At 69.3% G+C, this 55,349-nt stretch carries 54 protein-coding genes and 2 pseudogenes (1 of these 56 running past the window's edge); 33 read left to right on the top strand and 23 right to left on the bottom strand.

Features of this window, described 5'->3' with window-relative positions:
- The 3 genes from ACO2Q2_RS12325 to hemC form a co-directional block, all read left to right on the top strand.
- Window positions 1-619 carry the 3' portion of a sensor histidine kinase gene (locus tag ACO2Q2_RS12325; RefSeq protein WP_423256078.1) on the top strand. It extends 428 nt beyond the left edge of the window, so 619 of the gene's 1,047 nt are visible here — the last part of the coding sequence; its start codon lies beyond the left edge, outside the window; it ends in the stop codon at window positions 617-619.
- 30 nt (window positions 620-649) lie between these two features.
- Window positions 650-1,354, top strand: coding sequence for a LytR/AlgR family response regulator transcription factor (locus ACO2Q2_RS12320; RefSeq protein ID WP_423256077.1), 705 nt, complete (start codon window positions 650-652; stop codon window positions 1,352-1,354).
- Window positions 1,355-1,437: 83 nt separating this feature from the next.
- Complete coding sequence (gene hemC, locus ACO2Q2_RS12315) at window positions 1,438-2,361, top strand: hydroxymethylbilane synthase (RefSeq protein ID WP_423256076.1); 924 nt, start codon at window positions 1,438-1,440, stop codon at window positions 2,359-2,361.
- 78 nt (window positions 2,362-2,439) lie between these two features.
- Here hemC and ACO2Q2_RS12310 read toward each other — a convergent pair whose 3' ends face one another.
- Complete coding sequence (locus ACO2Q2_RS12310) at window positions 2,440-3,258, bottom strand: DUF481 domain-containing protein (RefSeq protein WP_423256075.1); 819 nt, start codon at window positions 3,256-3,258, stop codon at window positions 2,440-2,442.
- Between the two features lie 58 nt (window positions 3,259-3,316).
- Window positions 3,317-4,159, bottom strand: coding sequence for a hypothetical protein (locus ACO2Q2_RS12305; RefSeq protein WP_423256074.1), 843 nt, complete (start codon window positions 4,157-4,159; stop codon window positions 3,317-3,319).
- A 178-nt stretch (window positions 4,160-4,337) separates the two neighbouring features.
- Between ACO2Q2_RS12305 and ACO2Q2_RS12300 the strand changes: the two genes are divergently transcribed.
- A complete protein-coding gene (locus ACO2Q2_RS12300) occupies window positions 4,338-5,312 on the top strand; it encodes a helix-turn-helix transcriptional regulator (RefSeq protein WP_423256073.1) in 975 nt (324 codons plus the stop codon).
- A 109-nt stretch (window positions 5,313-5,421) separates the two neighbouring features.
- On the opposite strand, the gene ACO2Q2_RS12295 is transcribed toward ACO2Q2_RS12300, so the two are convergent.
- Window positions 5,422-7,359, bottom strand: coding sequence for an SLC13 family permease (locus tag ACO2Q2_RS12295; RefSeq protein ID WP_423256072.1), 1,938 nt, complete (start codon window positions 7,357-7,359; stop codon window positions 5,422-5,424).
- A gap of 68 nt (window positions 7,360-7,427) precedes the next feature.
- Between ACO2Q2_RS12295 and ACO2Q2_RS12290 the strand changes: the two genes are divergently transcribed.
- The gene (locus tag ACO2Q2_RS12290) at window positions 7,428-8,399 is read left to right on the top strand and encodes a patatin-like phospholipase family protein (RefSeq protein WP_423256071.1); all 972 of its coding nucleotides are present in this window, start codon (window positions 7,428-7,430) and stop codon (window positions 8,397-8,399) included.
- 9 nt (window positions 8,400-8,408) lie between these two features.
- On the opposite strand, the gene ACO2Q2_RS12285 is transcribed toward ACO2Q2_RS12290, so the two are convergent.
- The 6 genes from ACO2Q2_RS12285 to ACO2Q2_RS12260 all read right to left on the bottom strand — a co-directional run bounded on the left by ACO2Q2_RS12285 (window position 8,409) and on the right by ACO2Q2_RS12260 (window position 12,777).
- Window positions 8,409-8,777 (bottom strand): DUF488 domain-containing protein, encoded by a 369-nt coding sequence (locus tag ACO2Q2_RS12285; RefSeq protein ID WP_423256070.1) that lies wholly within the window; start codon window positions 8,775-8,777, stop codon window positions 8,409-8,411.
- Window positions 8,778-8,923: 146 nt separating this feature from the next.
- A complete protein-coding gene (locus ACO2Q2_RS12280; protein WP_423256069.1) occupies window positions 8,924-9,640 on the bottom strand; it encodes a glycosyltransferase family 2 protein in 717 nt (238 codons plus the stop codon).
- A 141-nt stretch (window positions 9,641-9,781) separates the two neighbouring features.
- Window positions 9,782-10,648 (bottom strand): ParB/RepB/Spo0J family partition protein, encoded by an 867-nt coding sequence (locus tag ACO2Q2_RS12275; RefSeq protein ID WP_423256068.1) that lies wholly within the window; start codon window positions 10,646-10,648, stop codon window positions 9,782-9,784.
- Between the two features lie 2 nt (window positions 10,649-10,650).
- Window positions 10,651-11,499, bottom strand: coding sequence for a ParA family protein (locus ACO2Q2_RS12270; RefSeq protein ID WP_423256067.1), 849 nt, complete (start codon window positions 11,497-11,499; stop codon window positions 10,651-10,653).
- A gap of 41 nt (window positions 11,500-11,540) precedes the next feature.
- Entirely contained in the window at window positions 11,541-12,200 is a 660-nt protein-coding gene (gene rsmG, locus ACO2Q2_RS12265) for a 16S rRNA (guanine(527)-N(7))-methyltransferase RsmG (protein WP_423256066.1), read from the bottom strand.
- A gap of 118 nt (window positions 12,201-12,318) precedes the next feature.
- The gene (locus ACO2Q2_RS12260) at window positions 12,319-12,777 is read right to left on the bottom strand and encodes an SPFH domain-containing protein (RefSeq protein WP_423256065.1); all 459 of its coding nucleotides are present in this window, start codon (window positions 12,775-12,777) and stop codon (window positions 12,319-12,321) included.
- 622 nt (window positions 12,778-13,399) lie between these two features.
- On the opposite strand from ACO2Q2_RS12260, the gene ACO2Q2_RS12255 reads away from it, so the two are divergent.
- The 9 genes from ACO2Q2_RS12255 (at window position 13,400) to ACO2Q2_RS12215 (ending at window position 24,475) form a co-directional block, all read left to right on the top strand.
- On the top strand, window positions 13,400-14,437 hold the full coding sequence (locus ACO2Q2_RS12255; RefSeq protein WP_423256064.1) for a LacI family DNA-binding transcriptional regulator: 1,038 nt from the start codon (window positions 13,400-13,402) through the stop codon (window positions 14,435-14,437).
- Window positions 14,438-14,472: 35 nt separating this feature from the next.
- Window positions 14,473-17,490, top strand: coding sequence for a TonB-dependent receptor (locus ACO2Q2_RS12250; RefSeq protein WP_423256063.1), 3,018 nt, complete (start codon window positions 14,473-14,475; stop codon window positions 17,488-17,490).
- A 90-nt stretch (window positions 17,491-17,580) separates the two neighbouring features.
- A complete protein-coding gene (locus ACO2Q2_RS12245) occupies window positions 17,581-19,113 on the top strand; it encodes a tryptophan halogenase family protein (protein ID WP_423256062.1) in 1,533 nt (510 codons plus the stop codon).
- An 87-nt stretch (window positions 19,114-19,200) separates the two neighbouring features.
- Window positions 19,201-20,679, top strand: a complete 1,479-nt coding sequence (locus ACO2Q2_RS12240) for a glucoamylase family protein (protein ID WP_423256061.1) — start codon at window positions 19,201-19,203, stop codon at window positions 20,677-20,679.
- A gap of 2 nt (window positions 20,680-20,681) precedes the next feature.
- Window positions 20,682-21,974: an extracellular solute-binding protein gene (locus ACO2Q2_RS12235; protein WP_423256114.1), complete on the top strand. Its 1,293-nt coding sequence runs from the start codon at window positions 20,682-20,684 to the stop codon at window positions 21,972-21,974.
- A complete protein-coding gene (locus tag ACO2Q2_RS12230) occupies window positions 21,971-22,861 on the top strand; it encodes a carbohydrate ABC transporter permease (protein ID WP_423256060.1) in 891 nt (296 codons plus the stop codon). The genes ACO2Q2_RS12235 and ACO2Q2_RS12230 overlap by 4 nt, the downstream gene beginning before the upstream one ends.
- Window positions 22,858-23,679 carry a carbohydrate ABC transporter permease gene (locus ACO2Q2_RS12225; RefSeq protein ID WP_423256059.1) on the top strand — a complete coding sequence of 274 codons (822 nt, stop codon included), beginning with the start codon at window positions 22,858-22,860 and terminating at the stop codon, window positions 23,677-23,679. Before ACO2Q2_RS12230 ends, ACO2Q2_RS12225 begins: the two co-directional genes overlap by 4 nt.
- A 14-nt stretch (window positions 23,680-23,693) precedes the next feature.
- Window positions 23,694-23,927, top strand: coding sequence for a hypothetical protein (locus tag ACO2Q2_RS12220; RefSeq protein WP_423256058.1), 234 nt, complete (start codon window positions 23,694-23,696; stop codon window positions 23,925-23,927).
- On the top strand, window positions 23,927-24,475 hold the full coding sequence (locus ACO2Q2_RS12215) for a gluconokinase (RefSeq protein WP_423256057.1): 549 nt from the start codon (window positions 23,927-23,929) through the stop codon (window positions 24,473-24,475). The genes ACO2Q2_RS12220 and ACO2Q2_RS12215 overlap by 1 nt, the downstream gene beginning before the upstream one ends.
- Before the next feature lie 88 nt (window positions 24,476-24,563).
- Here ACO2Q2_RS12215 and ACO2Q2_RS12210 read toward each other — a convergent pair whose 3' ends face one another.
- The 4 genes from ACO2Q2_RS12210 to ACO2Q2_RS12195 form a co-directional block, all read right to left on the bottom strand.
- Window positions 24,564-25,397 carry a pirin family protein gene (locus tag ACO2Q2_RS12210; RefSeq protein WP_423256056.1) on the bottom strand — a complete coding sequence of 278 codons (834 nt, stop codon included), beginning with the start codon at window positions 25,395-25,397 and terminating at the stop codon, window positions 24,564-24,566.
- Between the two features lie 277 nt (window positions 25,398-25,674).
- A complete protein-coding gene (locus tag ACO2Q2_RS12205) occupies window positions 25,675-26,355 on the bottom strand; it encodes a YecA family protein (protein ID WP_423256055.1) in 681 nt (226 codons plus the stop codon).
- A 5-nt stretch (window positions 26,356-26,360) separates the two neighbouring features.
- Window positions 26,361-27,140: an exodeoxyribonuclease III gene (xth, locus tag ACO2Q2_RS12200; protein ID WP_423256054.1), complete on the bottom strand. Its 780-nt coding sequence runs from the start codon at window positions 27,138-27,140 to the stop codon at window positions 26,361-26,363.
- A gap of 129 nt (window positions 27,141-27,269) precedes the next feature.
- The gene (locus ACO2Q2_RS12195) at window positions 27,270-29,360 is read right to left on the bottom strand and encodes a M3 family metallopeptidase (RefSeq protein WP_423256053.1); all 2,091 of its coding nucleotides are present in this window, start codon (window positions 29,358-29,360) and stop codon (window positions 27,270-27,272) included.
- A 236-nt stretch (window positions 29,361-29,596) separates the two neighbouring features.
- Between ACO2Q2_RS12195 and ACO2Q2_RS12190 the strand changes: the two genes are divergently transcribed.
- Window positions 29,597-30,133: a gamma carbonic anhydrase family protein gene (locus ACO2Q2_RS12190; RefSeq protein WP_423256052.1), complete on the top strand. Its 537-nt coding sequence runs from the start codon at window positions 29,597-29,599 to the stop codon at window positions 30,131-30,133.
- Entirely contained in the window at window positions 30,130-30,255 is a 126-nt protein-coding gene (locus tag ACO2Q2_RS12185) for a hypothetical protein (protein WP_423256051.1), read from the top strand. The genes ACO2Q2_RS12190 and ACO2Q2_RS12185 overlap by 4 nt, the downstream gene beginning before the upstream one ends.
- Window positions 30,256-30,263: 8 nt before the next feature.
- On the opposite strand, the gene aroE is transcribed toward ACO2Q2_RS12185, so the two are convergent.
- Both aroE and ACO2Q2_RS12175 read right to left on the bottom strand, forming a co-directional pair.
- Window positions 30,264-31,124, bottom strand: coding sequence for a shikimate dehydrogenase (gene aroE / locus ACO2Q2_RS12180; protein ID WP_423256050.1), 861 nt, complete (start codon window positions 31,122-31,124; stop codon window positions 30,264-30,266).
- 76 nt (window positions 31,125-31,200) lie between these two features.
- Complete coding sequence (locus tag ACO2Q2_RS12175) at window positions 31,201-31,431, bottom strand: lipocalin family protein (protein ID WP_423256048.1); 231 nt, start codon at window positions 31,429-31,431, stop codon at window positions 31,201-31,203.
- A 244-nt stretch (window positions 31,432-31,675) separates the two neighbouring features.
- Here ACO2Q2_RS12175 and ACO2Q2_RS12170 point away from each other — a divergent pair, with 244 nt between their 5' ends.
- From ACO2Q2_RS12170 to ACO2Q2_RS12160, 3 genes and pseudogenes are all read left to right on the top strand, one after another.
- Entirely contained in the window at window positions 31,676-31,894 is a 219-nt protein-coding gene (locus ACO2Q2_RS12170) for a hypothetical protein (protein ID WP_423256047.1), read from the top strand.
- 61 nt (window positions 31,895-31,955) lie between these two features.
- Window positions 31,956-32,285: pseudogene (locus ACO2Q2_RS12165) on the top strand (diguanylate cyclase domain-containing protein); the annotation flags it as partial.
- Window positions 32,221-32,613: pseudogene (locus ACO2Q2_RS12160) on the top strand (EAL domain-containing protein); the annotation flags it as partial. The pseudogenes ACO2Q2_RS12165 and ACO2Q2_RS12160, both read left to right, overlap by 65 nt.
- 133 nt (window positions 32,614-32,746) lie before the next feature.
- Here ACO2Q2_RS12160 and ACO2Q2_RS12155 read toward each other — a convergent pair.
- Window positions 32,747-34,231 carry a RimK family protein gene (locus ACO2Q2_RS12155; protein ID WP_423256045.1) on the bottom strand — a complete coding sequence of 495 codons (1,485 nt, stop codon included), beginning with the start codon at window positions 34,229-34,231 and terminating at the stop codon, window positions 32,747-32,749.
- A gap of 219 nt (window positions 34,232-34,450) precedes the next feature.
- On the opposite strand from ACO2Q2_RS12155, the gene ACO2Q2_RS12150 reads away from it, so the two are divergent.
- A complete protein-coding gene (locus ACO2Q2_RS12150; RefSeq protein WP_423256044.1) occupies window positions 34,451-34,990 on the top strand; it encodes a GNAT family N-acetyltransferase in 540 nt (179 codons plus the stop codon).
- A 7-nt stretch (window positions 34,991-34,997) separates the two neighbouring features.
- Here the strand turns inward: ACO2Q2_RS12150 and ACO2Q2_RS12145 are convergent, their stop codons facing one another.
- Window positions 34,998-35,684, bottom strand: coding sequence for a hypothetical protein (locus tag ACO2Q2_RS12145; protein WP_423256043.1), 687 nt, complete (start codon window positions 35,682-35,684; stop codon window positions 34,998-35,000).
- Window positions 35,685-35,799: 115 nt separating this feature from the next.
- Between ACO2Q2_RS12145 and lptM the strand changes: the two genes are divergently transcribed.
- The 8 genes from lptM to ACO2Q2_RS12105 all read left to right on the top strand — a co-directional run bounded on the left by lptM (window position 35,800) and on the right by ACO2Q2_RS12105 (window position 42,457).
- Window positions 35,800-36,024, top strand: coding sequence for an LPS translocon maturation chaperone LptM (lptM, locus tag ACO2Q2_RS12140; protein ID WP_423256042.1), 225 nt, complete (start codon window positions 35,800-35,802; stop codon window positions 36,022-36,024).
- Between the two features lie 13 nt (window positions 36,025-36,037).
- Window positions 36,038-36,871, top strand: a complete 834-nt coding sequence (gene dapF, locus ACO2Q2_RS12135; protein WP_423256041.1) for a diaminopimelate epimerase — start codon at window positions 36,038-36,040, stop codon at window positions 36,869-36,871.
- Window positions 36,872-36,957: 86 nt separating this feature from the next.
- On the top strand, window positions 36,958-37,641 hold the full coding sequence (locus ACO2Q2_RS12130; RefSeq protein ID WP_423256040.1) for a DUF484 family protein: 684 nt from the start codon (window positions 36,958-36,960) through the stop codon (window positions 37,639-37,641).
- A 7-nt stretch (window positions 37,642-37,648) separates the two neighbouring features.
- Window positions 37,649-38,539: a tyrosine recombinase XerC gene (locus tag ACO2Q2_RS12125; RefSeq protein WP_423256039.1), complete on the top strand. Its 891-nt coding sequence runs from the start codon at window positions 37,649-37,651 to the stop codon at window positions 38,537-38,539.
- 199 nt (window positions 38,540-38,738) lie between these two features.
- On the top strand, window positions 38,739-39,743 hold the full coding sequence (locus ACO2Q2_RS12120; protein ID WP_423256038.1) for a glycosyltransferase family 9 protein: 1,005 nt from the start codon (window positions 38,739-38,741) through the stop codon (window positions 39,741-39,743).
- A gap of 82 nt (window positions 39,744-39,825) precedes the next feature.
- The gene (hslV, locus tag ACO2Q2_RS12115; RefSeq protein WP_423256037.1) at window positions 39,826-40,395 is read left to right on the top strand and encodes an ATP-dependent protease subunit HslV; all 570 of its coding nucleotides are present in this window, start codon (window positions 39,826-39,828) and stop codon (window positions 40,393-40,395) included.
- Between the two features lie 76 nt (window positions 40,396-40,471).
- Window positions 40,472-41,806 carry an ATP-dependent protease ATPase subunit HslU gene (gene hslU / locus ACO2Q2_RS12110; RefSeq protein WP_423256036.1) on the top strand — a complete coding sequence of 445 codons (1,335 nt, stop codon included), beginning with the start codon at window positions 40,472-40,474 and terminating at the stop codon, window positions 41,804-41,806.
- A gap of 36 nt (window positions 41,807-41,842) precedes the next feature.
- A complete protein-coding gene (locus ACO2Q2_RS12105; RefSeq protein ID WP_423256035.1) occupies window positions 41,843-42,457 on the top strand; it encodes a hypothetical protein in 615 nt (204 codons plus the stop codon).
- Between the two features lie 85 nt (window positions 42,458-42,542).
- Here the strand turns inward: ACO2Q2_RS12105 and ACO2Q2_RS12100 are convergent, their stop codons facing one another.
- Window positions 42,543-43,244: a glutathione binding-like protein gene (locus ACO2Q2_RS12100; RefSeq protein WP_423256034.1), complete on the bottom strand. Its 702-nt coding sequence runs from the start codon at window positions 43,242-43,244 to the stop codon at window positions 42,543-42,545.
- Window positions 43,245-43,394: 150 nt separating this feature from the next.
- Between ACO2Q2_RS12100 and rbsK the strand changes: the two genes are divergently transcribed.
- Window positions 43,395-44,291, top strand: coding sequence for a ribokinase (gene rbsK, locus ACO2Q2_RS12095; protein ID WP_423256033.1), 897 nt, complete (start codon window positions 43,395-43,397; stop codon window positions 44,289-44,291).
- A gap of 190 nt (window positions 44,292-44,481) precedes the next feature.
- Here the strand turns inward: rbsK and ACO2Q2_RS12090 are convergent, their stop codons facing one another.
- From ACO2Q2_RS12090 to rpmH, 5 genes are read right to left on the bottom strand one after another with little or no spacing between them, the layout of a single operon-like run.
- Window positions 44,482-44,673, bottom strand: a complete 192-nt coding sequence (locus ACO2Q2_RS12090) for a hypothetical protein (RefSeq protein ID WP_423256032.1) — start codon at window positions 44,671-44,673, stop codon at window positions 44,482-44,484.
- A 51-nt stretch (window positions 44,674-44,724) separates the two neighbouring features.
- Complete coding sequence (gene mnmE / locus ACO2Q2_RS12085; RefSeq protein WP_423256031.1) at window positions 44,725-46,071, bottom strand: tRNA uridine-5-carboxymethylaminomethyl(34) synthesis GTPase MnmE; 1,347 nt, start codon at window positions 46,069-46,071, stop codon at window positions 44,725-44,727.
- 51 nt (window positions 46,072-46,122) lie between these two features.
- Window positions 46,123-47,847: a membrane protein insertase YidC gene (gene yidC / locus ACO2Q2_RS12080; RefSeq protein WP_423256030.1), complete on the bottom strand. Its 1,725-nt coding sequence runs from the start codon at window positions 47,845-47,847 to the stop codon at window positions 46,123-46,125.
- A gap of 60 nt (window positions 47,848-47,907) precedes the next feature.
- Complete coding sequence (gene rnpA / locus ACO2Q2_RS12075; protein WP_423256029.1) at window positions 47,908-48,288, bottom strand: ribonuclease P protein component; 381 nt, start codon at window positions 48,286-48,288, stop codon at window positions 47,908-47,910.
- Between the two features lie 14 nt (window positions 48,289-48,302).
- The gene (gene rpmH / locus ACO2Q2_RS12070) at window positions 48,303-48,437 is read right to left on the bottom strand and encodes a 50S ribosomal protein L34 (RefSeq protein WP_008211413.1); all 135 of its coding nucleotides are present in this window, start codon (window positions 48,435-48,437) and stop codon (window positions 48,303-48,305) included.
- Window positions 48,438-48,637: 200 nt separating this feature from the next.
- Here rpmH and dnaA point away from each other — a divergent pair, with 200 nt between their 5' ends.
- The 4 genes from dnaA (at window position 48,638) to gyrB (ending at window position 55,012) form a co-directional block, all read left to right on the top strand.
- Window positions 48,638-49,990, top strand: a complete 1,353-nt coding sequence (gene dnaA / locus ACO2Q2_RS12065) for a chromosomal replication initiator protein DnaA (protein WP_423256028.1) — start codon at window positions 48,638-48,640, stop codon at window positions 49,988-49,990.
- Between the two features lie 253 nt (window positions 49,991-50,243).
- Window positions 50,244-51,344, top strand: a complete 1,101-nt coding sequence (gene dnaN, locus ACO2Q2_RS12060; RefSeq protein ID WP_423256027.1) for a DNA polymerase III subunit beta — start codon at window positions 50,244-50,246, stop codon at window positions 51,342-51,344.
- Between the two features lie 97 nt (window positions 51,345-51,441).
- On the top strand, window positions 51,442-52,515 hold the full coding sequence (recF, locus tag ACO2Q2_RS12055) for a DNA replication/repair protein RecF (protein ID WP_423256026.1): 1,074 nt from the start codon (window positions 51,442-51,444) through the stop codon (window positions 52,513-52,515).
- A 76-nt stretch (window positions 52,516-52,591) separates the two neighbouring features.
- A complete protein-coding gene (gyrB, locus tag ACO2Q2_RS12050; RefSeq protein ID WP_423256025.1) occupies window positions 52,592-55,012 on the top strand; it encodes a DNA topoisomerase (ATP-hydrolyzing) subunit B in 2,421 nt (806 codons plus the stop codon).
- Window positions 55,013-55,349 lie beyond the last annotated feature (337 nt).

Genomic DNA, 55,349 nt, shown 5'->3' with positions numbered 1-55,349 from the left:
GGCGCAGTGGCAGCTGCGGTTGGCTGCCGCCGCCCGCGCGCAGGTGGCGGCACTGCAGGCGCGCATCCGGCCGCACTTCCTGTTCAACAGCATGAACACCGTGGCCGCGCTGGTACGGGTGGACCCGGACGCCGCCGAGCGCACGGTGGAAGACCTCTCCGAGCTGTTCCGCGCCGCGCTGGGCGAGCACCGCGGCGGCGACGGCACGCTCGCCGAAGAACTCAACCTGGTCGAGCGCTACCTGGCGATCGAGCAGCTGCGCCTGGGCGAGCGTCTGCGCGTGCGGCGCGAACTCGAGGGCCTGCCGCCGGACTTCCCGCTGCCGCGCCTGCTGCTGCAACCGCTGGTGGAGAACGCGGTGCGCCATGGCATCCAGCCGCGCCGCGGGGGCGGCGAGATCGTGCTGGCCGGGGGCCGCGAACCGGGCATGGTGTGGATCGAGATCGCCAATCCGCTGCCGGAGCAACCGTCGGCGGGCGGCCACGGCCTGGGCCTGGACAACGTGCGCCAGCGCGTGGCGTATCGCTACGGCGCGCGCGCGCGGGTGGACGCCGGCCCGCAGGGCGAGCGCTTCGTGGTGCGGCTGCGGCTGCCGCTGGAGGCCGCCCGCCATGGCTGAGCGGCGGCATCACGTGATCGGAGCGGCGCGATGCGCGTACTGATCGTCGACGACGAGCCGCTGGCGCGGATGCGCCTGGTCGCCCTGCTCGGCGAGTGCGACGGCGTGGAGGTGGCCGGCAGCGTGGGCGACGGCGAGTCGGCGCTGGCGGCGATCGGCGAACTGGCGCCGGACGTGCTGCTGCTGGACATCAACATGCCCGGCCTGGACGGCACCGCGCTGGCGCATCGGCTGGGCGCGCGCGCGCGGCCGCAGGTGGTGTTCTGCACCGCCTACGAGAACCACGCCATCGAGGCGTTCGAGCTGGGCGCGGTCGACTACCTGCTCAAGCCGGTGCGGCTGGAGCGGCTGCGCGAAGCGCTGCAGCGCGCGGCACGGCGCCTCGACGCCGCGCCGCGCGAGCCGTCCGGCTACCTGCACGGACGGCTGCGCGGCGAGCAGGTGCGCATCGCGCTGGACGAGGTGATCCTGCTGCAGGCCGACGAGAAGTACGTCACCGTGCAGCACACCGGCGGCGAGCTGCTGATCGAGGAATCGTTGCGCCAGCTGGAAGACACCTACCCCCAGCAGCTGGTGCGCCTGCACCGCAACTGCCTGGTACCGCATGCGCGGCTGGTCGGCCTGAGGACGCTGGCCGACGGCCGCACCCTGGCCCGCCTGGCCGGCACCGGGCAGCAGCCCGAGGTCAGCCGCCGCAACCTGCCGGCGCTGCGCAGGCTGCTGCGCACGGGCTGACGCGGCGGCAGTGCCGCAGGGGCGGGTCCGCCGGCCGATCTGCGCGACAATGCGGCGTTGCACACCCGTCCGCGGAGCGAAGCATGACCCCGACCACCCTGCGTATCGCCACCCGCAAGAGCGCGCTCGCGCTGTGGCAGGCCGAGCATGTGGCGACGCTGCTGCGCGCGGCGCATCCCGGCTTGGTGGTGGAACTGGTGCCGATGAGCACGCGCGGCGACGAGATCCTCGATCGCCCGCTGGCGACGATCGGCGGCAAGGGGCTGTTCCTCAAGGAGCTGGAAGTGGCGATGCTGGAAGGCCGCGCCGAGCTTGCCGTGCACTCGTTGAAGGATGTACCGGCCGAACTGGAAGCGGGCTTCACGCTGCCGGCGATCCTGCCGCGCGCCGATGCCGCCGACGCGTTCGTGAGCAACCACTACGCCGACCTGGCGGCACTGCCGCACGGCGCGCGCGTGGGCACTTCCTCGCTGCGCCGGCAGGCGCAGCTGCGCGCGGCACGGCCGGATCTGCAACCGATCGACCTGCGCGGCAATGTCGGCACGCGTCTGGCCCGGCTCGATGCCGGCAACTACGACGCGATCCTGCTCGCCTGCGCCGGGCTGGAGCGGCTGGGCCTGGGCGGACGCATCCGCAGCCTGCTGGTGCCGCCGGAGTGGCTGCCCGCGCCGGGGCAGGCGGCGATCGCGATCGAGGCGCGCGAGGACCAGCCGGCGGTGCTCGCGCTGCTGCGCGCGCTCGATGACGCCGACACCCGCGTCACCGTCACCGCCGAGCGCGCGATGAACCGCGCGCTCGGCGGCAGCTGCACGGTGCCGGTGGGCGCGTGGTGCGTGCGCACCGAGCACGGACTCGACCTGCGCGGCCTGGTCGGCGACGCGGCGGACGGCCGGTTGATCGTGGCCGCGGCGCAGGGTCCGGCGCACGCGCCGGAAGCGCTGGGGCGCGAGGTGGCCGCGGCGCTGCTGGCGCAGGGTGCGCGCAGCCTGCTCGATCGCGGCCACTGAGCGCCGCCGCGCACGCACGAAAAAGGCCGGCTGCGCGCAGCCGGCCTTTTCGTCTTCGATCGGCGATGTTGTCGGTCGTCAGAAGTTGTAGACCAGGTTGGTGGTGGTGAGCGTGTCGGTGCTCTTCGTGCCGGGCTGGGTGTCACTGTTGTAGCGCACCTGGAAACCGAGCTTGAGCGCCATCTTCTTGGTCATGCTGACCGACAGGCCGGCGTCGTTCTGGTAGTACTTGTTCTTCGAACCCGCTTCGGCCAGCAGGGTGTCCTCGAACGCGGTGTTGTCGGTGAGCCGGTACTTGTAGTTCACCAGGCCGCGCGCCACGCCCTCGCCCACGCTGGCCTGGCGCACCGGCACGGTGACGCCCCCCACGTCCTGCAGCTCGTCGGCCGGCCGGTAGCGCTTGTAGCCGGGACCGAGCTCGAACGACAGCTCGGTGCGCCGGTTCTTCAGCGCGATATAGCCGTAGCCGAGCGACACCGTACCCTGCCACCGGTTGGCGCCGAAGTCGTCGTGCTCGTAGCGCGCCGCGCCCACGATGTAGCTGCGCGGATCGAGCTTGTAGCCCACCGAGGCACCGCCGTCGTAGCGGTTGGCGGTGGTGCTGAAGCGGTTGAGGGTGTTGCCGTTGGAGTCGACCACGGTGACCTCGCCCCTGGAGCGCAGGCCGTTGAGGAAGAAGTTGTTCTTCCACAGCTCGTTCTCCTGGGTCAGGCCAAGCTTGGCGTTGAGGTTTTCCGAACGCGAATTGCCGCGTGAGGAAGCAAAGCCGAGCTCGCCCGAGCCGTTCCAGCCGCCGCTGCCGGCGCTGCTGGAATCGTCGCTGGGCGTGCTTTGCGCGTGGACGGCGGACGCCGCGAAGGCGACAAGCATCAGGAAGGCGAGGGGGGCTTTCTTCATGGGATAGGGGGTCCAATCGTTAAAGGGGAATGCTCTGATCAACCAGGCGCAGCAACCGTCAGCCGAAGGCCGACCCCGCGAGGCAGTGCGCGCGGGCGTACAGCCACTGCTCGAGCACGCGCCCGACCATGGCGCCGAGCGCCGCCACCAGGGCCAGCGCGCCGCTGGCCTGCCAGCGATCGGCCAGCAGCAGGGCGAGGCACGGCACGGCGTAGCCCAGCAGGGCCGCGGCGAAGCGCGCGGGCAGCACGATACCCCGCGGCGGGATGCGGGGGCTGCCGGACAGGCGCAGCGCGTGCCAGCGCATGCCCTCGATCAACCCCAGCAGCAGGGCCATCACCAGCAGTCCCAGCAGCCAGGGCCGGTGCTCCGCTTGCGCCGGGCCGATCGCGAGGCGGCCGTCCGCCGCCACGAACAGCCACAGCCACAGGCCGCCGCCGTACAGTGCCGCCATCACCCGACCCACCGGCAACACGGCCGAGCCGCCCGGCGGCACCGGTGCCGCCCAGCGCGGCATGCCCTGGATCAGGCTGCCCAGGCTGCACAGCATCAGCGCGGCGCCGGACAGGCGGGTGGCCCAGAAATCGTTGTCGCCGCGGGTCAGCCCGGCCACCGCCAGCACCGGCAGGAAACTCGTCAGCGCGATCAGCGCCTGGCGCGTGGGCCATACGTGCCGCCCCGGATGCCAGCCGTGCCAGGCCGGCAGGCCGGGGACGCGCACGCTGGCCACGATCAGCCCGGCGAGCACGAACAGCGTGCCCACCGCCAGCGGCACCAGCGACTCGCCGCGACCCTCGCGGAAGATGCCGAACGCCAGCGCCATCCCCTGCAACACCCAGATGCCGTAGCCGACGTCGGCCAACACCTGCAGGGCGACGGTGGGATAGCCGGGCGCACGCACACCGGAGCGAGCGGATGAATCGACTCCGGCACCAGGCATGGAGGGAGGGGCTTGCATCGGGGTTGTCATGGCGTCGAACCGCGCAGCAACGCAAGGGGGCAATGACGGCGACCGATCGCTCTTGCGGCCGCCGGGGGGCGTGCCCATGCTACACAACGACCTTCCTCGACGATATGCCATGGACCGTTACGAGCGCATCCTCACCCTGCACCGGCTGCTCAAATCGGCGCACTACCCGGTACCGCTGCCGCGGCTGATGGACGAGCTGGAGTGCTCGCGCGCCACGCTGTATCGCGACGTGGCCTTCCTGCGCGACGCGCTGGGCGCGCCGATCGAGAGCGGTGGCGGCGAGCAGGCCGCGTTCCGCTACGAGGTCGGCGAAGGCGCGCGCTTCGAGCTGCCCGGACTGTGGCTCACCTCCGACGAACTGGCCGCGCTGCTCGCGCTCAACGAGCTGATCGGGCGCAGCGGGCCGGGCGTGCTGGCCGGCGCGCTGGCGCCGTTCAAGGCGCGCATCGAGGGCCTGCTGTCCGACCAGGGCAGCGGCAAGGCGCTGCCGATCGAACGCATCCGGGTGATCGCCTGGGGCGAACGCAAGCTCGACCAGCAGGTGTTCCGCATCACCGCCGGCGCCGTGCTCGAACGTCGCCAGCTGCGCTTCCGCTACCGCGCGCGCACCACCCATTCGGACAGCCGCCGCACGGTGTCGCCGCAGCGGCTCACCCACTACCGCGACAACTGGTACCTCGATGCGTGGGACCACGACCGCGAGGCGCTGCGCAGCTTCGCCGTGGACCGCATCCTGGAGCCGCACGCGCTGGACGAGCGCGCCATCGACGTCGCCGACGGCGATCTCAACGAGATGCTGTCGTCCAGCTACGGCATCTTCGCCGGCAAGCCCAGGGCGTGGGCGACGATCCGCTTCTCGCCGCACGCCGCGCGCTGGGTCGCCGACGAGCACTGGCATTCGCAGCAGAAGGGCGAATGGCTGCCCGACGGCCGCTACGAGCTGCAGGTGCCCTACTCCAACTCGCGCGAGCTGCTGATGGACGTGCTCAAGTACGGCCCAGACGCGGAGATCGTGGCACCGCTGCCGCTGCGCGAGGAGATGAAGATCCTGCTGCAACTGGCGCTCTCGGGCTACGCCCGATAACTACCGATCCGGGCGGCTGCCGCACTGTACAGTCGCTTCCGATGCACCGGACAACGAACCCGCACGGCACCTTCGCCTCCTCTCCCCCACGGGGGAGGGAGAACAGGCATCAGTGCGCCACCGCCTGGAACGGCCAGAACCGCGGGATCAGCCACATCGACAGCGCGCAGAACAGCAGGATCAACGGGATGCCCACCTTCATGAAGTCGGTGAAGCGGTAGCCGCCGGCGTAATACACCATGGTGTTGGTGGGGTAGCCGACCGGGGTGGCGAACGAGGTGGCCGCGGCGAACGCCACCGCCACCACGAACGGCCGCGGGTCGACGTGCATGGCCTGCGCCACCGAGGCGGCGATACCGACCATCAGCACCACCGAGGGGTTGTGCCCCATCAGCTCGGTGAGCAGCGCGGTGAGCAGGTAGATCATCAGCAGCGCGGCCAGCGGGCCGTGGCTGCCGACCAGGGTCAGGCCCCAGCCGACCACGGCGGCGGACAGACCGCTCTTCTCGATCGCCACGCCCAGCGGCAGGATCGCGCCGAGCAGGATGATGATCTTCCAGTCCATGCCCTCGTAGACGTCTTTACGGCCGAAGCATCCGGCCAGCGCCATGGCGGTGGCACCGCAGATGGCGGCAATCGGGATCGGCAGCCAGTGCAGCCCGGAGGCGACGACCACCCCCGCCATGATCGCCACGGCGTAGAGCGCCTTGTGCGGGGTGCGCGGTGCGTTCTCGCGCTGGCTGAGCACGATGAACGACTCGTCGTTGCGCAGGTTGGCCATGGCCTCCTCGGCCACCAGCACCAGCAGCACGTCGCCGACGGCGAGCGAGACGTCGCTGAGCTTTTCGCGCAGCACCTCGCCGCGGCGGTGGATCGCCAGCGCCACCGCGTCGTAGCGCCAGCCGATGCCGGTTTCGCCGAAGCGGCGCCCTTCCAGCGGACTGGCCGGCGCGACCATGATCTCGGCCAGCACGCGCGGGCGGTCGTCGGCGTGCGCGTAGTGGCCCTCCGGCGCGTTGCGCAGGCCGGCCTGGCGACGGAATTCCTCGATCTTGTCCCAGTCGCCGCGCACCAGCAGCACATCGCCGCGGGCGATCCGCTGCGAGCGCGGCGACCAGGTGCGGCGATCGCCGCGCAGCAGCTCCAGCGGGTACACGCCGTAGCGCTCGCCCAGGCTGGCGTCGGCGATGCTCTTGCCCAGCAGCGAGGAGTTTTCCGTCACCTCCAGTTCGGTGACGTACTTGCCGATGTCCGCCTCCACCGGCATGTCGGTGTCGATCTGCCGCGGCAGCAGCCAACGACCGACGAGCATGAGATACACGATGCCGACCACCGCCAGCAGCACGCCCAGCGGGGTGAACTCGAACACGCCGAAGGCCGGCAGCCCGTGCTTTTGCGCCAGCGTGTCCGCCAGCAGGTTGGACGAGGTGCCGATCAGCGTGCACACGCCACCCATCTGCGCGGCGAAGGCCATCGGCATCAGTACCCGCCCCGGCGCCGTGCCGGTGCGCTGGCACACCTTCAACGCCAGCGGCAGGAAGGTGGCGACCAGCGCGATGTTCTTGATGAAGGCGCCCAGCGGCGCGATGGCCAGCATCAGCGCCAGGGTGAGCAGCCACGGTCGCCTGATCTTCATCAGCAGCCGGCTCAGCGGCTCCAGCGCGCCGGAGCGTTCGATGCCCATGCTCAGCGCGAACATCGCCGCCACCGTCACCGTCGCCTCGTTGCTGAAGCCGCTCAGCGCCTCGGCCGGGCTCACCACGCCGAGGATCACCAGCGCCGCCAGCGCCATCAGCGCGACCAGGTCGATGCGCACCTTTTCGCTGGCGAACAACAGCATCGCCGCCACGATCACCGCCACGGTGGCCCAGGCCTGCCACGTCATGCGCCGCCCTCGCGGACAGGGGAGCCGGTGGCAGCCGCGGTCAGCGGTCGTCGTGAGATAGCGCGCATCGAAAATTTCCCGGAAAGACGGTCGCCGCAGGTCATCGGTCGCGCCAGCGCCGCCATGGAAGTCGCGGTCGCCGCTGCGGTGCCTTTCTGGCATCGTACGAAATCCGGGTGTTTGCACAATGTTATGGCCCATCACCCCAGCGCGGACGCAGGCACGAACCCATGACCGATCCCGATTCCCCGACCGCCGGACACGACATCCCGACCACCTCCGCCAGCGACGCGCACGGCGGGCGCCCCACCGTGGCGCTGGCGCTGGGCGCGGGTGGTGCCAAGGGCCTGGCGCACATCGGCGCGATCGAGGAGATCGAGGCGGCCGGCTTCGAGGTGGTGGCGATCGCCGGCACCTCGATGGGTGCGCTGATCGGCGGTATTCACGCGATGGGCAAGCTCGACGTGTACCGCGACTGGGTCACCGCGCTGGCCAGGATCGACGTGCTGCGGCTGCTCGACTGGACCTTCTCCGGCGGCGGTTTCATCAAGGGCGAAAAGCTGATCGGCACGCTGCGCGAGCTGATCGGCGACGTGCACATCGAGCAGCTGCCGCTGGCCTACACCGCGGTCGCCACCGATCTCGAACGCGAGCGCGAGGTGTGGCTCACGCGCGGCTCGCTGTTCGACGCGATCCGCGCCTCGATCGCGATCCCCACCGTGTTCCGGCCGTACCGCATCGACGGCCGGCTGCTGCTTGACGGCGCCCTGCTCAACCCGGTGCCGGTGACGCCGCTGATGCGCGAGCGCGCCGACTACCTGTTCGCGGTGAGCGTGGACGGTCCGGCCGAAATTCCGGCCGCCGCGATGGTGGAGACGGAGGACGATGCCAGCCACCGCGGCCGGATCAGCGAGTGGCTGGGTCGACTACGACCGGGCCATGCGGGCGCGGAGAGCCCCGCCATGCCGGGCGCACTCGATCTGCTCAACCAGTCGATGGATCTGATGCAGTCCAACCTCGCGCGCCTGCGCCTGGCGGCGTACGCGCCGGATCTGCTGATCCAGATGCCGCGCAACGTCTCCACCGCCTACGAGTTCTACCGGGCACGCGAGCTGATCGAGCTGGGCCGCGAGCGGGCTCGCGCCGCGCTGCAGGAGTGGAGTCGGCAAGGCTTGCTGCGGCATCGCCAGCCGGAGGAGTGACCGGGCGGTTCAGCGCGGGCCGTGCGTGCGCAGCCAGTTGTCGAGATAGCTCTTCAGCGCCACGGCGTGGTTGTGCTCTTCGTCGCGGGCCGCGTAGAGCAGGGTGAGCCGGTGATGCGCGGCGCGGTCGGCCAGCGGGCGCCAGTGGTCGGCCAGCGCGTCGAGTTCCGCAGCGTAACGGTGGCGGAAGGCCTCCCAGCGCACCGGGTCGTGACCGAACCAGCGGCGCAGCGCGGGCGAGGGCGCCACCTCGCGCAGCCATGCGTCCAGCGCGGCGTCTTCCTTGCGCACGCCGCGCGGCCAGAGCCGATCGACCAGCACCCGGTAACCGTCGCCCGGACTTGCCGGCGCATAGATGCGCTTGACCACGATGCCCATGCGCCCGCTCCGGCTCCGGGAAAAGCCCCGAGCATACGCCTGCGCCTGATGCGCGCCGCGAAGCGCGCGTGAAGCGCGCGGCGGTCAGACAGCCTGGAGCGGCGACACAGCACTATCGGATGTGGCGGAATGTCAGGGTCGCAGTCCTAAAGCTCCTCGACCGCGGTCACCTTGCCCCGGCGCATCAGCCACGCCACCCCGCGAAGATCGGTCAGGCCGACCCACAGCCGGTCGAGCATGCCGTACTTGGAGGTGCCGGCCGTACGCGGGCGATGGCCGACCGGCACGCTCTGGCTCCGGAAGCCGGCGCGCTTGACCAGCGCCGGCAGGTAGCGATGCATGTGGTCGAAGTAGGGCAGACGCAGGAACACCTCGCGCTCGAACAGCTTCAGGCCGCAGCCGGTATCGGGCGTGGCGTCCCTGAGCATGCGCGAGCGCACCGCGTTGGCGATCTTCGAGGAGATCCGCTTGTTGAAGCTGTCGCGGCGCGTGGTGCGCCAGCCGGCGAACAGCCGCACCTCCGGGGCCGCGCTGTCGCGCGCGGCCAGCAGTTTCGGGATGTCGGCCGGATCGTTCTGGCCGTCGCCGTCCAGGGTGGCGATCCACGGCGAGTGCGCCGCGCGCACGCCGTTCCACACCGCCGTGCTCTGGCCGCTGCGGTGCGCGTGATGGAGCACGCGCAGCTCCGGATGCTGCGCCTTCTGCGCGGCCAGCACGGCGCGGCTGTCGTCGGTGGAGTCGTCGTCGACGTAGATCACTTCGTAATCGATCCGACCGCGCAGCGCGGCGGCGATCTCGGCGAGCAGCGGCGGGATGTTGTCGCGCTCGTTGAACACCGGCACGACGACGGAGAGCTGGGGCATGAGGACCGATCCAGGGAATGCGGTGAGCGGGCGATTATCGCCGATCCCGCCGCCGGTAGGAGCGCACCCTGTGCGCGAACGCTCTTGCTCCTGATCGACATCAGAGCCAAGAGCGTTCGCGCACAGGGTGCGCTCCTACATTCAGCGGATCTTGCCGAGGATGCCTTCGAGCTCGTCGTTGCTGTGGTAGTGGATCACCAGCTTGCCCTTGCCGCCGCGGCCCTGCGCCAGCTCGACGCGGGTGGCGAAGCGCTCGGCCAGTTCGCGTTCGAGATCGGCGATGTTGGGGTCGCGCGACGGCGTGCGCCTGGCCTTGCCCCTGGGCGCGGCCTGCGCCTTGCGCGCGGCTTCCTCCAGCTCGCGCACGCTCCAGCCGTTGCGCGCCGCCTCCAGCGCCAGCGCCTCGGCCTCGCGCTCGGGCAGGGTGAGCAGGCAGCGGGCGTGGCCCATCTCCAGCTTGCTCTCGTCGAGCAGCTTCTTGATCGAGTTCGGCAGTTCGGTGAGGCGCAGCAGGTTGGACACCGATGCGCGCGAACGGCCCACCGCCTCGGCGGCCTGCTGATGGGTGAGGTCGAAGTCGTCGATCAGGCGCTTCAGCGCGTCGGCCTCTTCCAGCGGGGTGAGGTCCTGGCGCTGGATGTTCTCGATCAGTGCCATCGCCGGCACGGCCATCTCGGGCACGTCCTTGACCAGCGCGGGGATCTCGCTCAGCTGGGCCCGCTGCGCGGCGCGCCAGCGGCGCTCGCCGGCGATCAGCTCGTAGCGGTTCTTGCCGATCGCGCGCACCACCACCGGCTGGATCAGCCCCTGCGCCCGGATCGACGCGGCCAGTTCGTCCAGTGCCTCGTCGTTCCAGTGGCGGCGCGGCTGGTAGGCGCCCGGCTGGATCTGCTGGATCGGCAGCGTGCGCAGCTCGCCCTCCTGCTCGATCACCGACGGCGTACCGGCGCCGTCGCCGCCGAGCAGGGCGTCGAGCCCGCGTCCGAGTCCACGCTTCTTGGCGGCCATGCTTACTCCTGGTGAAGATCGATCGCCGCGTCGTGCGCGGCGGCGTGGTCGTCGTGCATCTCGCTCAGCGCGGCCAGCGCCGCCTGAACGCCACGCTCGCGGCGAATGATCTCGCCGGCCAGGCCGATGTAGGCGATCGCGCCGCGCGAGCTGCGGTCGTAGAGGTGGATCGGCTGGCCGTGGCTGGGCGCCTCGGCCAGGCGCACGTTGCGCGGAATGATCGAGCGCAGCACCTTGTCGCCGAAATGCTGGGTGAGCTGGGCCGACACCTCGTTGCCGAGGTTGTTGCGCACGTCGTACATGGTGCGCAGCAGGCCCTCGATCTCCAGCTGCGGATTGAGCCGCTGGCGCACCGCCTTCACCGTGTCGAGCAGGCTGGAGAGCCCCTCCAGCGCGAAGTACTCGCACTGCACCGGAATCAGCAGCCCGTCGGCGGCGGTGAGCGCATTGAGCGTGAGCAGGTGCAGTGAGGGCGGGCAGTCGATCAGGATGGTGTCGTAGCTGTCGCGCACCTTGGCCAGCTGCTCCTTGAGCCGGCTCTCGCGCGCCAGCGCGTCCATCAGCTTGAGCTCGGCGGCGGTGAGGTCGCCGTTGCCGGGCAGCAGGTCGTAGTGCGCCGCGGTGGCGACGATGGCCCGCCCGATCGGCGCCTCTTCCAGCAACACCTCGCAGCCGTTCGGCCGGGCCTGGTTCTTGTCCACGCCCGAGGCCATGGTGGCGTTGCCCTGCGGGTCGAGATCGACCAGCAGCACCCTGCGCTTGGCGGCGGCCAGCGACGCGGCGAGATTCACGGCGGTGGTGGTCTTGCCGACTCCACCTTTCTGGTTGGCGACAGCGATGATGCGGGCCATGGTGTCGTCGGTACCGTGCGCTGGCGAAAAGGAGAGCTAGATTAACAGGCTGCCGCGCGCGGGGCGGGCGCGGAGGCGTGCTCGATCACCGCCAGATGGCGCTCGCCCTCCAGCCCCGGCACGGCCAGCGCGTGCATCGCGGTCAGCACGAAGCCCGGCGGCAGCCCGGCCAGCTCGTCGTCGGGGCGGCGGCCCTTCATCGCCAGCCAGCGCCCGCCGGGTGCCAGCAGGTGGCCGCCCCAGCCGAGCATGTCGGCGAAACTGGCGAACGCGCGCGCGGTGATGCAGTCGAACGAGCCTTGTACGTCCTCCACCCGCGACTGCACCGCCTGCACGCCGTCGAGCCTGAGCGCACGGATCGCCTCGCGCAGGAAGCGCACCTTCTTGCCGTTGGAATCGATCAGGGTGATCGCGCGCCCCGGCGCGGCGATCGCCAGCACGATGCCGGGCAGGCCGGCGCCGGTGCCCAGATCGGCCAGGGTCGCGCCGGTGACGCAGGGCAGGATCGCCAGCGAATCGAGCAGGTGGCGGGTGACCATCCCGGCCGGGTCGCGCACGGCGGTGAGGTTGTAGGCGGCGTTCCAGCGCGCCAGCAGGGCCTGGTAGTCGAGCAGACGCGGCACGGCGTCCGGCGGCAGCGCGAGGCCGAGCGCGGCGATGCCCTGTTCCAGACGGCGTTGCAGGGCGGCGCGCTCGGTCATGTCGGTTCCGGTGGGGCAAGGGCCGGTGAGTATCCGGCCGGCCGCGGGCAAAAGAAAACCCGCCGAAGCGGGCAAGGGCTTGCAACTCCCCTGGGCGCCGCGCTGCGCGGATCCCCGCTCAGGCGATCTCCAGCTCCACCCGCGTGACCATCACGCCGCGCTCGCGCAGCACGCCGTTGATCGCCTGCTTCATGCGCGTGCCGAGGTCGCGCCGGTCAGCGGCAGTCGGCGTCGGCTCGACGCTGAGCGCATCGAGCGCGCTGCGGCGGATCAGCTGCGCGGCCTCGTCGATCACCGCATCGGCGCGCTCGGGCTCCAGCACCTGCCAGTACACCGTGCCGCGCAGTTCGTGGCTGTCGGCCTGCGCCTGCTCGAAGCGCAGCACCTGACCGGCAAGATCGATGCGGTGACCGATGCGATCCAGCGCCGGCCACACCCAGTGCGTGCCCGGCTGCAGCAGGCGCAGCGGCTTGCCGCGGCGATACAGGCTGTACACCTGCCCGGCCGGTACGCGGCGCATCGCGCTGGCGACCAGGCCGGCGGCGAGGGCAAGAAGGGCAATGGTCAGGGCAAGCATATGAGAATCAGCAAGTTGAAGGATGTTGGTGGGATAAATGCAGAGCTCAAGGCTACAGGGAACTGTACCGGCTTGGATTAATTTAAATTTAACGGGCATCCGGCGTCCACCCCTGATGGCGTGATCCACCGCACATGCCCGCACTGCCGATCGCCAGGCGGATGCGGCCCACGCTCCTAGCAGCCTGTCGGGCTTTGCTGGTCGAGGCGAGAAGTCGGCTGTGCGAGGACGGATTTTCGACGTTTCGTCGGCCCATAGTGGTTCTATGGGTCGGCGAAACGGCGGAAATAGGGACCGCACCGCCGGATTCGCAGCCCGGCCGAGCAAAGTCCGACAGGCTGCTGGGTATCGGCCACGGCGCGGCGCGCTTGAACCGTCCGGGCGGGTCTCCGGCGAGGTTTCGGTGCGCGGGCTTGCTGCGCTGCATGAGTGTCGGTTCCACGAACCGTTGGGAGGGGAAAGCGCACTCCTTTGCGGGAGTAAGGAAATACCCGCGCCTGCTCCGGGCATATTCTTCTGCAACGCAACAAATGTCTGTTTTGCAGAAGCTTTACAAGCCCCGATGAAAACGTTTACGTTCCGCTCAGCGCCGGGTACCGGGGCGCATCCAAGGGCGGAAAACGTGACGACAGTGACCATCAAAGACGTGGCGCGGGAGGCCGGCGTGTCCGTGGCCTCCGTGTCGCGCGCGCTCAACGGTGGCGGCGGCGTCACCGCCGCCACCGGGGAGCGCATCCGCGCCGTCGCCAACCGCCTGCGCTACGTGCCGCACGGCGCTGCACGCAGCCTGATCACCCGCCGCACCCATACCGTCGGCGCACTGCTGCCGGACCTGTACGGCGAGTTCTTCTCGGAGCTGATCCGCGGCATCGACCTGGCCGCCCGCGCCCGGGGACTGCACCTGCTGGTGTCCAGCTCCCACGACGGCGTCGAGGATGCCGCCGCCGCGCTGCGCGCGATGCGCGGGCGGGTGGATGGCATGGTGATCCTGTCCTCGCGCGCGGACCTGGCGTTCCTGCGGGCCAACCTGCCCGAGACGCAGCCCGCCGTGCTGCTCAACAGCGCCGTGCGCGACGCGCACTACCGCGTGCTCAACATCGACAACGAAGGCGGCGCGCGCGCCATGGTGCGCCATCTGGTCGACGCCGGGCATCGGCAGATCGCCTTCATCACCGGCCCCGAGGGCAACTTCGACGCCGCGCGGCGCGAGCACGGCTACCGCGCCGCGATGGCCGAGTTCGCGCCCGGCACGCCGCTGCGGGTGGTGGCCGGCGAGTTCACCGAGGAGTCCGGCTACCGCGCCGGCCGCGAACTGCTCGCCACCGGCACGCGTCCGCAGGCCGTGTTCGCCGGCAACGACATGATGGCGATCGGCTGCCTGTACGCGTTCCAGGAAGCCGGCCTCGAGGTGCCGCGCGACATCGCGCTGGCCGGCTTCGACGACATTCCGATCGCGCGCTACGTCACGCCTGCCTTGACCACGGTGCGCGTGCGCATCGTCGACCTGGGGCGCGGCGCGCTCGAGCAACTGGCTGCGCTGCTGGATCCATCCGACCAGTCCACCACCGCCTCGTCCGACACGCTGGACTGCGAGGTGGTGATACGCGACAGCTGCGGCGCGCGTCCGCACGGCAAGTCATCCACCAAGAAAGCCCGTTGAGGGCACATCAGCAACATCCCTTTGGGAGGGTCGTCATGAAGGCTCCACTGCAACTGAAGAAGAAACTGCTCGCCAGCGTCATCGCCACCGCCGTGGTCGCGATCGGTGCGGCACCCTCGACGGCATGGAGCCAGTCCGCCTATGCCACGCTGCGCGGCAAGGCACCGGCCAACGCGCAGGTCACCGCGTTCAACCCCGCCACCGGCACCACCCGCCGCACCATCGCCAGCGTCGACGGCAGCTATACGCTGACCGGCCTGCAGCCGGGCACCTACCAGGTGGATGCGGGCCCGGGCACGCAGCAGACGGTAACGCTGACGGTGGCCTCCACCGCCACCCTCGACCTCACCGCAGGGGGTCAGGCACCGTCGGCAGCCAATGCCACCACCCTCGGCGGTGTCACCGTGTCGGCCACCACGCTGCAGGAAGTGAAGACGCCCGAGGTAGGCGGCACCATCTCGCTGCACCAGATCGACACCATCCCGCAGATCTCGCGCAACTTCCTGGAGTTCGCCGACACCGTGCCGGGCATGATTTTCCAAGTCGACTCCAACGGCAACACCACCCTGCGCGGCGGCGCGCAGAACAAGAGCTCCACCAACGTCTACATCGACGGCGTGGGTCAGAAGAGCTACGTGAAGGAGGGCGGCATCAGCGGCCAGATCGGCAGCCAGGGCAATCCATTCCCGCAGTTGGCGATCGGTGAGTACAAGGTGATCACCTCCAACTACAAGGCCGAGTACGACCAGATCTCCTCGGCCGCGGTGACCGCCCAGACCAAGTCGGGCACCAACGAATTCCACGGCGAAGTGTTCGGCCGCTACACCAACGACTCGTTCAGGGCCAAGACGCCGGCCGAGGAGAAAGCCAACCGGAAGACTTCGTCCAAGGAGAAGGAGTATGGCTTCGCGCTCGGCGGCCCGATCATCCAGAACAAGATGCACTTCTTCATGACCTACGAGGCGAAACGCTTCAACACGCCGATCACCGTGGTCCCCGATCCGAACGCCACCGCCGGCGTGCCCTACCTGCCGGCCGACGTGGCCGCGCAGCTGGGTCCGGCCAACCTGCCGTTCGAGGAGAACCTGTACTTCGGCAAGATCGACTGGGAGCCGACCGACCGCGACCGCTTCGAGCTGAGCGCGCAGATCCGCAAGGAGAAGCAGGTCGGCGGCGTGGGCGGCGTGGACGCGGCCTCGGCCAAGTACAACACCAAGAACGATGACAAGCGCTACGTGCTGCGCTGGCAGCACAGCGGCGAGGCGTACTTCAACGAGCTGCTGCTCACCCACGAGGACGCGTTCAACGCGCCGGTGGCGGCCAACATCGGCAACGGCTCGATCTATACCTATGCCAACGGCACCAGCGATCCGACCATCATCCACGTGGGCTCGGCCAACCCGCTGGCGACGCAGAACAAGGGCCAGAAGGGTCCGTCGATCCAGGACGACCTGACCTTCAACGACCTGCAGTGGCACGGCGACCACGTGGTCAAGACCGGCGTTAAGCTCAAGGACATCACGCTCAAGGCAGCCGATGCCCAGGACATCAATCCGCAGTTCTTCTACAACGTCACCAGCGCCGGCCCCGGCGCCATTCCGTACAAGGCGTTCTTCACCAAGCCGGTCACCGGGCTGGGCCTGAGCCCCACAGTGACCACCAAGGCCAAGCAGTTCGGCATCTACGTGCAGGACGACTGGGCGGTCAACGACAAGCTCACGCTGAACCTCGGCGTGCGCTGGGACTACGAGAAGAACCCGGCCTATACCGGTTTCGTCACGCCGCAGAACGTGATCGACGCGTTCAACTCGCAGGACCCCAGCGCTCCGGCCGGCCAGACCTATGCGCAGAGCCTGGCGCTGGGCGGCATCAACGTGAACGACTACATAAGCAACGGCCACAACCGGAAGAACTACAAGGGCGAGTGGCAGCCGCGGCTGGGCTTCTCCTACGACATCGACGGCGACGAGGCCCACGTGATCCACGGCGGCGTGGGCCGCGCCTACGACCGCAACCTGTTCGACTACCTGCAGCTGGAAACCACCAAGGCGGCGCTGCCGCAGTTCACGGTGAACTTCCGCGACCCGACTACCGGCGCGTGCTATCGCAACGCCTCGCCGTGCTTCGATTGGAATCCGTCCTATCTCAATGGCCTGCCCAACCTGCAGAGCCTGCTGCAAGCGAGCAATGCGGGCACCGAGGTGGACCTGCTCAACAACCATCTCAAGGCACCGCATTCGGACCAGTTCAGCATCGGCATGTCCAACCGCATCGGCGACTGGCAGACCGACGCCACCGTGGCCCGCGTGCTGACCTACGACGGCTTCGCCTTCACCCTGGGCAACCGCTACCCCAACGGCGACTTCTTCCAGAACGGCAGCCAGCCGTGGGGCCACCCGGTGCCGGGCTTCGGCGCGCTGATCATCGGCAACAACGGCATCCAGACCCGCAGCACCCAGTTCCTGCTGTCGGTCGATAAGCCCTACACCCGGGAATCAGGCTGGGGCGCGACCTTCGCCTACACCTTCACCAGCGCCAAACAGAACCGTGACATCAACGAGCACTACTCGTTCGACGAGGCGACCGTCGGCAACTACCCGTTCATCGACTCCAACGCGGCGCCACGCCACCGCCTGGTGGCCACCGGCGTGATCGATGGTCCGTGGGACATCACCATGTCGGCCAAGCTCACGCTGGCCACGCCGACCCCGGGCAACACGATCGCCTGCTACTGGACCTATACCTACCCCACCGGCAGCCACTGCACGCCGGCGGCGGGCACGCCGCAGGCCACCGGGCGCTTCCTGATGGGCGGCAAGGTGTTCGGCTACCGCGACGTGGATTTCCAGGCCACCAAGGACTTCAACCTGGGCCACGGCATCACCCTGTACGGCCGGTTCGACGTGCTCAACGTGTTCAACTTCCGCAACTACTCGGACCTGATCTTCAACGCCGGGCCGAACCCGGGACAGTTGAGCACGGTCTACAACCCGGCTGGCAACATCACCTTCGTGCCGCGCACCTTCAAGTTCGAAGTGGGCATGAAGTTCTAGTCGACCGCGGTGGCACCCCGCGCCTGCGGGTGCCACCTTTCCTCCCCCGGCGCGGCGGACGCCGCGCCGACTTTTTTCAGCGAGTGCGGCATGAGCGATTCGCGCATCAGGAACATCGTGATCGTGGGCGGCGGCACCGCCGGCTGGATGGCGGCGGCGGCGTTCGCCAAGGTGCTGGGCGCCGACTACGCGATCCGGCTGGTCGAGTCCGAGCAGATCGGCACCGTCGGCGTGGGTGAGGCCACCGTGCCGCACCTGAAGCTGTTCAACAACCTGCTCGGCATCGACGAGATCGAGTTCGTCCGCCGCGTGCAGGGCACGTTCAAGCTGGGCATCCAGTTCAACGACTGGGGGCAGCCGGGCGACTCCTATATCCACGGCTTCGGCGAGCTGGGCCGCATGCTCGGCCTGCTGCCGTTTCACCAGTACTGGATCCGCGCCGCCCAGCTCGGGCTGGCGGCGGACCTGGGCGAGTACTCGCTCAACACGCTGGCCGCGCCGCGCGGCAAGTTCATGGCCTCGGCCAGCGACGTGCCGGCCAGCTCGCCGCTGGCGAACATCGCCTACGCCTACCACTTCGACTCCGGCCTGTACGCGAAGCTGCTGCGCGAGTACGCCGAAGCCCGCGGCGTGCGCCGCACCGAGGGCCGGATCGCGCAGGTGCGCCAGCGCGCCGGGGACGGCTTCGTGCAGGCCGTGGTGCTGGAAAGCGGCGAGGCGATCGAGGGCGAGCTGTTCATCGACTGCTCGGGCTTCCGCGGCCTGCTGATCGAGCAGACGCTGCATGCCGGCTACGACGACTGGACGCACTGGCTGCCGTGCGACCGCGCGCTGGCGGTGGCCTGCGAGAAGGTCGGCCCGCCCACCTCGTACACCCGCTCCACCGCCCGCGCCGCCGGCTGGCAGTGGCGCATTCCGCTGCAGCACCGCACCGGCAACGGCCACGTGTATTCCAGCGCGCACCTCAGCGACGACGAGGCCGCCGCCACCTTGCTGGCCCACCTCGACGGCAAGGCGCTGGGCGAACCACGGCCGCTGCGCTTCACCACCGGCCTGCGCCGCAAGACATGGGACCGCAACGTGGTCGCGCTGGGCCTGGCCAGCGGTTTCATGGAGCCGCTGGAATCGACCAGCATCTACCTGATCCAGTCGGGCATCTCGCGGCTGCTGAACCTGTTTCCGCGGCAGGGCTTCAGCCCGGTGCTGATCGAGCGCTACAACGCGCAGACGCGCTTCGAATGCGAGCGCATCCGCGACTTCCTGATCCTGCACTACCACGCCACGCAGCGCCGCGACACGCCGTTCTGGAACCAGTGCCGCACGATGGACATCCCCGCCTCGCTGAAGGACAACATCGCGCTGTTCCGCGACAGCGGAAGGTTCTTCCGCGAGGGCGAGGAGATGTTCGCGCAGGTCAGCTGGGTGCAGGTGATGATCGGCCAGGGCATCGTGCCGACCGGCTACCACCCGCTGGTCGACCAGCTGCCGCCGAAGGAGCTGGAAGCCTTCATGCAGCACGTGCAGCGCGTGATCGCCGACTGCGTGGAGGCGATGCCCGCCCACGAGGCGTTCATCGCGCGCTGCTGCCAGGCCGCTCCGGCCGGCGCGCCGATGGCCGCCTGATCCGTTCCACCGGCAAACGCACCCGCGTCGCCATCGCGCCGTCCCCGCGGCCCGCTCTCCCCCGTCAGCCACACGAGTCCACTCCCGATGTCCCCTGCTGCCCTGAACGGTTTTTGCATCAAGCTTCTGCTCGCCACGCTGGTGTCCGCCTGCGCATGGCCCGCGGCCGCGCAGGCGGCCACCGCGGCATCCACCGCATCGGCCACCTATCGACCCACCGCCGCGCAGATGGCGCTGGTCGACGACCTGGAGCAGCGCACCTTCCGCTGGTTCTGGGACAGCGCCGACCCGGTCACCGGGCTGGTGCCGGACCACTACCCGGGCAAGTCGTTCTCCAGCATCGCCGCGGTCGGCTTCGGCCTGACCGCCTACGGCATCGGCGTGGAGCGCGGCTACATCACCCGCGAGCAGGCGGTGCAGCGCACGCTGGCCACGCTGAAGTTCTTCCACGATGCACCGCAGAACGCCAGCGAGGACGACGTCGCCGGCTACCACGGCTTCTTCTACCACTTCCTCGACATGGGCACCGGCAAGCGCTGGGGCCGCAGGGTCGAGTTGTCCAGCGTGGACACCACCCTGCTGCTCGGCGGCGTGCTGTTCGCGCAGTCGTACTACGACCGCGACACGCCCGAGGAGAAGCAGATCCGTGCGCTGGCCGACGACATCTATCGCGCGGTCGACTGGCCGTGGATGCAGGCGCGCCCGCCGCTGATCTCGATGGGCTGGACGCCCGGCGGCAAGTTCATCCCGGCCGACTGGAAGGGCTACAACGAGGGCAAGCTGGTCTACATCCTGGCGCTGGGCTCGCCGACCCATCCGGTGAAGCCGCAGGCGTGGACCGCGTGGTGCTCCACCTACGACCGCACCTGGGGAAGCTTCTACGGGCAGACCTTCCTCAACTTCGCGCCGCTGTTCGGCCACCAGTACACCGAGTCGTGGGTGGACTTCCGCGGCATCCGCGACGACTGGAACCGCCAGCACAGCCTCGACTATTTCGAGAACGGCCGCCGCGCCACCTACAGCCAGCGCAACTACGCCATCGCCAATCCCGGCGGCTGGACCGGCTACGGCCCGAACGTGTGGGGCCTGACCGCCAGCAACGGTCCCGGCGGCGTGGTGGTGAATACCGCTGACGGCAAGCGCAAGTTCCATGGCTACACCGCCCGCGGCGCCGGGCTGGACTACATCTCCGACGACGGCACCATCGTGCCGACCGCGGCCGGCGGCTCGATCGCGTTCGCGCCGGAGATCGTGATCCCGGCGCTGCAGACGATGAAGCAGCGCTACGGCCAGTCCATCTACGACCGCTACGGCTTCGTCGATGCCTTCAACCCGAGCTTCCATGCCCAGACCACGCTGCGCACAGGCAAACTGGTGCCTGACCTGGGCTGGGTCGATACCGTGCAGTTGGGCATCGACCAGGGTCCGATCCTGCTGATGATCGAGAACTGGCGCAGCGGCTTCGTATGGAACGTGATGAAGAAGAATCCGTACATTCGCCGGGGCCTGCAGCGCGCGGGCTTCCGCGGCGGCTGGCTGGCGGCGCCGGAGCCGGCCGCGCCGTGAGCATGCCGGCACGAGCCTGGCGGCAGCGGCTCGCGCGGGTCGTGCTGCTGGCCGGGGTCGTGCTTGGCGCCGGCTGCGCTCGCCAGGCGAGCTCCGCGCAGACGCTCACCTTCTGGACCTTCGGTCCGGAGGGCGAGGCGGTGCAGGCGCTGCTGCCGGCATTCGAGCGCGCGCGCCCGGAGATCACCGTGAACGTGCAGCAGCTGCCGCTGAGCGCCGCGCACCAGAAGCTGCTCACCGCCTACGCCGGCGACTCGATGCCGGACATGATGCAGCTGGGCAACACCTGGCTGCCGGAGATGGTGGCGCTGGATGCGCTGGCGCCGCTGGACGCGCGCGTGCGCGGCTCGACCCGCGTGGCGCCGTCCGACTACTTCGACAGCATCTGGGCCACCAACGTGCTCGATGGCCGGCTCTACGGCGTGCCGTGGTACGTCGACACGCGGCTGCTGTTCTATCGCGTCGACCTGCTCAAGGCGGCCGGCTTCGACCATCCGCCGCGCGACTGGGCGCAGTGGCGCCGCATGCTCGCTGCGCTCAGCGATCCGGCCGCGCACCGCTACGGCATCCTGCTGCCCACCAACGAGTACGAGCAGCTGATGTCGCTGGCGCTGGAACAACCCGAGCCGCTGCTGCGTGACGGCAACCGCTACGGCAACTTCGAGAGCGCCGGGTTCAAGCGCGCGCTGCGCTTCTACGTCGACACGTTCCGCCTGCACCAGGCGCCGGCGATCAGCAACGTGGTGGCCGGCAATCCGTGGGAGGAGTTCGGCCGCGGCGTCTACGCGTTCTATTTTTCCGGGCCGTGGAACATCGGCGAGTTCCGCAGCCGGCTGCCGGCCAGTGCCCAGTCGAGCTGGGACACCGCGCCGCTGCCCGGTCCGGACGGTCCGCCCGGCACCGGTGCCGCCGGCGGCGCCAGCCTGGTGATCTTCCGCGGCTCGCCGCACAAGGACGCCGCCTGGGCGCTGATCGAGTACCTGTCCGAGCCGGCGGTGCAACGGCGCTTCTACGCCCTGGTCGGCGACATGCCGCCGCGGCGCAGCGCCTGGGACGGCGGCGCGCTGAGCCGCGATCCCAAGGCACAGGCCTTCCGCGTCCAGCTCGAGCATGTCAAGCCGACCCCGCCGGTGCCGGAGTGGGAGCGCATCGCCAACGAGATGCAGCTGGCCGCCGCGCGGGTGATCGCCGGCGAGCTGAGCGTCGACCAGGCCTGCGCGGAACTGGACCGCCGCGTCGACACGATCCTGGAGAAGCGCCGCTGGGTGCTCGACCAGCGCAAGGAGGCGCGATGAACCGGCAGCGCGTCGCCTGGCTGTTCCTCACCCCCGCGCTGGTCGTGCTCGGCGTGTTCTTCGCGCTGCCGGTGCTCGGCGCGCTGGCGTTGAGCTTCACCGACTACGACCTGTACGCGCTGGCCGACCCGCACAACGTGCGCTTCGTCGGGCTGCACAACTACTGGACGCTGCTGCACCGGCCGGTGTTCTGGGCGGCACTGGGCCACACCATCTACTTCGTGGCGGTCGGCGTGCCGCTGTCGATGGCGGTGTCGCTGGGTGCCGCCTTGCTGCTCAACTCGCCGCTGGCGGGGGCGCGGGCGTTCTTCCGCACCGCGCTGTTCGCGCCGGTGGTGACCACGGTGGTGGCGGTGGCGATCGTCTGGCGCTACCTGTTCAACACCAGGTACGGCGTGGTCAACGCGCTGCTGGAGGGGCTCGGCCTGCATCCGGTGGACTGGCTGGGCGACCCGCACTGGGCGATGCCGACCATCATCCTTTTCGCGGTGTGGAAGAACTTCGGCTACAACATGATCATCTTCATGGCCGGCCTGCAGGCGATCCCCGCCGAACTGTACGAGGCCGCGCGCATCGATGGCGCCTCGCCGTGGCGGCAGCTGCGCCACATCACCCTGCCGCTGCTGCGGCCGACGTTGCTGATGGTGGCGATCCTCACCGTGTCGGGCTATTTCCAGCTGTTCGCCGAACCCTACGTGATCACCGAGGGCGGTCCGCTGCAGAGCACGGTGAGCGTGCTGTACCTGATGTACGACGAGGGCTTCACCTGGTGGAACCTGGGCTCGGCCTCGGCGGTGGCGTTCGCGCTGTTCATCGTGATGTTCGCGGTGACCGCGCTGATGCTGCGGCTGGCGCGGCGCGACGCCTCCGAGGGCAAGCCGGCATGAGCCCGCGCCTCGCCCAGGTGATCGTCAACGGCCTGCTGTTCGCCGGCACCGCGGTGGCGCTGTTTCCGCTGGCGTGGATGGTGTCGGTGTCGTTCATGCATCCGGGCGAGTCGGGTACGCTGCCGCCGCCGCTGCTGCCCGCGCACGCCACGCTGGACAACTACCGCATGCTGTTCCTGCGCGCGGGCATGGGCCGCTATCTGGCCAACAGCCTGGCGGTGGCAGGCGGGATCACGCTGCTGTCGCTGGCGTGCAACCTGATGGCCGGCTACGCGTTCGCCAAGCTGCGCTTCCGCGGCCGCGCGGCACTGTTCAAGGGATTGCTGGGCGCGCTGGTGATCCCGGCGCAGGTGGCGATGCTGCCGCTGTTCCTGCTGCTGAAATACCTGGGGCTGGTGAACAGCTATGCCGGCGTGGTGCTGCCGGCGCTGGCCAGCGTGTTCGGCATCTTCCTGGTGCGCCAGTACGCACGGGGCATTCCGCGCGAGCTGCTGGAGGCCGCGCGCATCGACGGCGCCGGCGAGGCGCGCATCTTCGTGCAGATCGTGCTGCCGCTGCTCAAGCCGATCGTGGTGACGCTGGCGATCATCACCTTCCTCACCGCCTGGAACGACTTCATGTGGCCGCTGATCGTGCTGACCGGGCAGGAGCACTACACCTTGCCGATCGGTCTGGCCTCGCTGGCGCGCGAGCACGCGCGCGACACCGAACTGATGATGGCCGGCGCGGTGATCACCGTGCTGCCGGTGCTGGCGCTGTTCCTGGCGCTGCAGCGCTACTACCTGCAGGGCCTGCTGCTGGGCAGCGTGAAGCGATGAACGCGACAGGCTCCGTGCGACTGCCGCTGCGTTACCGACTGGCCTGGATGCTGCTGTGGTTCGCGCTGCTCGGTGCACTGGCGGTGTTCGGTGAACATTCGCCGGCGCCGATGCCGTCAACCGCGCGCCCGCAGCTGCGCCAGGCCGGGTGGTCCGGTGCCGACGCGGGCGACAGCGGACCGACAACCCACGACCGGACGCGATCCGGCGGCGCTGCCGCCGCCGACGCGGCGTTCCGCCAGCCCTGATGACGGCCGCGGCAGGCAATCCGGTCGTGGTGGTGATGGGTGTGTCCGGCAGTGGCAAGAGCAGCTTCGGCGCCGCGTTGGCCGATGCCCTGCACGCGCGCTTTCTCGACGCCGACGACCTGCACCCGCCCGTCAACCGCCGCAAGATGGCCGCCGGCATTGCGCTGGACGATGCCGATCGGCAGCCGTGGCTGGACGCCGTGGCCATCTGGATGGCCAAACGCAGCGAACAGGGCGAACCCGGCGTGGTCGCCTGCTCGGCGCTGCGCCGGCGCTATCGCGATCGCCTGCGCGCGTCTGGCGGCGAGGTGCGCTTCGTCTACCTGCGCGTACCCGAAGCCGAGCTGCGCCGGCGCATGGAGCACCGCATGCACTTCATGCCACCCGCCCTGTTGCGCAGCCAGCTCGACACGCTGGAAGACCCGAGCGGGGAACCCGATGTCCTGACGCTGGACGGCACCCGGCCTCTGGCAGACAGCGTCGCGCACACCATGGCGTGGCTCGACATGGGCAAGCCGAGCGGCGAGCTATCGGCGCACCCCCGGTAGGAGCGCACCCTGTGCGCGAATGCTCCTGCTCCTGATCGACATCAATGCCAAAAGCATTCGCGCACAGGGTGCGCTCCTACCGGGGAATTCAGAACCGGCCCGCGCGGAAGTCGGCGATGGCCTCGTGGATCTGCTCGGTGGTGTTCATCACGAACGGGCCGTAGCGGGCCACCGGCTCCCTCAGCGGCTGGCCGGCGACCAGCAGCACGCGCGCCGGCGCCTCGCCGCCGGCGATGGTCACCGACTCGCCCTTGCCCAGCACCGCCAGCTCGCCGCGCGAAAGCGTTTCGCCGGCCACCCGCGCCGCCTCGCCCTCGAACACGTAGGCGAATGCACTGTGCCCTTGCGGCAGCGGCACGCTGACCGTGGCGCCCGGCTGCACGGCGAGGTCGAGGTAGATCGGTGCGGTGGCGACGCCGCGGACCGGCCCGCTGGCGCCGCCGAAGTCGCCGGCGATCACGCGCACTTCCACGCCGTCGGCCAGATGCACCACCGGAATCTTGTCCGGCGCGATGTCCTGGTAGCGCGGCGCGGTCATCTTGTCCTTGGCCGGCAGGTTCACCCACAGCTGGAAGCCCCACATCAGCCCGTTCTCCTGCTGCGGCATTTCCGAATGCACGATGCCGCGGCCGGCGGTCATCCACTGCACGCTGCCGGGGCCCAGATCGCCGCGGTGGCCGTGGTTGTCGCCGTGCTGCATGTGCCCGGCAAGCATGTAGGTGACCGTCTCGAAGCCGCGGTGCGGGTGCTCGGGGAAGCCGGCGAGGTAGTCGCCAGCCTGGTCGGAGCGGAACTCGTCCAGCAGCAGGAACGGATCGAGCATGTCCAGCGCGCTCTGGCCGATGATGCGCTTGAGCTTCACGCCCGCGCCGTCGGCGGTGTCCATGCCGCGGATGCGGCGGAAGATGCGGCGCTCGGTCATGACGGTGCTCCGGTGGGGTGATGGCCGGCAAGATGACTGCGCGCGGCGCCCGATCCAAGCGTGGCGGCGGGAACGGATCGTTCTGCCTGTGCGACGAAGTGGTTGGCCATGCTTCGGGATCGCTACGGTTTTCCTGCGGACTTTCCCGTCCCTCATGTCGTCATTCCCGCGAAAGCGGGAATCCATTGTGTTCTGATGCAAAGTCAAAATGGATTCCCGCTTTCGCGGGAATGACGGCCCGGGAAGGTGGTGCTTCCCGGTCTTCACACCTCAGGCTTCAGTGCACCCAGTGCCCGCTGCGCTGGCGCGGCGGCGCGGCGGCTTCCTCGCTGTCGGCGGCGAGGGCCTGGACCTGGGCGTCGAGCTCGGCCTCGGTGGCCGGGTGCTCCTGCCAGTACTGGCTCACCGCATCGAGCACCACCGGTATCTGCGCCAGGCATTCGTCGTACTCCTCGTCGCTGAGCTTCTCGAACTCGGCCTCGGCGTTGAGGATGCCTTCGTCCACCGCCAGCGCCATCACCGGGCCGAGCAACCCCATCAATTCCGGATCGTCGGCGAGGCGCTTCTCCCACAGCCCGGCGCGCAGATCGATGCCGCGGCTGAAGCCCTCGCACCAGCCGGCGGCGCTGAGCGCCGGACCCATGTCGGTGTCGATCTCGCCGAGGATCGGCTCGTAGGCATCCACATCCAGCTCGGCCTCGATCGAGTCGTTGAGCTTGGCCAGCAGGGCGAGCACGCGATTGCCTTCGTCCTCGTCGGCGAACGGCTGGTGCAGCACTTCGGGCAGCCATTCCTCGGGGGTCACCAGCATCGGGCCGACCACCAGCGCGGAGAGCAGGCCGTGCACGCCGTCGAGCAGCAGGCTGTCGTCCTCGGCGTGGGCGCGCAGGTAGCGGTCCAGTTCGTCCAGTTCGCGGTCGTCGAGCGAGCTGGGCCAATCGTTGGGAGAAGTGTTCATGGGGCTCAGCTATCCAGGTCCAGCGTCACCGGCGTGTGGTCGGAGGGGCGCTCCCAGCGGCGCGGTTCGCGGTCGATGGCGGCGGCGCGCGCGCGCGGCTTGAGCGCTTCGCCGATCAGGATCAGGTCGATGCGCAGGCCCATGTTGCGCCGGAAGGCGGCCTGTCGGTAGTCCCACCAGCTGAAGTGGCCGGCGTCGGTTTCGAACAGGCGGAAGCTGTCGTGCAGGCCGAGCTCGGTGATCGCCTTGAGCGCCGCGCGCTCGGGCGGCGAGCAGAGAATGTCTTCGCCCCAGGCGACCGGATCGTAGACGTCACGATCGTCCGGGCAGATGTTGAAGTCGCCCAGCACCACCAGGTTCGGGTGGCGCGCCAGTTCGGCGGCGAGGAACTCGCGCACGCGGGCCATCCAGTCCAGCTTGTAGGCGTATTTCTCGTCGCCCACCGCCTTGCCGTTGACCACGTACAGGTCGACCACGCGCAGCTCGCCGACGGTGGCGGCGAGGATGCGCCGCTGCGGGTCGTCCAGCCCGGGAATGTCGGTGACCACGTCGGCGAACGCGGGCTGGGTATCTGTCCGCGCCAGCAGCGCCACGCCGTTGTAGGTCTTCTGCCCCGCGTACACCGCGCGGTAGCCGGCGGCGGCGAGCGCGTCGACCGGGAACTTGGCGTCCTCCAGCTTGGTTTCCTGTAGCGCCACCACGTCGGGCTGCGCATCGGCCAGCCACTGGGTGAGATGCGGCAGGCGCACGTTGAGCGAGTTGACGTTCCAGCTGGCGATCTTCATCGGCGCATTGTAAGGGATGCCATCGAGCGCGATCGCGTCGTGATCCAGCCCGGCAGCCCCGGACTTCGCCCGGCACGGTGAGCGGCAAAGCCGCCGGTGCAGGTTGCGGCACCGACGGCTTGCAGCCAGTCAGTCGATCAACCCGTGGCTGCGCAGCAGCGCCTCCGGCTCGGGCCTGCGGCCGCGGAAGGCGACAAAGCTTTCCAGCGCGGGACGGCTGGCGCCGACGGCGAGGATCTCCCGGCGGAAGCGCGCGCCGGTGGCCGGGTCGATCACGCTGCCGCCCGCCTTCGCCGCTTCCTCGAACGCGCCGAAGGCGTCGGCGCTGAGCAGCTCCGCCCACAGGTAGCTGTAGTAGCCGGCCGCGTAGCCGCCGGCGAAGATGTGGCTGAAGGCGTGCGGGAAGCGCTGCCAGGCCGGCGGGTGCAGCACCGCCACTTCCTTGCGCACCTGCTCGAGCACGGCCATCGGCCGGGCGCCCTGCGCCGGGTCGTAGTCGCGGTGCAGCAGGAAGTCGAACAGCGCGAATTCGAGCTGGCGCACCAGGAACAGGCCGGCGTGGAAATGCCGGGCGGCGAGCATGCGCTGGAACAGTTCTTCCGGCAGACGTTCGCCGGTCTGCCAGTGGCGGGCGAACAGGTCCAGTGCCTCGCGGTTCCAGCCGAAGTTCTCCATGAACTGACTGGGCAGTTCCACCGCGTCCCATTCCACGCCGTCGATGCCACCGATCGACGGCAGGTTCACCTCGGTCAGCAGGTGGTGCAGGCCGTGGCCGAACTCGTGGAACAGGGTGAGCACGTCGTCGTGGGTGAGCAGGGCCGGTCGGCCCTCGGTGGGCGGCGCGAAGTTGCAGGTGAGGAAGGCCACCGGCAGCTGCTTCCCGATTCCATCTGGCTCGTCGCCATCGTCGAAGCGCGCGCGGCACACGTCCATCCACGCGCCGCCGCGCTTGCCGCTGCGCGCGTACAGGTCGACGTAGGCGCCGGCGAACACGCGGCCGTCGGCGTCGGTCACGTCGTAGTAGCGCACGTCCGGATGCCACACGTCGACGTCGTCGCGCGCGGTGAGCGTGATGCCGTAGAGCTTGCGGGTGATCGCCCACAGGCCGTCGATCACCGCCGGCAGCGGGAAGTACGCCTTGAGCTGCTCCTCGTCCAGCGCGTACTGCTGCTGGCGCAGTTTTTCGGCGGCGTAGGTGATGTCCCAGGGTTCGAGGTTGTCGAGCTTGAGCGTTTCACTGGCGAAGGTGCGCAGCGCATCCAGCTCCCGCTTCGCCACCGGCTTGGCGCGCGCGGCAAGCTCGCGCAGGAAGGCGAGCACCTCGTCCGGCGAGGAGGCCATCTTGGTCGCCAGCGATTCTTCCGCGGCGTTGGCGAAGCCGAGCAGCTGCGCGGCCTCGTGGCGCAGCGCCATGATCTGCTCGATGCGCGCGCTGTTGTCGTACTTGCCCGCGTGCGGGCCCTGGTCGGAGGCTCGCGTCTGGTAGGCCCAGTAAACGCGCTCGCGCAGCTCGCGCTGGTCGGCGTAGGTGAGCACCGCCTGCACGCTGGGCTGCTTGAGCGTGACGAGAAAACCCTCCAGCTCCTGCTCCCTGGCATACTGGCGCAGCACCGCGCGACCGGACTCGGGGATGCCGGCCAGGTCGCGCTCGTCGGTGATGTGCTCGTGCCAGGCGTCGGTGGCGTCGAGCACGGCATTGGAGAACTCGGTGGACAGCCTGGACAGCGCCACGCCGATCTCGCGGAAGCGGCTGCGCGATGGCTCCTCCAGCGCCACGCCGGACAGGCGGAAGTCGCGCAGCGCGTGCTCCACCAGCGAGCGCTGCGCGCGCGGCAGCGCGGCGAAATCGGGCGCATCGGCCAGCGCCTGCACGGCGACGTAGAGATCGCGGTTCTGGCCCAGTTCCAGCGCGTGGTCGGTGAGCTTTTCCTCGGCCGGACCGTAGGCCGCGCGCAGCGCCGGGGTGTCCGCCACCGAATGCAGGTGGCCGACCGGCGCCCAGGCGCGCGCCAGCCGCTGCTCCAGCCGCTCCTGGCCGAGCATCACGGTGTCGAAGTCGCGCGGCGCGTCGGGCGCGGTCATCGCGGCGATGGCGGCGCGGTAGTCGGCCAGCAGCGTGTCGACCGCCGGACCCACGTGCTCGGGGCGGATCGCCGAGAACGGCGGCAGCGGCGCGTCGGACAGCAGAGGGTTGCCGGGGGAGGCGGGTTCGGAAGCCATGGGATCTCCTGCGTGGTGAACCAGCGTGGCGACCGCGTGGGGCGAAATCAAGCGGCGCGGCGGGCGGCGGCGCGGTTCCGTCGCATCGCCCGCCTGCTGGTGCTCAACCACCCGCTGTTTGCCCGCCTGGACGAACCGACGCGCTGTACCTGCCGTCGACGCGGCGTGTCCGGGCATCCCGCCACGCGTTTGCGCGCGCTCTCTCACTCCTCACTCCTCACTCCTAGAATGGCCCCATGAGCATCCGCACCCATCAAGGCCACACGCCCGCGCTCGGCCAGCGCGTCTACGTCGATCCGGCGGCCACGGTGATCGGGCGCGTGGAGCTGGCCGACGACGTCTCGATCTGGCCCGGCGCGGTGCTGCGCGGCGACGTGCACTTCATCCGCGTGGGCGCGCGCAGCAACGTGCAGGACGGCGCCGTGGTGCACGTCACCCACGACGGTCCGTACTCGCCGGGCGGCTTTCCCACGCTGATCGGCGAGGGTGTCACGGTGGGCCACGGCGCGGTGATCCACGCCTGCTCCATCGAGGACTGCTGCCTGATCGGCATGCACGCCACCGTGCTCGACGGCGCGGTGGTGAGGAAGTACGGCTTCGTCGGCGCCGGCAGCCTGGTGCCGCCGGGCAAGGTGGTGGGCGAGCGCGAGCTGTGGCTGGGCAACCCGGCCCGCTGCGTGCGGCGGCTCAGCGACAAGCAGGTCGAGCAGATGCACTACTCCGCCGCGCACTACGTGCGGATCAAGGACGGCTATCTGGCCGAGGCGGGATGACGCCCCGGCGCGTGCTGTTCCGGTGCAGCCGGCACCGCGCCGACATTCCCGACCGCTACGCTTTCATGCAGCCCGAACCGGTGGCGCTGCTGGAGCGACGTGTCGGCCCGCTGCTGCGCTGAGGCGCTGCTCAGCGGGGCAGCCGCGGCTTCCACGGCCGCTTCGGCCCTGGCCCGCGCAGCATGGCGTACACCGGATCGGTGTCCGGCCGATGGCCGTGCCACAGCTCGAACGCATCGGCGGCGGTTTCCACCAGCATGCCCAGGCCGTCGAAGGCGAACAGCGCGCCGGCGCTGTGCGCCCAGGCGAGGAAGGCGATCGCGGCCTGGCCGTAGCTGAGGTCGTAGCAGAGCGCGCGGCTGCCGACGATGGCGCCGGGCAGTTCGAGCGCGGCACCGAGCACGCCGGCCGAGGTGGCGTTGAGGATCAGGTTGTAGCTGCCGATGTCGGCCAGGTCGCGCCAGTAGCGCGTGTGCACGCGCGCGGGCTCGCCGATGGCGTCGGCCAGTGCATCGGCCGGCCCCGGGCTGCGGTTGACGATGGTCAGGCTCTGCACGCCGGCGTCCAGCAGCGACCACGCCACGCCGCGCGCCGCGCCGCCGGCACCGAGCAGCAGCGCGTCGTGGCCGCGCAGGTCGATACTGTGGCGTTCGGTGAGGTCGCGCACCAGGCCGGCGCCGTCGGTGTTGTGCGCGGCGAGGCGGCCGTCATCCAGCCGGGTCAGCACGTTGGCGGCGCCGGCGCGCTGCGCCGCCTCGCTGGCGGTGTCGGCCAGCGCGAGCGCGGCGGCCTTGTGCGGCAGCGTGATGTTGGCACCGTGGCCGGCGGCGGCGAAGAAGTCGCGCACCGCCTCGGGAAAGTCCGCCGGCGCGGCGTCGATGGCGCGGTAGTCCACCGCCAGGCCGAACTGCTCGCCGAACGCGCGGTGGATGCGCGGCGACTGCGAGTGGCCGATCGGATGGCCAAACACGGCGTAGCGGCGGTCGGTCATGGCGCGGTTCCTGCGGATCGATGGCCGTCCATTCTACCCGCGCCGGGTCGGCACCGCGGCGTCGCCCGGACCTGGCTCACGGCTGCTCGAAGCCCGGCTGCCCCAGGTCGGTGCGCCGCTGCGGCACCTTGCGCACCTCATCCACCGGGAAGCCCTCGGCCTTGGCCACGTCGAGCAGGCGCTGGTACTCGGCCGCGGGAAGCCGGCGCTCGCGCGCCATGATCCACATCAGCTTGCGCGAGGGCAGGCCGATCAGCACCGAGCGGTAGTCGGGCGCGAGATCGACGATCACGTACCAGGTGCCCATGTAGCGGGCGAGGTCGACGTGCTTCGCCTGGCGCAGCCGCCGAGCAGGACGACGGCGAGCAGGGTGGGCAGGGCGGGCAGGGCGGTGAAGCGGGGTTTCATGGCGGGTCCTCGCGGAGGCGGCAAACAGATGTGGACAGGTACGGACTGGCGGTCCGGAATGATGCAGTTCGCCCCATCGCAGCCGCTGAGACGCGGGCCGGGGAAGCTCGGCGCCTGCATCCACGCCGTTGCCGGAGCTCGCCATGTCCCGTCGTTCATTGCCGCCGTTCCCGCTCGCCGATACCACGCCGTTCACCCAGTGGGCCACCGCCATCGGCCTGTGCTGGCTGGGCGTGGGGCTGTTCGCGCTGGTGCTGACACCGGTGCCCGCGCATACCCTGGCCTCGGGCTGGTCGCCGACGTTCTGGCTGGTGTTGGCGCCCGCGTGCGCCCTGCTGGGCCTGCGTCTGCGCGCCGGCTGAACGATATCGACCGTCCGCCGCAGACCGTTGCGTACACGGCGGACGGCGGCATCTGTGCTACGTGGCTGGGCTTTGGCGCGGCGGTGCTGACGGTCGGCGTGTGGGCGACGCGGCTGCTCGGCCGGACTGTCGCGACAGCGTGCGCCCGCGCGACACCGTGGCGTGCTTCGGCGGCGACGAGTTCGTGGTGGTGCTGGAGCGTTATCGCAGCCGCGGTAACCTGAGCGCGATCTGCGACAAGATCCTCGCCCGGGTCAGCGCGCCGGTGCTGGTGGCCGGGCAGAAGGTGACCGCCACCCCCAGCATCGGCGTGGCCATGTTCCCGAATGATGGCGCCGACGCGGCCGAACTGCTGCGCCACGCGTACATCGCGATGTACGGCCAAGCAGCGCGGCAAGGCCGGCTTCTGCTTCTACGAACCGCGCATGATCGAGCAGGCCAGCGAGCGCCTGGCGCTGTCCACCGAATTGCGCGAAGGCCTGGGCCGCGGCGAGATCCGCGTCTGCTATCAGCCGAAGGTGGACCTGCGCACGCGCGAACTGGTGGGGCTGGAGGCGCTGGCGCGCTGGGCGCATCCCAGCCGCGGCGCGCTGCCGCCGTCGGTGTTCATTCCGCTGGCCGAGGATTGCGGACTGATCGCCCGGTTCGGCGAGACGGTGGTGCACGAGGTGGCCGGGCAGATCGCGCAGTGGCGTGCGCAGGGCCTGCCGCTGGTGCCGGTGGCGATCAACCTGTCGATGCAGGAGCTGCACCGGCCAGGGTTTCCTGTTCGGACGTCCGCTCGATGCGGATCGGGTCGCCGCGATGCTGGGCGAACGCTGCGCCGCGCCTACGCTCGACGGCTGAGCGCGCTCAGCGGCCGATGCCGAGCCGCTTGTGCTCCATCCGGCGCAGGAATTCCTGCATCACGCGCAGGTAGAGGTCCTCGCCGAGGTAGAGGTCTTCCACGCCGGCGTCGATCGACGGGTTGTCGTTCACCTCGATCACCACCGGCTTGCCGCCCACCTGCTTGAGGTCGACGCCGTACAGGCCGTCGCCGACCGCGTTGGTGGCCTTCAGTGCGAGCTTGACCACCTCGGACGGGGCATCGCGCACGGGGATGGTCTCGAAGCCGCCGGACTTGGCGGTGCCCTTGGCGCCGTGGTTGTAGATCTGCCAGTGGCCGCGCGACATGTAGTACTTGCATGCGTATAGCGGCTCGCGGTTGAGCACGCCGATGCGCCAGTCGAACTCGGTGTAGAGGAACTCCTGCGCCAGCAGCAGCGCGCTGTGCTGGAACAGCTCGGCGGCCGCCTGCTCCAGCGCGGCGGCGTCCTCCACCTTGACCACGCCGCGCGAGAACGAGCCGTCGGGAATCTTCAGCACGATCGGGAAGCCGAGCTTCGCGCCGACTTCCTTCAGGCCCTTGGCGTTCTCGCGGTAGAGGATCTCGGTGCGCGGCACGGCGAGCTTGCGCGAGACCATCAGGTCGTTGAGGAAGATCTTGTTGGTGCAGCGCAGGATCGAGGCCGGATCGTCGATCACCACCATGCCTTCCTTCTCCGCGCGATGGGCGAAGCGGTAGGTGTGGTTGTCGCTGGCCGTCGTCTCGCGGATGAACAGGCCGTCGTACTCGGCCAGGCGCTGGTAGTCGTTCTTGCCAATCGGGTCGACCTCGATGCCGAGCTCCTTGCCCGCCTCGACGAAGGACTTCAGCGCCTTCTTGTTCGACGGCGGCATCTGCTCGTTGGGGTCCACCAGCATCGCGATGTCGTAGCGATAGCGCTTGCGCGCGCGCGGCTTGCGCCAGAGCTTCTTGGAGAAGCGGTCCAGCTCGGCGGCGAAGGCGTCCTCCTGGGCGTCGTCCAGCGTGTGCAGGCCGACCGGCTTGATCGAGGCGACCTGCCACACGCGTTCGCGCTCGAACTCGATGCGCAGCAGCGGGCAGGGAAACATCTCGAACACCTGGCGCGAGAGGTCCTGCAGCGCGGAGTAGGCGGTCTCGCCGAAGTACACCAGGATGCCGAAATCGGTGGTGTCGCGACCGCCGGCCGGCAGGAAGTGGGTGAGCTTCTGGTTGAGGTCGTCGATGTCCAGGCCGTACAGCGAGCGCCGGCGCAGGTCGTTGATGGTGCGCACCGAGGGCATCACGCGATGGCCGCGCGCCTCGGCCAGCAGCGACACGTAGTAGCCGGTGCCCAGGTACTTGTAGCTGCGGCACAGGTTGATGACGTGGGTGCGCTCGTCGTCGTTGCCGATCGGCTCGCGCAGGTAGTCCATCGCGCTCATCACGTCGACGGAGGGATAGTAGGAGCCCCAGTCGGAGGCCTTTTCGACAACGATGACCAGACGGGTCATGACACCTTCGATACGCGAAGAAAGGGGGCGTCGTCGCAGGAAATCGCGGGGGCGGCGCGGCGCAAGGCGCGCAGTGTCGCATAGCCGTCGCGGCGCACAAGCGGCGGCACTGAAGGGCTGCTAAACCGCGCCGGCCCCAGCCGCTGCGAGGGATGCGCCGGGGCTGGTCGCTGCACTACAGTGCCGCGCTCGTCACGCTCGCCGGATGCCCGGCGCTGCATGCTCCGCCCGCCCCTGCCGCCGGAATCCACCGCCCTGAAAGCCACCCACGCTGCCGCCTCGTCCGCCGTGCCCGCACCCGCCACCGCGGCGGTGCGCGTGCGCCGCGCCGAACTGTCCGACCTCGACGACCTGGTCGCGCTGGAAGACGCCACCTTCGACAGCGACCGCATGAGCCGCGCGCAGTACCGCCGCCACCTCGACAGCGACAGCGCCAGCGTGCTGGTGGCCAGCGCCAACCACCGGCGCTTCCTCGGCACCGCGGTGATGTTCTATCGCAGGGGCAGCACCGTGGCGCGGCTGTACTCGCTGGCCAGCCGGCCGGAGGCACGCGGCAAGGGGGTTGCCTCGGCGCTGCTGGCGGCGGTGGAACAGGCGGCGCGCCAGCGCGGCTGTCGCGAGCTGCGGCTGGAAGTGCGCATCGACAACGCCGCGGCGATCCGCCTGTACGAGCGACTCGGCTATTGCCGGCTCGCCCGGCTCGCCCGCTACTACGAGGACGATGCCGACGGCTGGCGTTACGGCAAGCGGCTCGACTGAACCATCGTCAGCGCAGCGCTTCGTCCAGCCGCCGCGCGGTGGCGTCGTCCGGGCGCGCGACCAGCGCGCCGGTGCGCATCAGGCTCACCGTGTAATGCCCCTGGTCGACCAGCGGCAGGAAGGCGCCGCTGCCGTACACCGTGTCCACCGAAGGCAGCCACCTCGGGTAGCGCTGGCGCAGCGCGAGCAGATCCCAGGCGCCGGCCTGGCGGAAATCGATCACCGTGCGTGGGGCGTCGCTTTCCTGTGCGGGATCGTCGTAACGGCCGTCCAGCCGGTCGAGCCGGTACAGCGGCGGCACGCCGGCCAGCAGCGTGGGCAGCTTCCACTTCAGCACGATCGCCTCGACGCGGAACGCGTCGCCCGCCAGCGCCGCCTGCCGCGTGCTGCCGTCGGGCCAGGTCAGGGTGAGCGCCCAGCGCTGCGGCGAGAGGATGCGCGCATCGACCGTCACCACCGGCACCTCGCTGGCCAGCCGGCGATAGCCGCACAGGCTCAGGCCCAGCCCCGCCGACAGCAGCGCCAGCAGCAGCCAGGCCAGCGCCAGCAGCGCGGCCAGCGATCCGCGCACGCGCCGCCGCGCGCGCCAGTGCCGCCACCCGCTGGCGGCGGCGACCAGCGCCAACAGCGCCAGCACGGCCGCGCCCAGCAGGATCGCGGTGGCAGGCAGGGCGAGCAGGTGCTCCCAGTTCACGGGCTTCTCCTTTTAGCAGCCTGTCGGGCCGCAGACGGACGGCAGACCCCGCGGCGGACGATGCACAAGGTTAGCCGATACCCGGCACGGCCACTGCGGTGGCGCGGGAGCACGAGTGCGCCGCGGCTATACTCGGCGCCTGTTCGACGAGGACCTCGCCATGCGCCGCCTGCTTGCCGTGATGCTGACCGTTTCCATCGCCTGTGCCGCGCTCGCCGGCTGCGGCAACAAGGGCCCGCTGGTGCTGCCGGCGGCCCAGCCGCAGCCTCCGGCCACGCCGGCCAACGCGCCGGCGCCGGCGCCGGCGTCGAGCGCCGCGGCGCCGTCCAGCCAGCCGTAAGCCGCGCCTGGTCGTGACGCGTCGCTTCAGCAAGATGCACGGGATCGGCAACGACTTCGTCGTGGTCGACGGCCGCGCCGCGCCGCTGGCGCTGGATGCCGCGACGATCCGCGCCATGGCCGACCGGCGCACCGGCATCGGCTTCGACCAGCTGCTCTCGATCGAGCCACCGCGCGATCCGTCGTGCGCGTTCTACTACGGCATCTGGAACGCCGACGGCTCGCCGTCGGGCCAGTGCGGCAACGGCGCGCGCTGCGTCGCGGCATGGCTGCATCGGGCCGGCGCGATCGCGGTGGGCGAGCTGGTGCGGCTGCAGAGTCCGTCCGGCGCGATCGCGGTGCGGCTGGAAGACGGCGGCGAAGTCAGCGTGGACATGGGCGAGCCGGTGTTCGACCCGCTGCGCATTCCCTTTGCCGTCGCCGTCGAAGCGGACAGCTACGCGATCGAGGTCGACGGACATCCGCTGCAGATCGGCGCAGTGTCGATGGGCAACCCCCATGCGGTGGTCGTCGTGTCGGCGGTGGATGCGCCGGAGCTCGCCGCGCTGGGACCGGCGCTCACCGCGCACGCGCGCTTTCCGCAGGGCGCCAACGCGGGCTTCGTCCAGCTGCTGGCGCGCGACCACCTGCGCCTGCGCGTGCACGAGCGCGGCGCCGGCTGGACGCTGGCCTGTGGCACCGGCGCCTGCGCCGCGATGGCCGGGCTGCGTCGGCGCGGCGCGGTGGACGAGCGCGTGCGGGTGGATCTGCCCGGCGGCACGCTGGAAATCCGCTGGCCGGGCGTCGGCCAGACGCTGTGGATGCGCGGCCCGGCGGCGTTCGTGTTCGAGGGCGAGTGGCTGGCCTGAGCCGGCGTTGATGTACGCGCGCGCAGGCCGCACACTCGGCCGGTGCCGCGCTCCTGGCGGCCCGACGTGTTGAAGGACCCGCCCGCATGACCGACACCGCGACCGAGCAGACGCTGCAGCCCGAACAGGTGGCGGCGTACCTGCGCCGGCATCCCGGCTTCCTGGCCGACTACCCCGAGCTCGCCGCGCAGCTGACGATGCCACGCGAACAGGGCGCGGCGGCCTCGCTCGCGGTCTACCAGATGCAGAGCCTGCGCGACAAGAACGCCGAGCTGGAAACGCGGCTGGCCGAACTCATCGCCATCGCCGCCGAGAACGAGCGGCTGATGAAGCGCGTGCACGAGCTCACCGTGGCGCTGCTGCGCGCGAACACGCCGGAAGTCACCGCGCGCAGCGTGATCGCCAAGCTCAGTGCCGACTTCCACACCGAGCAGGTGCGGCTGGTGCTGTTCGGATCGGCCACGCTGCCGCCGGCCGACTGGCTGCTGCCGGTGCCGGACGGCCGCGCGGCGCTGCCGGAGTTTGCCGATTTCCTCGCCCACCACGAGCCGATCGCCGGGCGGCTGTCGGCCGAACGGCTGCAGCGCCTGTTCGGCATGCATGCGACCGAAGTGCGCTCGGCCGCGGTGATGCCGCTGGGCGAACTCGGCCTGCTGGCGATCGGCTCCAGCGACGCGGACCATTTCCAGCCCGGCATGGGCACGCTGTTCCTGAAGATGATCGCCGCCACCATCACCGCCGCGCTGATGCGCGCGCGCGACCTCGGCTGAGTGCGCCGTGGCCGACGACGCGCAGGCCCAGCTCGACGCCTGGCTGGCGCGACTGGGCAGCGAGCGGCAGGCCTCGCCGCACACGCTGGCCGGCTACCGGCGCGACCTGGCCAAGCTGCTGCGCTTCATGGCGGCACAGGGCATCTCGAGTTTCGCCGCGCTGGATACGCACGCGATGCGCCGTTTCATCGCCGCCGAACACCGCGCCGGGCTCTCGCCGAAGAGCCTGCAGCGGCTGCTGTCGTCGTGCCGCAGCCTGTTCCGCCATCTCAGTCGCGACGGCCGGCTCGACCACGATCCGGCGCTCGGCGTACGCGGGCCGAAGGTGCATCGCAAGCTGCCGCAGGTACTGGACGTCGACGAGGCGGCCAGCTTCATCGAAGGCGGCGGCGAGGGCGCGCTGGCGCTGCGCGATCGGGCCATGCTGGAGCTGTTCTATTCCTCCGGGCTGCGCCTGTCCGAACTGACCGGGCTGCGCTGGCAGGATCTGGATCTGGACGGCGGCGAAGTACGCGTGCTGGGCAAGGGCGGCAAGACGCGCATCGTGCCGGTGGGCCGCCATGCGGTGAGCGCGCTGCGCGCGCTGGGCGTGGCCGAAGGCATGGCACCGGCCAGCCCGGTGTTCCGCGGCCGCGGCGGTGCGCCGATCAGCCCGCGCACCGTGCAGGCACGGCTGAAGACGCTCGCGCTGGCGCACGGCAGCGCCAAGCGCATCCATCCGCACCTGTTGCGACACACCTTCGCCAGCCACCTGCTGGAGTCCTCCGGCGACCTGCGCGCCGTGCAGGAGCTGCTCGGTCACGCCGACATCGCCACCACGCAGATCTACACGCACCTGGATTTCCAGCACCTGGCCAAGGTGTACGACGCGACGCATCCACGCGCACGACGCAAGTAGGGTGGTCGGGCGGCGCGCGCGGTAAGCAGCATGAAAGCCTCCTGGTGCGAGACTCGCTCGCGCCTTTTATCGGTACCGCAGCCCCATGTCTACCTCAACCCTTCCGCCAGGCACGACCGCGCCTCTGGTCGTCACGCCATCGCGCCTCCGGCCGGCTGCGCCGCGGCGGGTTACCGCAAACGGGCTGTCGGCACGCGGCGTGCATCGCATCCTGGTGCTGCGCCCGAACCACCGGCTGGGCAACACCCTGCTGATCACGCCCCTGCTGTGTGAACTGGAACGCCATTTCCCGGGCGCCGAAGTGGACGTGGTGACCGGCTGCGAGGCGGCCGGTGAGGTGTTCGCCGGTTTCCGCCAGGTGCGCCGCATCCACCAGCTCACCCGGCGACCCGGCCACCATCCGCTGCGCCTGTTGCGCCTGCTGCGCCATTTGCGGCGCAACCGCTACGACCTGGCGATCGACTGCGCGCGCGGCTCGCGCTCCGGACGCTGGCTGGCACGGTGGAGTGGTGCCCGGCAATGGCTCGCGCCGCCCTCGGACGCACGCGAACTGGATGATGCCGACCCCGCCTGGCGCGAAGCCTGGGCGAAGACGTGCGGACACTTCGCGCTGGACGCGGTGCATGCGCTGCACATCGCGCTGGCGACGCCTGACGCGGCCACGATGGCGCCGCCGCGGCTGCGTATCCGGCTTGGCGCAGACGAGTGCCGCCATGGTCGGGAGACGCTGGCCGACCTGCTCGGCACGCCGGCCGACGCGACGCGACGCGGCCCGGTGGTGGCGGTCTTTCCCAATGCCACCGGCAGCAAGCGGCTGCCCGGCCGCTGGTGGCAGGAATTCATCGACATGCTGGCCGCGCACGACCCGGCCCTGCGGGTGATCGAGATGGTGGCGGCGGATGGAAAATCGCAGTTGGACGGCCGCTTCCCCGCATTCTATTCCAGCGACATACGCCGCATGGCCGCACTGATCGCCGCATGCGACGCCTACATCAGCGCCGACTGCGGCGTGATGCATCTGGCCTGTGCTGCCGGCACGCCCACGCTGGGCCTGTTCACCCGCCCCAACCTCGCGCGCTACCGTCCGTACGGCCCGCACGATGCCGCCGTGGCGGTGGACGACAACGCCGTGCCGACCGCCGCGGCCGCGGCGGCGATCGCCTTCCTCGACACGCTGCCCACGGCCGCCGCCACGCTGCGCTGAGGGCGTCCCCGGCGCCCGTCGCGCTTGCAATCGCTGCCGTGCAACCCCACTCAGGCGGTTTGTGTCCCTGAGCGGAATTCCCATGGAATCGTTCCACGCCACCACCATCGTCTCGGTGCGCCGCCACGGCAAGGTCGTGATCGGCGGCGACGGCCAGGTCACCCTGGGCAACACGGTGATGAAGGCCAATGCACGCAAGATCCGCCGCCTCGGCAAGGGCGAGGTGCTGGCCGGCTTCGCCGGCGCCACCGCCGATGCGTTCACCCTGTTCGAGCTGTTCGAGCAGAAGCTGGACAAGCACGGCGGCAACCTCACTCGCGCCGCGGTGGAGATGGCCAAGGACTGGCGCACCGACCGCCGCTACGGAAAGCTCGAGGCGATGCTCGCGGTGGCCGACAAGGACGCCTCGCTGCTGATCTCCGGCAACGGCGACGTGCTCGAACCCGAGCACGGCCTGATCGCGATCGGTTCCGGCGGCCCGTATGCGCAGTCCGCCGCGATGGCGCTGCTGGAAAACTCCGACCTCGATGCGCGCAGCATCGTCGAGCAGGCGCTGAAGATCGCCGGCGACATCTGCATCTACACCAATCACAACGTGTCCATCGAAGAGCTCGATGGACGGGATTCGGGAGACGGGATGCGGGATTCGTGAGAGCCCCGTCCCGCAGCCTCGCGACACACCCGTTTTTCCGAATCCCGAATCCCCGATCCCGAATCCCGGCGCAGCCATGAGCGAACTGACCCCCCGCGAAATCGTCAACGAACTCGACCGCTACATCATCGGCCAGCAGGACGCCAAGCGCGCCGTGGCGGTGGCGCTGCGCAGCCGCTGGCGCCGCATGCAGCTGGAGCCGGCGCTGCGCAACGAGGTGACGCCGAAGAACATCCTGATGATCGGCCCCACCGGCGTGGGCAAGACCGAGATCGCGCGCCGCCTGGCCACGCTCGCCAGCGCGCCGTTCGTGAAGGTGGAGGCGACCAAGTTCACCGAGGTGGGCTACGTCGGCAAGGACGTCGAGTCGATCATCCGCGACCTGGCCGACGTGGCCTACAAGCTGACCCGCGAGCAGGCGGTCAGGCGCGTGCGCTCGCAGGCCGAGGATCGCGCCGAGGACCGCATCCTCGACGCCCTGCTGCCGCGCCGGCAGGCGCCGGCGGACTGGAGCCACGATCCGGCGCCGGCGAGCGACGGCGACACCCGCCAGAAGCTGCGCAAGCAGCTGCGCGAGGGCGCGCTGGACGAACGCGAGATCGAGCTGGAAACGGCGATGAACGTCGGCGTGGAGATCATGTCGCCGCCCGGCATGGAGGAGATGGGCGCCCAGCTGCGCCAGATGTTCCAGAACCTCGGCGGCGGCAAGACGCAGACGCGCAAGCTGCCGATCAAGGCGGCGCGGCCGCTGCTGATCGACGAGGAGGCCGGCAAGCTGCTCAACGAGGAGGAGGTGCGCAGCCAGGCGGTGTTCGCCGCCGAGCAGCACGGCATCGTCTTCATCGACGAGATCGACAAGGTGGCCCAGCGCTCCGACCACGGCCACGCCGGGGTCAGCCGCGAGGGCGTGCAGCGCGACCTGCTGCCGTTGGTGGAAGGCTCCACCGTGTCCACCAAGTACGGACCGATCAAGACCGACCACATGCTGTTCATCGCCTCCGGCGCGTTCTCGCTGGCGCGGCCGTCGGACCTGATTCCCGAGCTGCAGGGCCGATTGCCGATCCGCGTCGAGCTGTCGGCGCTGTCGGTGGACGACTTCAAGCGCATCCTGCGCGAGCCGAACAACGCGCTGACCAAGCAGTACGTCGCCCTGCTCGCCACCGAGGGCGTGACCATCGAGTTCACCGAGACGGGCATCGACCGGCTGGCCGAGGTGGCGTTCCAGGTGAACGAACGCACCGAGAACATCGGCGCGCGCCGCCTGCACACCGTGATGGAACGCCTGCTGGAAGACATCTCGTACGATGCCGCAGACAAAAGCGGCGAAAAATACCTGATCGACGGCGAATTTGTAGAAAAAACGCTGGGCGAACTGGTGCAGGACCAGGATCTGAGCCGCTACATCCTCTAAACAAGCGGACCGACCCCGTCTGGTAAAGTGCGCGCCATGGGCAAGGTCATCGAACTGAAAATCACCGGCCAGCGTGCCCAGTTGCGCGAGGCGCAGCAGAAGCACCAGCTGATCCGGCTGTGGCGCGGCGAGCTGGAGCACGGCAGCTTCTGCGGCTACGTGGGCGGTGTCGGGCGGGAGTTCTTCCTGCTCTGGGTGGTGGGCGACGCCATCACCTACGACGGCATGTACGTCATGCGCCACCGTGACATCACCGAGCTGGAAGCGCCCGACACCCACCACGGATTCATGGAAAAGGCGTTGGCGCTCAAGGGCATCCTGCCGCGCGTGCCGCGCGGCTTCCCGCTGGACGGCATCCGCGAAGTGGTGCAGGCGGCCGGCCAGATCGCGCCGGTGCTCGGCGTGCACGTGGACAGCGAGGAAGAGGCCGAGGTCTGCTACGTCGGACGCCTGCTCGCGGTGGAGGAGGACGGCTTCAGCATGCAGGAGATCACGCCTGACGCCGAATGGCTGCGCGAGGCGTCGTTCTTCTCGTGGGACGAGGTGTCCACCATCAGCCTTGAGGACGGCTACGCGCAATCGCTGCTCGCCGTGGCCGGCACCCCGCCGCCGCTGGAGCAGGGCGACTCGGGCGTGGGACGCGCGCAGTAGCAGGTTCCGCTTCGCCGCTGACCGGGACAAAGCCCACCGTGGAACACGGTGGGCTTTTTGCTGGACGACCCGCCCGCGACGCGAGCTACCGGTTTGCCACGCCCGGGCCGAACATGTGACGGCGCGCTTCTTCATCGGTGGCCAGGTCGAGCTTGTCCTCGATGGTGTCGGCCAGGGCGTAGGCACGGCGGGTGGCCGCGCGGGCGCCGATGCGTTCGAACCACGCGGCCAGATGCGCGAAATCGGCCAGCCTCATGCCCTGCGCCTCGTGCGGCACGATCCACGGATAGGCGGCCATGTCGGCGATGCTGTACTCGGCGCCGGCAAGAAAATCGCGATCGGCCAGCCGGCGGTCCAGCACCCCGTACAGGCGGCGCGTCTCGTTGACGTAGCGGTCGATCGCGTAGGGAATCTTTTCCGGCGCGTAGCGGTTGAAGTGATGGTTCTGGCCCAGCATCGGGCCGAGCCCGCCGACCTGCCAGTACAGCCACTGCAGCACCTCGTAGCGGGCGCGGCCGGCGGCGGGCAGGAACCGGCCGGTCTTGTCCGCCAGGTATTCGAGGATGGCGCCGGATTCGAACACGCTCAGCGGCGCGCCGCCGTCGGCCGGGGCGGTGTCGACGATGGCCGGCATGCGGTTGTTCGGCGAGATGCGCAGGAACTCCGCTGCAAATTGCTCGCCGCGACCGATGTTCACCGGCCGGATGGTGTACGGCAGGCCGGTTTCCTCCAGCAGCAGGGTGATCTTGTGGCCGTTGGGGGTGGGCCAGTAATGGAGCTCGATCATGGTGTTTTCCGCGGCGGGGGACATCTCCCCGAGATCCGGGTGGTGGTGGGTACTTTCAAGCGGCGCGGCCACAACTCGCCGCGCCCGCCCCGGCGGGCGCGAAGGCGCATCGCGTATGCTCCTCAGCCCACGCACTCTCCGGGAGACGGCATGGTCCGCATCGTCGTCGTTGGCAGCATCAACATGGATCTGGTCACCGTGGCACCGCGTTTTCCGGGTGCCGGCGAGACCCTGCTTGGCGAACGCTTTCTCACCGTGCCCGGCGGCAAGGGCGCCAACCAGTCCGTGGCGGCGGCTCGGCTGGGCGCCGAGGTGGCGCTGGTCGGCGCGGTCGGCAACGACGCGTTCGGCGCCGGGTTGCTGCGCGGACTGGCGCACGAAGGCATCGACCTCGCCCACGTGGCGACGCTCGACGACAGCGGCAGCGGCACCGCCTCGATCACCGTGGCCGAGGGCGACAACCGGATCATCGTAGTGCCCGCCGCCAACGCGCGCGTGACGCCGGCGCGGGTGGAGGCGGCGCGCGCGTGCATCGCGCGCGCCGACGCGGTGCTGGTGCAGATGGAGATTCCGCGGGAGTCGGTGGAGGCCACGGTGCGTCTGGGCCATCGCCTGGACGTGCCGGTGATCCTCAACCCCGCGCCGGCACAGCCGCTGCCGCGCGAATGGCTCGCGCTGGCCAGCTACCTCACGCCGAACCAGCACGAACTGGCCACCGTGCTGGACGGCGACGCGGACGATGACTTCCGCGCGCTGATGGAACGCGCGCCGTGTCCGGTGGTGCTGACCCGCGGCGGCGAGGGCGCGTGGTACCGCGTGCACGGCCAGGCGCAGCACCAGCCCGGTTTCCCGGTCAGCGTGGTCGACACCACCGGGGCGGGCGACACCTTCAACGGCGCGCTGGCGGTCTATCTGCACGAGGGCTTGGAGCAGGCCGTGCGCAAGGCCTGCGCCGCCGCCGCGCTGTCGGTCACCCGGCTCGGCGCGCAGGGCGGCATGCCCACATCCCACGAATTGGGCGCTTTTCTGACAGCCCGTCAGGCTTAGCCGCGCTCCTTTGCCGATCATTACAACGGAGCCTTTGATCGGCCGCGGGTGTCGGCCGCGTTTCTCTTCCTCGTATGCGCAAGCAGTGACCAGGGCCAGCGTTCGATGGCCCATCGCCGTCGAAGCGCGCGGGTTGATGGCTTGCCGGAGCCTTGGAGGAGGTCACGCGGCAATCTTCTTGATCTGTGCTTCAGATCTGTGCTTCGAAGCCCGCCAGCCGGCCTTGCACCGCCCGCATACCATAGTGGACGGCCAAAGCCGCGGCAGGCCACTGGCGAATTTCGCAGCTGTCGTTGCGCGAACCACGCCGTTTCCAACTGACCTTGTCCACGATATCGGATTCGACGAAGCGCTCCGGGTTGCTGCGCACCGTCGGCGACAACGCCAACTCCGGCTCAGCGACAATCTTGACGAGAAGGCATCGCGGCAGACGCTACTTGCCGATGCAGAACGAACCGAAGATCGCGCCGAGCAGGTCGTCGCTGGTGTAGCTGCCGGTGATCTCGCCCAGCGCGTGCTGGGCCTGGCGCAGCTCCTCGGCGGCCAGTTCGCCGGCACGGGTGGCGGCCAGCACGGCCGCGGCCTGATCCAGATGCTCGCCGACCCGCCGCAGCGCCAGCACGTGCCGGCGGCGCGCGCTGAAGGCGCCTTCGCCACTGCCCGCTGCGGCCAGCACGCGCAATCGCGTGCGCAAGGTGTCGAGGCCTTCGCCGCTGCGGGCGGAGAGCCACAGCGCGGCGTCGGCCTGCGCAGGATCGACGCTCGGGCGACCGTCGCGGTCGATCTTGTTGATCACCACGAGACGGGTCACCGCGGGGGGCAGCGACGACAGCAGGGCCTGGTCTTCCAGCCGGTGCGCCTGCTCGGTGACCAGCAACGCCACGTCGGCCTGCGCCAGCTCCTGCTGGGCGCGGCGCACACCTTCGCGCTCGACTTCGTCGTCGGTCTCGCGCAGGCCCGCGGTGTCGGCCAGCTCCAGTGTGACGCCGTCGAGCTGCACGCTCTCGCGCAGCACGTCGCGGGTGGTGCCGGCGATCGGCGTGACGATGGCGCGATCGCGTCCGGCCAGCGCGTTGAGCAGGCTGGACTTGCCCACGTTCGGGCGGCCGATGATCGCCACGCGCAGGCCGTCGCCCAGGCGCACGCCGCGCTCGGCCTCGCGCAGCAATTGGACATGCTCGTCGCGCAGTGCGTGCAGCTGCCGGGCGATGGCGGGGTCGGCGAGGAAGTCGATCTCCTCCTCGGGAAAATCGATCGCCGCCTCGATGTGCACGCGCAGCGCGATGAGTGCATCGAGCAGATGCTGCACGCGGCGGGAAAACACGCCTTCCATCGACTGCAGCGCGGCCCGCGCCGCCGCCTGCGAGCGGGCCGCGATGAGATCGGCGACCGCCTCGGCCTGGGCCAGGTCCAGCTTGCCGTTGAGAAAGGCGCGTTCGGTGAACTCGCCCGGCCGCGCCGGCCGCGCGCCCAGTTCGCACACGCGCTTCAGCAGCGCATCGAGCAGCACCGCGCTGCCGTGACCCTGCAGTTCGAGCACGTGCTCGCCGGTGTAGGACGCCGGGGCGGGGAAATGCAGCAGCAGGCCGCGATCGATCAGTTCGCCGGCGCGATCGCGCAGGGCGAGGAAGTGGGCATGACGCGGCAACGGCATGCGGCCGAGCAGGACGCTGGCGATGTCCGGCACGGCCGGACCCGAGATACGCACCACGCCCACGCCAGCAGCACCCGGGGCCGTGGCGATGGCGGCGATGGTGTCGACGGTCGCGGCATCACTCACGCAGCGTGACTCCCGGCAGCCCGCCGCGGATCGCGGCGGGCGTTAGCGCGATCAGCTCTTGGCGATCGCCTGGCCCTTGGCGGCCTCGGCGCGGTCGATGCGGCGGGTCACCCACCACTGCTGGGCCAGCCGGCACAGGCCGTTGACGATGTAGTACACCACCAGGCCGGCCGGGAAGAAGGCGAACATCACCGCGAACATCAGCGGCATGAACTTCATCATCTTCGCCTGGGTCGGATCCATGCCCGGCTGCTGCGGCATCATCCACTGCGTGGCCAGCATCACCAGCACGTAGAGCGCTGGCAGCACGAAGTACGGATCGGCGGCCGACAGATCGTGGATCCAGCCGATGAACGGCGCCTGGCGCAGCTCGACGCTCTCGCGCAGCACGGTGTACAGGGCGAAGAAGATCGGGATCGTGATCAGCACCGGCAGACAGCCGGCGACCGGGTTGATCTTCTCCTTCTTGTACAGCTCCATCATCGCCTGCTGCATCTTCTGCTTGTCGTCGCCGTAGCGCTCCTTGAGCGCGTCCATCCGCGGCTTGAGCTTGCGCATGCGCGCGGCGGAGACGTACTGCGCCTCGCTGAGCTTGTAGATCGCCACGTTGATCAGCAGCACCAGCAGGATGATCGCAAAGCCCCAGTTGCCCGAGAACTTGTGCAGCTGGTTGAGGATCCAGTGCAGCGGGCTGGCGACGATCGAGAACATGCCGTAGTCGAGCGTGAGCTCCAGCCCCGGTGCGATGGCGGCGAGCTTTTCGCGCAGCTTCGGACCCACGTACAGACGCGCCGTGCTGCTGCCCTGCTGGCCGGGCGCAATGGTGATGCCCGGACCCATGTCGCGGATCAGGTAGCGCGGGCCGTCCTGATCCTTGATTACGGCCGTGGTGAAGGTGTCGGTCTCCTTGGCCGGCGGCAGCCATGCGGTAACGAAATAGTGCTGCTCCATCGCGATCCAGCCGCCGGCGATGGTGCGGTTCAGCGGCTCCTTCTCGAATTTGTCGAAGGGCAGCTTGTCGAACTTCTTTTCCGGGCTGTACCAGGCCACGCCGAAAAAGCTGTAGCGCGACTGGTCGGAGAACTTCTCCAGGAAATTGCTGTGCACCGGCGGCGGCGGCACCACGCGCTGCAGCTGGCGGTAGGCGTTGCCGGTCCACGCCTTGGCGCTGCCGTTGTCGATCTGCTGCGTGAGGTCGATCACGTAGCTGCCGCGATGCAAGGTATAGCGCTTGATCACGCGTACGCCGGACGGATCGGTCCAGGCAAGGTCGATGTTCAGCGCGTCCTGGCCCTTGGCGAGCGTGTAGCTGGTGGCGCCGGCCTGGAACAGCGCGCGGTGGTCGGGCGCGGCGGCGGTGGCGCTGATCAGGCCGTCCTGTGCGGCGAAGAAGTGCGTGGCGCGGTCGTCGAGCAGGCGGATCGGCGCGGGATGCGGGTTCTTCTTCGTGCGCGGCGTCACCGGGTAGTTCAGCAGCTCCGAGCGCACCAGGCTGCCGCCGCGCGTGTCGATGGTCAGGCGCAGCACGTCGGTGGTCACGGTGATCAGCTGGCCGGGCTGGTCGGCGGCGACACTCGACGGCATGGCCGGCGCCGGCGCACTGGCGCCCGGTACGCTGGCATCCGCGGCCGCGGATGCGGCTGCGGATGGGGCGTCGGCAACGGCCGCGGCGGTGGGCACCGTCGGCTGCGGACCATAATCTTTCTCCCAGGCGTTCCACAGCAGGTAGGCCACGGCGACCAGGGCGAAAAGGAGGAAGGTGCGCGTTTGATTCATCGCGGGGCGGATCCGGTGGTCACCGCGCAACGCGCAGCGAAAGGACGGGGGAGAAAAAGATCAACGCACGATTGTGCCGGCGGAAGGATCGCGCTTCAACGGCGCAAACTTGCGCCACAGCGCATCGAGCTCGGCCAGCAGCTCCGCGCCGGGCAGACCGGCAGCCTGTTCGCGCGCCATCAGCACCAGATCGACGGCGGGCAGATCGTGGCGAACGCGTCGGAACGACTCGCGGGCCAGTCGCTTGATGCGATTGCGCTCGACCGCGCGCTTGGACACGCGCTTGGAGATGGCCAGGCCCAGGCGGGCATGACCCAGCCCGTTCTGGCGAAAACGCACAGAAAAACAGCGGCCGCCGAAGCGGCCGCTGGCTTGACGCAAGGCGGCGAAGTCACCGGCGCGGCACAGCCGCGCCTCGCGCGGCAAGCCGGCGGCACGCATGGTCTGCGCGCCGCTTACGGGATCAGGCGCTTGCGGCCCTTGGCGCGACGCGCGTTGAGGATCTTGCGCCCGTCGGCCGTGGCCATGCGGGCACGAAAGCCGTGGGTGCGGGCGCGCTTGAGCTTGCTGGGCTGGAAGGTCCGCTTCATGGCTTCCTCCTGGGTAAGTTGAGAAAAAGGTTGAAAAGTATGCGGAACAAGGCCGTCCGCTGTCAATTGGCGCGTCCGCGAGCCGCGCTCGCCCTGTGGACAGGGGTGTGGATAATTATGCCGTAGCCGGTGGACGGTACTGCTAGACTTGCCGGCCCACCCCGCGCGCAAGCGCCCCCAGCCGTGGTTGAAAAGCATTCATGAGTGATCTTTGGCGGCGCTGTCTGGAGCGTCTGGACGGCGAGCTCGGCGCCGAGGAACTGCACACCTGGCTGATGCCCCTGCAGGCCCGTGACGAGAACACCGGGCTGCAGCTGTTCGCCCCCAATCCCTACACGCTGGACACGGTTCGCGAGCGCTATCTGCCGCTGATCGAAAAAATCCTGCTGCAGCTCACCGGGCATGCGCTTGCCGTGCGGCTGGAAGTGGGCTCGAACACGCCGCGCGCGGCTCCGAACCGGCCGGCCAGCGCGCCCGGGGCCGCCCGACCGGCAGCTCCGGGCCACGCGCCTGCCCCGGCGACCGCGAGCTTCAACCACAACCTGGATCCGCACTACACCTTCGAAACCTTCGTCGAGGGCAAGTCCAACCAGCTGGGCAAGGCGGCCGCGATGCAGGTGGCGACCAACCCCGGGCGCGCCTACAACCCGCTGCTGCTCTACGGCGGCACCGGGCTGGGCAAGACCCACCTGATGCACGCCGCCGGCAACCTGATGCGCGAGCGCAATCCGGACTTCAAGGTGCTGTACCTGCGCTCGGAACAGTTCGTCGGCTCGATGATCGAGGCGCTGCGCGCCAAGAGCATGGACCAGTTCAAGCAGCGTTTCCGCTCGGTCGACGCGCTGCTGATCGACGACATCCAGTTCTTTGCCGGCAAGGACACCACGCAGGAGGAGTTCTTCCACACCTTCAACGCGCTGTTCGAGTCCAAGCAGCAGATCATCCTCACCTGCGACCGCTATCCGAAGGAAGTGGACAAGCTCGAACCGCGGCTGAAATCGCGCCTGGGCTGGGGGCTGTCGGTGGCGATCGAGCCGCCGGATTTCGAGACCCGCGCGGCGATCCTGCTGTCCAAGGCGCACGACAAGGGCGTGGACGTGAGCGAGAGCGTGGCGATGCTGCTGGCCAAGCGCATCCGCTCCAACGTGCGCGATCTCGAAGGCGCGCTCAACACGCTGGCGGCCAAGGCGAACTTCTTCCGCCGGCCGATCACCATCGACTTCGCCGAGGAAACGCTGCGCGACCTGCTGGCCACCCACGCCCAGGCAGTGACGATTGCGAACATCCAGAAGATCGTCGGCGAGTACTTCAACGTGCGCCTGCAGGACCTGTTGTCCAAGCGGCGCGTGCGTTCGCTGGCCCGGCCACGGCAGATGGCGATGGCCCTGTCCAAGGAGCTGACCGAGCACAGCCTGCCGGAGATCGGCGAGGCCTTCGGCGGACGCGACCACACCACGGTGCTGCACGCTTGCCGCACCATCAAGAAACTCAGCGAGACCGATGCGCGCATGCGCCAGGACTGGGAACAGCTGATCCGCACCCTTACCGGTTGAGTGACCGCGGTGCGGCGACCACAAGCCCTTGATAAGGGCAGTTGGAAGTTGTGGATAACTGGGGGATGCTTTGGCCTCGAAATTTATCCACAATTGGCACACAGCCCGGCAGCCACGTCAGCCACAGCCACGGCAAGGCGTAAGTTATTGACACGAAAGGTTTATTGGCGGTTGAGAGGCTTATGCACCGCCTCTACAACAGCCACTAACCTTCTTTTAAAAACCAGAGAAGCAGTGTAGGGGACGCCCATTCATGCAATTCAGCATCCAACGAGAAGCCCTGCTCAAGCCGTTGCAGCAGGTCGTGGGCGTCGTCGAGCGCCGCCAGACCCTGCCCGTGCTGGCGAACCTGCTGATCCGGGTCGCCGCTGGCCGCGTGTCGATGACCGGCACCGATCTTGAGGTGGAAATGGTCGCCAGCGCGACCGCCGACACACCGGTCGATGGTGAGGTCACGATTCCCGCCCGCAAGCTGGTCGATATCGTGCGGGCCCTGCCCGACGGCGCCCGGATCGAGCTGAAACTCAACGGTGACCGCGTCGCGCTACACGCTGGCCGCAGCCGTTTCACGCTGGCGACGCTGCCGGCGTCCGAGTTTCCGACTATCGACGAGATCGAGCTGCTCGAAAAGGTCAGCCTCCCGGAGGAAGTGCTGCGCGACCTGATGGAACGCACGGCGTTCGCCATGGCCAACCAGGACGTGCGCTATTACCTCAACGGCATGCTGCTGGACCTGCAGGAACACACCCTGCGTTGCGTGGCTACTGACGGCCATCGGCTGGCCTTGAAGGAAACCCGGCTCGAGAGCTCGGTCGCCAGCCGCCGCCAGATCATCATTCCCCGCAAGGGAGTCAACGAACTGATCGGTCTGTTCGAACCCGGCGAGGGCACCGTGGATCTGGAGTTCGGCAGGAACCATCTGCGCGTGCGGCGTGGCGACGTGGTGTTCACCTCGAAACTGATCGATGGCCGGTTTCCGGAGTACGAGGCGGTGATTCCGCTCGGTGCGGACAAATGCGCCACGCTGGATCGCGAGGTGCTGCGCGGCGCCTTGCAGCGCGCCGCGATTCTGTCCAACGAGAAATACCGTGGGGTGAAGCTGGAGCTGTCGCCCGGCAAGCTGCGCATCGTGGCGCACAACCCCGAGCAGGAAGAGGCGGTGGAAGAACTCGAGGCCGACACCGCCGTGTCCGATCTGGCCGTCGGATTCAACGTCGGCTATCTGCTTGACGCGCTGGCGGCGTTGCGGGGTGATCGCGCGCGGCTCAACCTGCGCGATGCCCAGTCCAGCTGCCTGGTGCAGGAAGACGACAACGAGCAGTCCCGGCACGTGATCATGCCGCTGCGCCTTTGACGCCGGGGCGGATGAACGTTTCCGTCGCCGTCCACGGAATCACTCAACGCCGGAGCCGTCTGCTGACGCTCCGGCGTTCTTCTTTGCGGGCGCGTCCGTGAGAGTCGACAAGCTGCGGATCCAGGCGCTGCGATGCCTGGACGACGTGACGCTGGAACCCGCTCCGGGCATCAACGTATTCGTCGGTGCCAACGGTGCGGGCAAGACCAGTCTGCTCGAAGCGGTGTTCCTGCTGTCGCACGGACGGTCGTTTCGTTCGGGCGCGCGCGATGCCCTGCTTCAGCGCGGGGCCGACACGCTCAGCATTTATGCCGAGCTGATCCGCCACGGATCGACCCGGCGGCGACTGGGTCTGGGGCGGGAAGGCTCGCGCTGGCAGGGACGCTTGGACGGGCAGGGCGTTCGTCTCTCCGAGCTCGTCAGCGAATGCGCCGTGGTGAGCTTCGATCCGGGATCGCATGCGCTGATTGCCGCGGGTGCCGAAGAGCGGCGGCGCTTCCTCGATTGGGGAGTGTTCCACGTGGAACAGGATTTCCTGGCCTTGTGGCGTCGCTATCAGCGGGCGCTCAGGCAGCGCAACAGCCTGCTGCGCTCCGGGGAGCTCGCCAATAGCCTCTACCTCCCGTGGGAACAGGAGATGGATGACACGGCCGGGGTGATCACGGCCTGGCGCGAACAGTATCTGGCCCAATGGCTGATGCTGGTCGCGCAGTACGTGGGCCAGCTGATTCCCGAGCTCGGCAACGTCACGCTCCGATTCCGCCGGGGCTGGGGCGAGGGATTGACGCTGGGGGAGGCGCTGGTGGCCCAGCGCGCCCGCGACCTGGGGCGCGGGCATACCACGCAAGGCGCCCACCGGGCCGACTGGATGGTGAACTATGAACACGCTCCGCTGCGCGAGCACCTTTCCCGCGGCCAGGAAAAGCTGACCGCGGTCGCCTGCCTCCTGGCCCAGGCCGCACTGTTTGCGAAGCACGCTGGCGAATGGCCGGTGGTCTGCATCGACGATCTGGCCTCGGAGCTGGACACCGCGCATCAGTCCGCACTGGTTGCCCAGCTGGGTGACGCCGAAGCGCAGATTCTGGTCAGTGGCACCGATTGCCCGGCGAGCCTGCGCTCCGAGGCCCGGCTGTTCCACGTGGAACAGGGCAGGGTAAGCCCCCTGCTATAATCGATCGGTTCAACCCTCTCCGGCCCTTCATGGCGCCCTGCCGGATGGGTTTCCGGCGCCGGAGATCAGTCACCGCATGAATACGACCTACGATTCGAGCAACATCAAGGTACTCAAGGGCCTCGAAGCGGTGCGCAAGCGCCCAGGCATGTACATCGGCGACACCGATGACGGTACCGGCCTGCACCACATGGTGTTCGAAGTCGTGGACAACTCGATCGACGAAGCGCTCGCGGGCTATTGCGACCACGTCGAGGTAACCATCCACGACGATGGCTCGGTCAGCATCAGCGACAACGGTCGCGGTATCCCGGTCGACACGCATCCGGAGGAGGGACGCTCCACCGCCGAAGTGGTGATGACCGTGCTGCATGCCGGCGGCAAGTTCGACGCCAACTCATACAAGGTCTCCGGCGGCCTGCATGGCGTGGGCGTGTCGGTGGTCAACGCGCTCAGCTCCCATCTCTGGCTCACGATCTGGCGCGACGGCAAGGAGCACCTGCAGGAATACGCCGGAGGCGAGCCGGTGTACCCGATCAAGGTGGTCGGCGACACCACCCGGCGCGGCACCCGGGTGCGCTTCGTCCCGAGCCCCGGAACCTTTACCCACATCGAGTTCCATTACGACATCCTGGCCAAGCGCCTGCGCGAACTGGCCTTCCTCAATTCGGGCGTCACCATCGACCTGAAGGACGAGCGTGGCGAGGGTCGCCAGGATCGCTTCGCCTACGAGGGAGGTATCGCCTCGTTCGTCCGGCACCTGGCCCAGTTGAAGACGCCGCTGCACCCGAACGTGATCAACCTGAAGTCCGAGTCGGAGACCGACGGTATCGTGGTCGAGCTGGCGATGCAGTGGACGGACTCCTACCAGGAAACCATGTTCTGCTTCACCAACAACATCCCGCAGCGCGACGGTGGCACCCATCTCACCGGCTTCCGCGCCGCGTTGACCCGCTCGCTGCAGAACTACATCGAGAAGGAAGGCCTGGCCAGGAACGCCAAGGTGGCGCTGTCCGGCGACGACATGCGCGAGGGCCTGATCGCAGTACTGTCGGTCAAGGTGCCGGATCCGAAGTTCTCCTCGCAGACCAAGGACAAGCTGGTGTCCTCCGAGGTGAAGACCGCAGTGGAGCAGGCGGTCAACGAGAAACTGGGCGAATTCCTGCTGGAACATCCCAACGAATCCAGGGCCATCGCCTCCAAGGTGGTGGATGCCGCCCGCGCCCGCGAGGCGGCGCGCAAGGCGCGCGAGATGACCCGCCGCAAGGGCGCACTGGACATCGCCGGCCTGCCGGGCAAGCTGGCCGACTGCCAGGAAAAGGATCCGGCGCTGTGCGAACTGTTTCTGGTCGAGGGGGACTCGGCCGGCGGCTCGGCCAAGCAGGGCCGCAACCGCAAGACCCAGGCGGTACTGCCGCTGAAGGGCAAGATCCTCAACGTCGAGAAGGCGCGCTTCGACAAGATGCTGTCATCCGCCGAGGTGGGCACGCTGATCACCGCGCTCGGCACCGGGATCGGCAAGGAGGATTACAACCCGGACAAGCTGCGTTACCACCACATCATCATCATGACCGACGCGGACGTGGACGGGTCGCACATCCGCACCCTGCTGCTGACGTTTTTCTACCGGCAGATGCCGGAATTGATCGAGCGCGGCCACGTCTACATCGGCCTGCCGCCGCTGTACAAGCTCAAGCAGGGCAAGCAGGAGATGTACCTGAAGGACGATGCGGCCCTCAACGACTACCTGATTTCCAACGCGGTGGACAACGCCGAACTGACAAGTGCGCCGGACGTCCCGCCGATCACCGGCGAGGCGCTGGAGAAACTGCTGCGTGACTACCAGGGGGCGCTCGACCAGATCGGTCGCCTCAGCCATCGCTTCGATGCCGCCGTGTTCACGGCCCTGCTCGAGCATGCACCGATGGAACCCGCGTTGTGGGCCGATGCCACCGCCATGCAGGCCTGGCTGGATGGCGCCACCCGGCGCTTGGCCGCCAGCGGGCTGGGCAAGCCGCGCTATCGCATGGCTTTGCGTCCGGCCGCCGCCGAGCAGCCGGTGGCGATCGAAGTGGTGCGCGAGCAGCACGGTCTGAGCCACACCTGGCTGCTGCCCCAGCCGTTTTTCAGCGGCGGCGAATTCCGGCCTATCCTCCACGTCAGTCGACAGCTCGGCGGCCTGATCCAGTCCGGTGCGGTGATCCGTCGCGGCAATGCTTCGCGGGGCGTGACCAGCTTCGCCGAGGTCCGCAGCTGGCTGCTGGACGAGGCGAAAAAGGGTCGCACGATCCAGCGCTTCAAGGGCTTGGGTGAAATGAACCCCGAGCAGCTGTGGGAGACCACGGTCAATCCGGAGACCCGGCGCATGCTGCAGGTCGGCATCGAAGATGCGTTTGCAGCCGATCAGATGTTTTCCATGCTGATGGGCGAGGCGGTCGAGCCACGCCGAGAGTTCATCGAGGCGAACGCGCTGAAGGTCGCCAACCTCGACATCTGAGCGGTCGTTTCATGCTAGGAGCGTGGGCCGTAGAAACGTTCGCGGCGAAGAGCTTTACAGCTCGAATGGCTCCTACGGCCCACGCTCCTAGGGCCGGCACCGAGCGATCGCGGCGCCGGCGCAAATAGCTGCGTTTGCCACTCTCCGGGTTCGATACGCGGGCGCATGCTAAATGTTTGATTTTTATAAAGAGATCATGCGGCGCCGCGTCTGTCAACGCCATTTAGAAATGTCCCCACCCTGTGCCAGTTAAACATGTCCCCTTTGGCGTCACCGGGAAGGCCGGTCAAGTTGGAGCATGGCGCCAGGGATGGTTGCCGGCGGGTTTTCTGACGTT

The organism is Dyella sp. KRB-257 (genome assembly GCF_049445995.1).
Classification (GTDB): Bacteria; Pseudomonadota; Gammaproteobacteria; order Xanthomonadales; family Rhodanobacteraceae; genus Dyella_A.
The sequence above is the reverse complement of the archived record's forward strand: the minus strand, read 5'-3'. Positions and strand labels throughout refer to the sequence as shown.

Coding starts and splice junctions, on each gene's coding strand:
- ACO2Q2_RS12320 (WP_423256077.1), top strand. CDS start 650: ATGCGCGTACTGATCGTCGACGACGAGCCGCTGGCGCGGATGCGCCTG.
- hemC (WP_423256076.1), top strand. CDS start 1,438: ATGACCCCGACCACCCTGCGTATCGCCACCCGCAAGAGCGCGCTCGCG.
- ACO2Q2_RS12310 (WP_423256075.1), bottom strand. CDS start 3,258: ATGAAGAAAGCCCCCCTCGCCTTCCTGATGCTTGTCGCCTTCGCGGCG.
- ACO2Q2_RS12300 (WP_423256073.1), top strand. CDS start 4,338: ATGGACCGTTACGAGCGCATCCTCACCCTGCACCGGCTGCTCAAATCG.
- ACO2Q2_RS12295 (WP_423256072.1), bottom strand. CDS start 7,359: ATGCCAGAAAGGCACCGCAGCGGCGACCGCGACTTCCATGGCGGCGCT.
- ACO2Q2_RS12290 (WP_423256071.1), top strand. CDS start 7,428: ATGACCGATCCCGATTCCCCGACCGCCGGACACGACATCCCGACCACC.
- ACO2Q2_RS12285 (WP_423256070.1), bottom strand. CDS start 8,777: ATGGGCATCGTGGTCAAGCGCATCTATGCGCCGGCAAGTCCGGGCGAC.
- ACO2Q2_RS12280 (WP_423256069.1), bottom strand. CDS start 9,640: ATGCCCCAGCTCTCCGTCGTCGTGCCGGTGTTCAACGAGCGCGACAAC.
- ACO2Q2_RS12275 (WP_423256068.1), bottom strand. CDS start 10,648: ATGGCCGCCAAGAAGCGTGGACTCGGACGCGGGCTCGACGCCCTGCTC.
- ACO2Q2_RS12270 (WP_423256067.1), bottom strand. CDS start 11,499: ATGGCCCGCATCATCGCTGTCGCCAACCAGAAAGGTGGAGTCGGCAAG.
- rsmG (WP_423256066.1), bottom strand. CDS start 12,200: ATGACCGAGCGCGCCGCCCTGCAACGCCGTCTGGAACAGGGCATCGCC.
- ACO2Q2_RS12260 (WP_423256065.1), bottom strand. CDS start 12,777: ATGCTTGCCCTGACCATTGCCCTTCTTGCCCTCGCCGCCGGCCTGGTC.
- ACO2Q2_RS12250 (WP_423256063.1), top strand. CDS start 14,473: ATGAAGGCTCCACTGCAACTGAAGAAGAAACTGCTCGCCAGCGTCATC.
- ACO2Q2_RS12245 (WP_423256062.1), top strand. CDS start 17,581: ATGAGCGATTCGCGCATCAGGAACATCGTGATCGTGGGCGGCGGCACC.
- ACO2Q2_RS12240 (WP_423256061.1), top strand. CDS start 19,201: ATGTCCCCTGCTGCCCTGAACGGTTTTTGCATCAAGCTTCTGCTCGCC.
- ACO2Q2_RS12235 (WP_423256114.1), top strand. CDS start 20,682: ATGCCGGCACGAGCCTGGCGGCAGCGGCTCGCGCGGGTCGTGCTGCTG.
- ACO2Q2_RS12230 (WP_423256060.1), top strand. CDS start 21,971: ATGAACCGGCAGCGCGTCGCCTGGCTGTTCCTCACCCCCGCGCTGGTC.
- ACO2Q2_RS12225 (WP_423256059.1), top strand. CDS start 22,858: ATGAGCCCGCGCCTCGCCCAGGTGATCGTCAACGGCCTGCTGTTCGCC.
- ACO2Q2_RS12215 (WP_423256057.1), top strand. CDS start 23,927: ATGACGGCCGCGGCAGGCAATCCGGTCGTGGTGGTGATGGGTGTGTCC.
- ACO2Q2_RS12210 (WP_423256056.1), bottom strand. CDS start 25,397: ATGACCGAGCGCCGCATCTTCCGCCGCATCCGCGGCATGGACACCGCC.
- ACO2Q2_RS12205 (WP_423256055.1), bottom strand. CDS start 26,355: ATGAACACTTCTCCCAACGATTGGCCCAGCTCGCTCGACGACCGCGAA.
- xth (WP_423256054.1), bottom strand. CDS start 27,140: ATGAAGATCGCCAGCTGGAACGTCAACTCGCTCAACGTGCGCCTGCCG.
- ACO2Q2_RS12195 (WP_423256053.1), bottom strand. CDS start 29,360: ATGGCTTCCGAACCCGCCTCCCCCGGCAACCCTCTGCTGTCCGACGCG.
- ACO2Q2_RS12190 (WP_423256052.1), top strand. CDS start 29,597: ATGAGCATCCGCACCCATCAAGGCCACACGCCCGCGCTCGGCCAGCGC.
- ACO2Q2_RS12185 (WP_423256051.1), top strand. CDS start 30,130: ATGACGCCCCGGCGCGTGCTGTTCCGGTGCAGCCGGCACCGCGCCGAC.
- aroE (WP_423256050.1), bottom strand. CDS start 31,124: ATGACCGACCGCCGCTACGCCGTGTTTGGCCATCCGATCGGCCACTCG.
- ACO2Q2_RS12175 (WP_423256048.1), bottom strand. CDS start 31,431: ATGGGCACCTGGTACGTGATCGTCGATCTCGCGCCCGACTACCGCTCG.
- ACO2Q2_RS12170 (WP_423256047.1), top strand. CDS start 31,676: ATGTCCCGTCGTTCATTGCCGCCGTTCCCGCTCGCCGATACCACGCCG.
- ACO2Q2_RS12155 (WP_423256045.1), bottom strand. CDS start 34,231: ATGACCCGTCTGGTCATCGTTGTCGAAAAGGCCTCCGACTGGGGCTCC.
- ACO2Q2_RS12150 (WP_423256044.1), top strand. CDS start 34,451: ATGCTCCGCCCGCCCCTGCCGCCGGAATCCACCGCCCTGAAAGCCACC.
- ACO2Q2_RS12130 (WP_423256040.1), top strand. CDS start 36,958: ATGACCGACACCGCGACCGAGCAGACGCTGCAGCCCGAACAGGTGGCG.
- hslV (WP_423256037.1), top strand. CDS start 39,826: ATGGAATCGTTCCACGCCACCACCATCGTCTCGGTGCGCCGCCACGGC.
- hslU (WP_423256036.1), top strand. CDS start 40,472: ATGAGCGAACTGACCCCCCGCGAAATCGTCAACGAACTCGACCGCTAC.
- ACO2Q2_RS12105 (WP_423256035.1), top strand. CDS start 41,843: ATGGGCAAGGTCATCGAACTGAAAATCACCGGCCAGCGTGCCCAGTTG.
- ACO2Q2_RS12100 (WP_423256034.1), bottom strand. CDS start 43,244: ATGATCGAGCTCCATTACTGGCCCACCCCCAACGGCCACAAGATCACC.
- rbsK (WP_423256033.1), top strand. CDS start 43,395: ATGGTCCGCATCGTCGTCGTTGGCAGCATCAACATGGATCTGGTCACC.
- yidC (WP_423256030.1), bottom strand. CDS start 47,847: ATGAATCAAACGCGCACCTTCCTCCTTTTCGCCCTGGTCGCCGTGGCC.
- rnpA (WP_423256029.1), bottom strand. CDS start 48,288: ATGCGTGCCGCCGGCTTGCCGCGCGAGGCGCGGCTGTGCCGCGCCGGT.
- rpmH (WP_008211413.1), bottom strand. CDS start 48,437: ATGAAGCGGACCTTCCAGCCCAGCAAGCTCAAGCGCGCCCGCACCCAC.
- dnaA (WP_423256028.1), top strand. CDS start 48,638: ATGAGTGATCTTTGGCGGCGCTGTCTGGAGCGTCTGGACGGCGAGCTC.
- dnaN (WP_423256027.1), top strand. CDS start 50,244: ATGCAATTCAGCATCCAACGAGAAGCCCTGCTCAAGCCGTTGCAGCAG.
- gyrB (WP_423256025.1), top strand. CDS start 52,592: ATGAATACGACCTACGATTCGAGCAACATCAAGGTACTCAAGGGCCTC.